The 55,377-nt window shown below is 64.0% G+C and carries 56 protein-coding genes (2 of these 56 cut by a window edge); 29 read left to right on the top strand and 27 right to left on the bottom strand.

What is annotated here, in order from left to right:
• On the top strand, positions 1-136 hold the final stretch of the coding sequence (locus ACZ9GA_RS15965; RefSeq protein ID WP_457361762.1) for a GNAT family N-acetyltransferase. 359 nt of this gene lie to the left of the window's left edge; 136 of the gene's 495 nt are visible here — the last part of the coding sequence; its start codon lies beyond the left edge, outside the window; it ends in the stop codon at positions 134-136.
• An 83-nt stretch (positions 137-219) separates the two neighbouring features.
• Here ACZ9GA_RS15965 and ACZ9GA_RS15960 read toward each other — a convergent pair whose 3' ends face one another.
• The 3 genes from ACZ9GA_RS15960 to ACZ9GA_RS15950 are packed head-to-tail and all read right to left on the bottom strand — an operon-like array spanning position 220 to position 1,593.
• Positions 220-402 (bottom strand): DUF1289 domain-containing protein, encoded by a 183-nt coding sequence (locus ACZ9GA_RS15960; RefSeq protein ID WP_457361763.1) that lies wholly within the window; start codon positions 400-402, stop codon positions 220-222.
• Positions 395-1,321, bottom strand: a complete 927-nt coding sequence (gene dmeF, locus ACZ9GA_RS15955) for a CDF family Co(II)/Ni(II) efflux transporter DmeF (RefSeq protein WP_457361764.1) — start codon at positions 1,319-1,321, stop codon at positions 395-397. Before dmeF ends, ACZ9GA_RS15960 begins: the two co-directional genes overlap by 8 nt.
• On the bottom strand, positions 1,318-1,593 hold the full coding sequence (locus tag ACZ9GA_RS15950) for a metal/formaldehyde-sensitive transcriptional repressor (RefSeq protein ID WP_027980500.1): 276 nt from the start codon (positions 1,591-1,593) through the stop codon (positions 1,318-1,320). Before ACZ9GA_RS15950 ends, dmeF begins: the two co-directional genes overlap by 4 nt.
• A gap of 160 nt (positions 1,594-1,753) precedes the next feature.
• Between ACZ9GA_RS15950 and ACZ9GA_RS15945 the strand changes: the two genes are divergently transcribed.
• Positions 1,754-2,302 (top strand): DUF924 family protein, encoded by a 549-nt coding sequence (locus ACZ9GA_RS15945; RefSeq protein WP_457361765.1) that lies wholly within the window; start codon positions 1,754-1,756, stop codon positions 2,300-2,302.
• Positions 2,303-2,503: 201 nt separating this feature from the next.
• Here ACZ9GA_RS15945 and ACZ9GA_RS15940 read toward each other — a convergent pair whose 3' ends face one another.
• From ACZ9GA_RS15940 to xylA, 4 genes are all read right to left on the bottom strand, one after another.
• The gene (locus tag ACZ9GA_RS15940; protein ID WP_457361766.1) at positions 2,504-3,640 is read right to left on the bottom strand and encodes a sugar ABC transporter permease; all 1,137 of its coding nucleotides are present in this window, start codon (positions 3,638-3,640) and stop codon (positions 2,504-2,506) included.
• On the bottom strand, positions 3,637-5,193 hold the full coding sequence (xylG, locus tag ACZ9GA_RS15935) for a D-xylose ABC transporter ATP-binding protein (RefSeq protein ID WP_457361767.1): 1,557 nt from the start codon (positions 5,191-5,193) through the stop codon (positions 3,637-3,639). The genes ACZ9GA_RS15940 and xylG overlap by 4 nt, the downstream gene beginning before the upstream one ends.
• A 115-nt stretch (positions 5,194-5,308) precedes the next feature.
• Entirely contained in the window at positions 5,309-6,310 is a 1,002-nt protein-coding gene (xylF, locus tag ACZ9GA_RS15930) for a D-xylose ABC transporter substrate-binding protein (protein WP_457361768.1), read from the bottom strand.
• A 130-nt stretch (positions 6,311-6,440) separates the two neighbouring features.
• Entirely contained in the window at positions 6,441-7,757 is a 1,317-nt protein-coding gene (xylA, locus tag ACZ9GA_RS15925) for a xylose isomerase (RefSeq protein WP_457361769.1), read from the bottom strand.
• A 141-nt stretch (positions 7,758-7,898) separates the two neighbouring features.
• On the opposite strand from xylA, the gene ACZ9GA_RS15920 reads away from it, so the two are divergent.
• The gene (locus tag ACZ9GA_RS15920) at positions 7,899-9,065 is read left to right on the top strand and encodes a XylR family transcriptional regulator (protein ID WP_457361770.1); all 1,167 of its coding nucleotides are present in this window, start codon (positions 7,899-7,901) and stop codon (positions 9,063-9,065) included.
• A 617-nt stretch (positions 9,066-9,682) separates the two neighbouring features.
• Here the strand turns inward: ACZ9GA_RS15920 and ACZ9GA_RS15915 are convergent.
• From ACZ9GA_RS15915 to ACZ9GA_RS15895, 5 genes are all read right to left on the bottom strand, one after another.
• Complete coding sequence (locus ACZ9GA_RS15915) at positions 9,683-9,835, bottom strand: hypothetical protein (RefSeq protein WP_457361771.1); 153 nt, start codon at positions 9,833-9,835, stop codon at positions 9,683-9,685.
• A gap of 47 nt (positions 9,836-9,882) precedes the next feature.
• Positions 9,883-10,203: a glycine zipper domain-containing protein gene (locus tag ACZ9GA_RS15910; RefSeq protein WP_155980608.1), complete on the bottom strand. Its 321-nt coding sequence runs from the start codon at positions 10,201-10,203 to the stop codon at positions 9,883-9,885.
• A gap of 98 nt (positions 10,204-10,301) precedes the next feature.
• Complete coding sequence (locus tag ACZ9GA_RS15905) at positions 10,302-10,556, bottom strand: hypothetical protein (protein ID WP_457361772.1); 255 nt, start codon at positions 10,554-10,556, stop codon at positions 10,302-10,304.
• A gap of 434 nt (positions 10,557-10,990) precedes the next feature.
• Positions 10,991-12,367: a nucleotide 5'-monophosphate nucleosidase PpnN gene (gene ppnN, locus ACZ9GA_RS15900; protein WP_457361773.1), complete on the bottom strand. Its 1,377-nt coding sequence runs from the start codon at positions 12,365-12,367 to the stop codon at positions 10,991-10,993.
• Positions 12,368-12,654: 287 nt separating this feature from the next.
• A complete protein-coding gene (locus ACZ9GA_RS15895) occupies positions 12,655-13,218 on the bottom strand; it encodes a GNAT family N-acetyltransferase (RefSeq protein ID WP_457361774.1) in 564 nt (187 codons plus the stop codon).
• Between the two features lie 190 nt (positions 13,219-13,408).
• On the opposite strand from ACZ9GA_RS15895, the gene ACZ9GA_RS15890 reads away from it, so the two are divergent.
• Entirely contained in the window at positions 13,409-14,665 is a 1,257-nt protein-coding gene (locus ACZ9GA_RS15890) for an OprD family outer membrane porin (protein WP_457361775.1), read from the top strand.
• A 112-nt stretch (positions 14,666-14,777) separates the two neighbouring features.
• Here ACZ9GA_RS15890 and ACZ9GA_RS15885 read toward each other — a convergent pair whose 3' ends face one another.
• The gene (locus ACZ9GA_RS15885; RefSeq protein ID WP_457361776.1) at positions 14,778-16,415 is read right to left on the bottom strand and encodes a tannase/feruloyl esterase family alpha/beta hydrolase; all 1,638 of its coding nucleotides are present in this window, start codon (positions 16,413-16,415) and stop codon (positions 14,778-14,780) included.
• A 107-nt stretch (positions 16,416-16,522) separates the two neighbouring features.
• On the opposite strand from ACZ9GA_RS15885, the gene ACZ9GA_RS15880 reads away from it, so the two are divergent.
• On the top strand, positions 16,523-17,008 hold the full coding sequence (locus ACZ9GA_RS15880) for a DUF3237 domain-containing protein (RefSeq protein WP_457361777.1): 486 nt from the start codon (positions 16,523-16,525) through the stop codon (positions 17,006-17,008).
• 124 nt (positions 17,009-17,132) lie between these two features.
• Here ACZ9GA_RS15880 and ACZ9GA_RS15875 read toward each other — a convergent pair whose 3' ends face one another.
• The 5 genes from ACZ9GA_RS15875 to ACZ9GA_RS15855 all read right to left on the bottom strand — a co-directional run bounded on the left by ACZ9GA_RS15875 (position 17,133) and on the right by ACZ9GA_RS15855 (position 21,400).
• Positions 17,133-17,438: an ArsR/SmtB family transcription factor gene (locus tag ACZ9GA_RS15875; RefSeq protein ID WP_027980513.1), complete on the bottom strand. Its 306-nt coding sequence runs from the start codon at positions 17,436-17,438 to the stop codon at positions 17,133-17,135.
• A gap of 59 nt (positions 17,439-17,497) precedes the next feature.
• On the bottom strand, positions 17,498-18,622 hold the full coding sequence (locus tag ACZ9GA_RS15870) for an alkene reductase (RefSeq protein ID WP_457361778.1): 1,125 nt from the start codon (positions 18,620-18,622) through the stop codon (positions 17,498-17,500).
• Positions 18,623-18,792: 170 nt separating this feature from the next.
• The gene (locus tag ACZ9GA_RS15865) at positions 18,793-19,155 is read right to left on the bottom strand and encodes a cupin domain-containing protein (RefSeq protein ID WP_457361779.1); all 363 of its coding nucleotides are present in this window, start codon (positions 19,153-19,155) and stop codon (positions 18,793-18,795) included.
• Positions 19,156-19,339: 184 nt separating this feature from the next.
• The gene (locus ACZ9GA_RS15860) at positions 19,340-20,437 is read right to left on the bottom strand and encodes a saccharopine dehydrogenase family protein (RefSeq protein ID WP_457361780.1); all 1,098 of its coding nucleotides are present in this window, start codon (positions 20,435-20,437) and stop codon (positions 19,340-19,342) included.
• Between the two features lie 42 nt (positions 20,438-20,479).
• A complete protein-coding gene (locus ACZ9GA_RS15855) occupies positions 20,480-21,400 on the bottom strand; it encodes a helix-turn-helix transcriptional regulator (RefSeq protein WP_457361781.1) in 921 nt (306 codons plus the stop codon).
• A gap of 481 nt (positions 21,401-21,881) precedes the next feature.
• Here ACZ9GA_RS15855 and ACZ9GA_RS15850 point away from each other — a divergent pair, with 481 nt between their 5' ends.
• From ACZ9GA_RS15850 to fabV, 11 genes are all read left to right on the top strand, one after another.
• Positions 21,882-23,129 carry an MFS transporter gene (locus tag ACZ9GA_RS15850; protein WP_457363711.1) on the top strand — a complete coding sequence of 416 codons (1,248 nt, stop codon included), beginning with the start codon at positions 21,882-21,884 and terminating at the stop codon, positions 23,127-23,129.
• 96 nt (positions 23,130-23,225) lie between these two features.
• Positions 23,226-23,915: a fumarylacetoacetate hydrolase family protein gene (locus tag ACZ9GA_RS15845; protein WP_457361782.1), complete on the top strand. Its 690-nt coding sequence runs from the start codon at positions 23,226-23,228 to the stop codon at positions 23,913-23,915.
• 25 nt (positions 23,916-23,940) lie between these two features.
• On the top strand, positions 23,941-24,705 hold the full coding sequence (locus tag ACZ9GA_RS15840; RefSeq protein WP_457361783.1) for an SDR family oxidoreductase: 765 nt from the start codon (positions 23,941-23,943) through the stop codon (positions 24,703-24,705).
• Positions 24,706-24,732: 27 nt separating this feature from the next.
• Complete coding sequence (locus ACZ9GA_RS15835) at positions 24,733-25,689, top strand: 2-hydroxyacid dehydrogenase (protein WP_457361784.1); 957 nt, start codon at positions 24,733-24,735, stop codon at positions 25,687-25,689.
• 160 nt (positions 25,690-25,849) lie between these two features.
• The gene (locus tag ACZ9GA_RS15830; protein WP_457361785.1) at positions 25,850-26,989 is read left to right on the top strand and encodes a mandelate racemase/muconate lactonizing enzyme family protein; all 1,140 of its coding nucleotides are present in this window, start codon (positions 25,850-25,852) and stop codon (positions 26,987-26,989) included.
• A 40-nt stretch (positions 26,990-27,029) separates the two neighbouring features.
• Positions 27,030-28,319, top strand: coding sequence for an MFS transporter (locus ACZ9GA_RS15825; RefSeq protein ID WP_457361786.1), 1,290 nt, complete (start codon positions 27,030-27,032; stop codon positions 28,317-28,319).
• Between the two features lie 367 nt (positions 28,320-28,686).
• On the top strand, positions 28,687-30,480 hold the full coding sequence (locus ACZ9GA_RS15820) for a DUF1302 domain-containing protein (protein WP_457361787.1): 1,794 nt from the start codon (positions 28,687-28,689) through the stop codon (positions 30,478-30,480).
• 19 nt (positions 30,481-30,499) lie between these two features.
• Positions 30,500-31,867: a DUF1329 domain-containing protein gene (locus ACZ9GA_RS15815; protein WP_457363712.1), complete on the top strand. Its 1,368-nt coding sequence runs from the start codon at positions 30,500-30,502 to the stop codon at positions 31,865-31,867.
• A 196-nt stretch (positions 31,868-32,063) separates the two neighbouring features.
• Positions 32,064-32,501 carry an NfeD family protein gene (locus ACZ9GA_RS15810; RefSeq protein WP_457361788.1) on the top strand — a complete coding sequence of 146 codons (438 nt, stop codon included), beginning with the start codon at positions 32,064-32,066 and terminating at the stop codon, positions 32,499-32,501.
• Between the two features lie 31 nt (positions 32,502-32,532).
• On the top strand, positions 32,533-33,393 hold the full coding sequence (locus ACZ9GA_RS15805; protein ID WP_027980528.1) for an SPFH domain-containing protein: 861 nt from the start codon (positions 32,533-32,535) through the stop codon (positions 33,391-33,393).
• Between the two features lie 913 nt (positions 33,394-34,306).
• On the top strand, positions 34,307-35,503 hold the full coding sequence (gene fabV / locus ACZ9GA_RS15800; RefSeq protein ID WP_457361789.1) for an enoyl-ACP reductase FabV: 1,197 nt from the start codon (positions 34,307-34,309) through the stop codon (positions 35,501-35,503).
• Positions 35,504-35,678: 175 nt separating this feature from the next.
• Here the strand turns inward: fabV and ACZ9GA_RS15795 are convergent, their stop codons facing one another.
• From ACZ9GA_RS15795 to ACZ9GA_RS15775, 5 genes are all read right to left on the bottom strand, one after another.
• Positions 35,679-36,110 (bottom strand): thiol-disulfide oxidoreductase DCC family protein, encoded by a 432-nt coding sequence (locus ACZ9GA_RS15795; RefSeq protein ID WP_457361790.1) that lies wholly within the window; start codon positions 36,108-36,110, stop codon positions 35,679-35,681.
• A 131-nt stretch (positions 36,111-36,241) separates the two neighbouring features.
• On the bottom strand, positions 36,242-37,885 hold the full coding sequence (locus tag ACZ9GA_RS15790) for an ArnT family glycosyltransferase (protein ID WP_457361791.1): 1,644 nt from the start codon (positions 37,883-37,885) through the stop codon (positions 36,242-36,244).
• A 109-nt stretch (positions 37,886-37,994) separates the two neighbouring features.
• On the bottom strand, positions 37,995-38,594 hold the full coding sequence (locus ACZ9GA_RS15785) for a plasmid pRiA4b ORF-3 family protein (RefSeq protein WP_457361792.1): 600 nt from the start codon (positions 38,592-38,594) through the stop codon (positions 37,995-37,997).
• Positions 38,595-38,657: 63 nt separating this feature from the next.
• Positions 38,658-40,031: a multidrug transporter subunit MdtD gene (gene mdtD, locus ACZ9GA_RS15780; protein ID WP_457361793.1), complete on the bottom strand. Its 1,374-nt coding sequence runs from the start codon at positions 40,029-40,031 to the stop codon at positions 38,658-38,660.
• A gap of 571 nt (positions 40,032-40,602) precedes the next feature.
• A complete protein-coding gene (locus ACZ9GA_RS15775) occupies positions 40,603-41,412 on the bottom strand; it encodes a gamma-glutamyl-gamma-aminobutyrate hydrolase family protein (RefSeq protein ID WP_457361794.1) in 810 nt (269 codons plus the stop codon).
• Positions 41,413-41,944: 532 nt separating this feature from the next.
• Between ACZ9GA_RS15775 and ACZ9GA_RS15770 the strand changes: the two genes are divergently transcribed.
• From ACZ9GA_RS15770 to ACZ9GA_RS15760, 3 genes are all read left to right on the top strand, one after another.
• Positions 41,945-43,162: a sugar transporter gene (locus ACZ9GA_RS15770; RefSeq protein ID WP_457361795.1), complete on the top strand. Its 1,218-nt coding sequence runs from the start codon at positions 41,945-41,947 to the stop codon at positions 43,160-43,162.
• Between the two features lie 75 nt (positions 43,163-43,237).
• On the top strand, positions 43,238-43,606 hold the full coding sequence (locus ACZ9GA_RS15765) for an SMI1/KNR4 family protein (RefSeq protein WP_027980534.1): 369 nt from the start codon (positions 43,238-43,240) through the stop codon (positions 43,604-43,606).
• 109 nt (positions 43,607-43,715) lie between these two features.
• Positions 43,716-45,002, top strand: a complete 1,287-nt coding sequence (locus ACZ9GA_RS15760) for an MFS transporter (protein ID WP_457361796.1) — start codon at positions 43,716-43,718, stop codon at positions 45,000-45,002.
• A gap of 121 nt (positions 45,003-45,123) precedes the next feature.
• On the opposite strand, the gene ACZ9GA_RS15755 is transcribed toward ACZ9GA_RS15760, so the two are convergent.
• Both ACZ9GA_RS15755 and ACZ9GA_RS15750 read right to left on the bottom strand, forming a co-directional pair.
• Positions 45,124-46,101 carry a zinc-binding dehydrogenase gene (locus ACZ9GA_RS15755; protein WP_457361797.1) on the bottom strand — a complete coding sequence of 326 codons (978 nt, stop codon included), beginning with the start codon at positions 46,099-46,101 and terminating at the stop codon, positions 45,124-45,126.
• Positions 46,094-46,717: a TetR/AcrR family transcriptional regulator gene (locus ACZ9GA_RS15750; RefSeq protein ID WP_457361798.1), complete on the bottom strand. Its 624-nt coding sequence runs from the start codon at positions 46,715-46,717 to the stop codon at positions 46,094-46,096. The genes ACZ9GA_RS15755 and ACZ9GA_RS15750 overlap by 8 nt, the downstream gene beginning before the upstream one ends.
• A 14-nt stretch (positions 46,718-46,731) precedes the next feature.
• Here ACZ9GA_RS15750 and ACZ9GA_RS15745 point away from each other — a divergent pair, with 14 nt between their 5' ends.
• From ACZ9GA_RS15745 to ACZ9GA_RS15730, 4 genes are all read left to right on the top strand, one after another.
• Positions 46,732-46,869 carry a hypothetical protein gene (locus ACZ9GA_RS15745; RefSeq protein WP_457361799.1) on the top strand — a complete coding sequence of 46 codons (138 nt, stop codon included), beginning with the start codon at positions 46,732-46,734 and terminating at the stop codon, positions 46,867-46,869.
• A gap of 317 nt (positions 46,870-47,186) precedes the next feature.
• Positions 47,187-47,468 (top strand): chorismate mutase, encoded by a 282-nt coding sequence (locus ACZ9GA_RS15740; RefSeq protein ID WP_457361800.1) that lies wholly within the window; start codon positions 47,187-47,189, stop codon positions 47,466-47,468.
• A 112-nt stretch (positions 47,469-47,580) separates the two neighbouring features.
• On the top strand, positions 47,581-47,823 hold the full coding sequence (locus ACZ9GA_RS15735; protein ID WP_457361801.1) for a FitA-like ribbon-helix-helix domain-containing protein: 243 nt from the start codon (positions 47,581-47,583) through the stop codon (positions 47,821-47,823).
• Between the two features lie 343 nt (positions 47,824-48,166).
• Positions 48,167-48,952 carry a sulfite exporter TauE/SafE family protein gene (locus ACZ9GA_RS15730; RefSeq protein WP_457361802.1) on the top strand — a complete coding sequence of 262 codons (786 nt, stop codon included), beginning with the start codon at positions 48,167-48,169 and terminating at the stop codon, positions 48,950-48,952.
• Between the two features lie 46 nt (positions 48,953-48,998).
• On the opposite strand, the gene ACZ9GA_RS15725 is transcribed toward ACZ9GA_RS15730, so the two are convergent.
• Positions 48,999-49,724, bottom strand: a complete 726-nt coding sequence (locus ACZ9GA_RS15725) for an MBL fold metallo-hydrolase (protein ID WP_457361803.1) — start codon at positions 49,722-49,724, stop codon at positions 48,999-49,001.
• A gap of 141 nt (positions 49,725-49,865) precedes the next feature.
• On the opposite strand from ACZ9GA_RS15725, the gene ACZ9GA_RS15720 reads away from it, so the two are divergent.
• Positions 49,866-50,756: a bestrophin family protein gene (locus tag ACZ9GA_RS15720; RefSeq protein ID WP_457363713.1), complete on the top strand. Its 891-nt coding sequence runs from the start codon at positions 49,866-49,868 to the stop codon at positions 50,754-50,756.
• Between the two features lie 106 nt (positions 50,757-50,862).
• On the opposite strand, the gene ACZ9GA_RS15715 is transcribed toward ACZ9GA_RS15720, so the two are convergent.
• On the bottom strand, positions 50,863-51,633 hold the full coding sequence (locus ACZ9GA_RS15715) for a transporter substrate-binding domain-containing protein (RefSeq protein ID WP_457361804.1): 771 nt from the start codon (positions 51,631-51,633) through the stop codon (positions 50,863-50,865).
• A gap of 186 nt (positions 51,634-51,819) precedes the next feature.
• Here ACZ9GA_RS15715 and ACZ9GA_RS15710 point away from each other — a divergent pair, with 186 nt between their 5' ends.
• The 5 genes from ACZ9GA_RS15710 to ACZ9GA_RS15690 form a co-directional block, all read left to right on the top strand.
• On the top strand, positions 51,820-52,035 hold the full coding sequence (locus ACZ9GA_RS15710; protein WP_027980543.1) for a hypothetical protein: 216 nt from the start codon (positions 51,820-51,822) through the stop codon (positions 52,033-52,035).
• Positions 52,036-52,132: 97 nt separating this feature from the next.
• On the top strand, positions 52,133-52,543 hold the full coding sequence (locus ACZ9GA_RS15705; protein ID WP_457361805.1) for an ACT domain-containing protein: 411 nt from the start codon (positions 52,133-52,135) through the stop codon (positions 52,541-52,543).
• Positions 52,544-52,678: 135 nt separating this feature from the next.
• Positions 52,679-53,584 (top strand): GTP cyclohydrolase FolE2, encoded by a 906-nt coding sequence (gene folE2, locus ACZ9GA_RS15700; RefSeq protein ID WP_457361806.1) that lies wholly within the window; start codon positions 52,679-52,681, stop codon positions 53,582-53,584.
• Between the two features lie 401 nt (positions 53,585-53,985).
• Positions 53,986-54,738 carry a zinc ABC transporter ATP-binding protein AztA gene (aztA, locus tag ACZ9GA_RS15695; RefSeq protein WP_457361807.1) on the top strand — a complete coding sequence of 251 codons (753 nt, stop codon included), beginning with the start codon at positions 53,986-53,988 and terminating at the stop codon, positions 54,736-54,738.
• Positions 54,735-55,377 carry the 5' portion of a metal ABC transporter permease gene (locus tag ACZ9GA_RS15690; RefSeq protein ID WP_457361808.1) on the top strand. 227 nt of this gene lie beyond the right edge of the window, so 643 of the gene's 870 nt are visible here — the first part of the coding sequence; it begins with the start codon at positions 54,735-54,737; its stop codon lies off the right edge, out of view. Before aztA ends, ACZ9GA_RS15690 begins: the two co-directional genes overlap by 4 nt.

The following is a 55,377-nucleotide window of genomic DNA, read 5'->3' as shown; positions in this document are numbered from 1 at the left end:
GGGGTTGGAGCACCTGGTTGCCCATGTTTTTGCGGGCAATGTGGGATCAAGGAAGGTGCTGCTGGGGTGCGGTTTTGTGCCTGACGCGGCGGCGTCGCACGCGGGGGAGGACCGGTTCGTGTTGCCGCTCACGTAGCCGCTGCCGGCAGGCTGCGTTGACCCTGTGCCTTGCTGGAGGTCTCCAGGGGTCACAATGGCCAGCGCAGGCTTCGCCAGCGGCTACGGTTTGCCTTTTTTCAGCGTCTTGAGGCGCTGCGTGGCGCGTTGCACGGCCGCCATCTTCTCCGGCCGCTTCATGCGCTTCCACTTGCGAATGTCGTCCTTGCTGCGCCCGCAGCTCACACACAGATCGCCGCTGAGCTGGCAGGTAGCGACGCACGGGTTTTCGATTTCCTTAGCCACGGCGTGCTGCCCCTGCGGTAGTGCCATGCAGCTCAACGGTCAGGTGGCTGACCTCGTGCACCGGCTTGAGCCGCTCGCGGATGCGCTGGGCGTTCAGGGAGGCATCGCCCACCACGCTGACGATGGCCGCATGGGCTTCAGGGCCTACGCGCCACACGTGCAAGTCGGTGATGGTCGCATCGCCTGGCTGCTCCACCAATGCGCGAATTTCCTCAGCCACGTGGGCGTCAGTCTGGTCCAGCAACACACCGGCCGTTGACCCCATCAGCGTCCACGACCAGCGCGCGATGACCAGCGCGCCGACGATGCCCATCGCCGGGTCCAGCCACACCCAGCCCAGGTAGCGTCCGGCCAGCAGCGCGGCGATGGCCAGCACCGAGGTGAGGGCGTCAGCCACCACGTGCACGTAGGCGGATTTGAGGTTGTTGTCGTGGCCATGGTGATGGTTGTGGTCATGGTCATGACCATGATGATGGCCGTGGCCCAGCAGCAGTGCGCTGACGATATTCACCGCCAGGCCCACCACGGCAATCAGCGTGGCCGTACCGAATACGACCGGCGTGGGTTGCAGCAGGCGCATCACCGATTCCACGCCGATGCCCAGCGACACCAGCCCCAGAATCAGCGCCGAGGCGAAACCGCCCAGGTCACCGACCTTGCCGGTGCCAAAGCTGAAGCGGGCGCTGGTGGCGTGACGCTTGGCGTACGCATAGGCCGCCGCCGTGATGCCCAATGCCGCTGCATGAGTGGCCATGTGGAAACCGTCGGCCAGCAGGGCCATGGAGCCAGTGAAGTAGCCGGTGGCGATTTCGCCGACCATCATCACCACGGTCAACATCACCACCCACAGGGTGCGGCGGGCGTTTTCCTCATGGGCCGAGCCGAGGAACACGTGGTCGTGGTGCAAGGTGTCGTTCATTTGGAATACCGGCGGATGGCTTCGAGCAGTTCCTCCACACCCTGGTTACGCTGCGCCTCGGTGAGGGCAGGGTCGGCCACGTGAGCGCGGGCGTGTTCTTCGATGATTTCTTCCATCAAACCGTTGATGGCGCCACGGGTGGCGGCCACCAGGTGCAGCGTCTTGGCGCAGTCCAGATCGGACTCCAGCGCCCGCTCCACGGCCTGAATCTGCCCGGCGATGCGCTTGACGCGCTTGATCAGGCTGTCTTTGTTTGCTGCGATGTGACCCATAGGATACCCCCCTTACCTATATGGATCATCGCATACCCCTACCCCCTATGCAACGTAGCCGCTGCCGCCAGGCTGCGCTGGCCCTGTGCTTCGCTGGAAACCTTCAGGGTTCATGCCGGCCAACGCAGCCTTCGGCAGCGGCTACACTGTTTGATTTGAGGTGGGCAGCGTGGTTGATTCTTCGCAGGCGGTTGTTGATTTCTGGCAGCAAGCAGGGCCCAGGCGCTGGTTCAGCAAGGACGACGCGTTCGATACGCTTTTTCGCGAGACCTTCGCGGCGCTGCACATGCAGGCCGCACGACGCGAACTGGAGCCCTGGCTGGCGACGGCGCAGGGCGGGCTGGCGTTGCTGATATTGCTGGACCAGTACCCGCGCAATGCCTTTCGCGGCACGGCGCACATGTTCGCCACCGATCCGTTGGCCCGGCTGTATGCGCGACGCCTGCTGGAGGCGGGGTTGGACCGGCAAGTAGACAAAGCGCTGCGCGCGTTCTGTTATTTGCCGTTCGAGCATTCGGAGCACCTCGACGATCAGCGGTTGTCCGTGCGCTTGTGCCGGGATCTGGACGCCAATGACCTCAAGTGGGCCGAGGAGCACCTGCAGATCATCGAGCGGTTCGGGCGTTTTCCCCATCGCAATGAGGTGCTGGGGCGTGCTAGCACGCCTGAAGAAGCAGCCTTTCTGAAATCGGGCGGGTTCAGTGGCTGACTTCCTCTGATGACTGCCACCCTGTTGGAAACACGCTGTGGGACAACCTTTGGTTCAGGACAATCATTACCGGCCTCTCGCGAGCAAGCTTTGCTCCCACAGTGTTGAGTTAACCATCAATGTCAGGCGTTACCTTGTGGGAGCAAAGCTTGCTCGCGAGAGGCCGGCACAGGCTACCCACCACCCTTGAATTTACGCCCCTTACCGCCGTCCGCTGCGGGTACTCACATCCACCCACACCGCCAGTACCAGGATGCTGCCCTTGACGATCATCTGCCAGTAACTGTCCACGTCGAGCATCGACATGCCGTTGTCCAGGCTGGTGATGACCAGCGCTCCGAGCAGCGCGCCATACACGGTACCCGAGCCACCGCGCATCGACGTGCCGCCGATGAAGCAGGCCGCAATGGCGTCCAGTTCACCCATGTTGCCCGCCGACGGCGAGCCGGCCGCCAGGCGCGCGGTGTTGACCAGCCCCGCCAGGGCGCACATCACCCCCATGATGCCGAAGATCCACAGTTTCACCGCCTGCACGTTGATGCCCGACAGCCGCGTGGCCTCCATGTTGCTACCCACCGAGTAAATCCGGCGACCGAACACGGTCTGGCTGGTGACGTAGCTGAACACCCCCAGCAGCACCAGCAACAGCAGCACCGGCACCGGGATTCCGTCGTAGCTGTTGAGGGTATAGACGAAGCCCGCCAGCACCGCGCCGATGGCCACTACGCGCACCACGTCGCGCAGCAGCGGCCGCGCGGCCAGGCCGTGCAGGGCGCGGTTGCGGCGCTGTTTCCAGGTCAGCAGCAGGGTCAGGGCGAACAGTAGCACCCCAAGCCCCAGCCCAACCGCCTGAGGCAGGTAGCCCTGGCCCACGTACACCAGTTGCGGCGACACCGGCGCAATGGTGGTACCGCCAGTGATGCCCAGCAGAATGCCGCGAAACGCCAGCATGCCGCCCAGGCCGACGATGAATGAAGGAATCATCCGGTACGCCGTCATGTAGCCGTTGGCCAGGCCGATCAGCAGGCCACACAGCGACACCAGCCCCAGGTTGACCAGCAGTGGCAGGTGATAGGTCACGTCAAGGATCGCCGCCAGGCCGCCCAGCAAGCCCAGCAACGAGCCCACCGACAGGTCGATCTCGCCGCTGATGATCACCAGCACCATGCCGCACGCCAGGATGCCGGTGATGGACATCTGCCGCAACAGGTTGGACAGGTTGCGCGGGGTGACGAAGCCGCCTTCGGTCTGCCAGCTGAAGAACAGCCAGATGATCGCCACGGCAATCACCAGGGCAAGCATTTTGTAGCGGGTGAACAGTTGTTTGACTTGATTCATTGACGCGCACTTCCAGTCATTGTTGTTCTGTCGGGTTGGCTCAGCGCTGCGGCCAGCACCTGCTCCTGGGTGAGGCCCTGGTTGACGAAGTCGCCGCGCAGCTGGCCTTCGCCGATCACCAGCACGCGGTCGGACACCCCCAGCACCTCGGCCAGTTCCGAGGACACCATGATAATCGCCACGCCCTCGGCGGCCAGGGCGCTCATCAGTTTGTAGATCTCGTACTTGGCGCCCACGTCGACGCCGCGGGTGGGTTCGTCGAGGATCAGCACGCGAGGTTTGGTCAGCAGCATTTTTGCCAGCACCGCCTTCTGCTGGTTGCCGCCCGACAGGCTGGTGATGGGCAGGAACGGGCTGGCGGTCTTGAGGTGCATGCGCGCGATCTCGCGGTCGATGCTGCCCAGCTCGGCCTCGGCGTCGATGCGGGTCATTTTCGCGTAGTTGTCCAGCACCGCCAGGGTGATGTTCTGGCCCACGCCCAGGTCGGGAATGATGCCGTGGCGCTTGCGGTCCTCGGGCACCATGCACAGGCCGGCGCGGATGGATTTGAGCGGGGTGCGGGTGTCGATGGGCTTGCCGTCCAGCCACACCTGGGCCTGGTAGCGGCCGGGGTAGGCGCCGAACAGCGCCGACACCAGCTCGGTGCGCCCGGCGCCCACCAGCCCGGCAATGCCGAGGATCTCGCCGCGGCGCAGCACGAAGGACACATCGTCCACGCGCTTGCGCTTGGGGTTGTCGACGTCCAGGCAGGTGACGTGCCGCGCTTCGAAAATCACCTCGCCGATAGCATGGGGTTCGGTGGGGTAGAGGCTGCTCATCTCGCGGCCGACCATTTGCGTGATGATTTTCGGGATGTCCAGGTCGGCCATGGCGGTGGTGGCGATGTGTTTGCCGTCGCGGATCACCGCGATGGTGTCGCACACGGCGGCCACCTCATCCAGCTTGTGCGAGATGTACACGCAGGCCACGCCCTTGGCCTTGAGGTCGCGGATGATGTCCAGCAGCACCTCGATCTCCGAGCGGGTCAGGGCCGAGGAGGGCTCGTCCAGGATCAGCAGGCGTGCCTGCTTGTTCAGCGCCTTGGCGATCTCCACCAGTTGCTGGTAACCGCCGCCGTACTGCGACACCGGCAGCGACACGTTCATGTCGGGCACCTTGAGTTCGCGCATCAGCGCTTCGGCGCGGTGGATCATGGCAGGGTAATTCATGCGCCCGCCGGGCAGGGTCAGTTCGTGGCCCATGAAGATGTTTTCGGCCACGGACAGGTCGGGCACCAGGGTCAGTTCCTGGTGGATGATGACGATGCCGGCGGCTTCGGTTTCGGCGATGGAGTGGGCCTTGAGCGGCTGGCCGTCCCACAGGATCTCGCCCTCCCAGGTGCCGTACGGGTAGACCGCCGACAGCACTTTCATCAGCGTCGACTTGCCGGCGCCGTTCTCGCCGCACAGGCCCACGCATTCGCCGGGTTTGACCTTGATGTCGATGCCGTTCAAGGCCTTCACGCCGCCAAAGCTTTTGACGATGGCGTTCATTTGCAGCAGGAATGGGGACATGACTGCAGGCTCGGATAGGGTCGGTTGGTACGGTGTTGCCTGTGACGCAGCCTTCGGCAGCTGCTACAAAGCCCCTGTAGCAGCGGCCGAAGGCCGCGTCATAGGCACCGCGGTTTTACTTCCCGGCGATCTGCGCCTGGGTGTAGAAGCCGTCCTTCTCCAGCAGGTCGATGTTGTCCTTGGTCAGCGGGGTAGGGGTCAGCAGAATGGTGTCGACCTTCTTGCTGCCGTTGTCGTACTGCGAGGTATAGGTAGGGTGCTCATTGCGCGCCAGTTGCACCGACAGCTTGGCGGCCTCGGAGGCAATTAGCTTCAGCGGTTTGTACACGGTCATGGTCTGGGTGCCATCGATCACGCGCTTGACCGCCGCAAGGTCGGCGTCCTGGCCCGAGATCGGCACCTTGCCGGCCAGCTTCTGCGCGGCCAGGGCCTGGATGGCGCCGCCGGCGGTGGCGTCGTTGGAGGCGACAATGCCGTCGATTTTGTTGTTGTTCCGGGTCAGGGCGTTTTCGACGATGCTCAGCGCCTCGGTGGGGTTCCACTCTTTCACCCACTGTTGGCCGACGATCTTGATATCGCCCTTGTCGATGGCCGGTTGCAGCACCTTCATCTGGCCTTCGCGCAGCACCTTGGCGTTGTTGTCGGTGGGCGCGCCGCCGAGCAGGAAGTAGTTGCCCTTGGGCGCAGCCTTCAGCACGCCGCCGGCCTGCATTTCGCCGACCTTCTCGTTGTCGAACGAGATGTAGGCGTCGATATCGGCATTGAGGATCAGGCGGTCATAGGACACCACCTTGATGCCGGCCTTCTTGGCCTCGGCCACGGCGTTGGTGAGCACGGTGGCGTTGAACGGCACGATGACGATCACGTCGACGCCGCGCGAGATCAGGTTTTCGATCTGTGAAATCTGCTTTTGCTCGTTGGCATCGGCCGATTGCACGAAGACCTTGGCGTCCATATTCTCCGCTGCTGCGACGAAGTAGTCACGGTCGCGGGACCAGCGCTCCAGGCGCAGGTCGTCGATGGAAAAACCGATTTTGGGGTGGGCAGCGTCGGCCATGACCGGCAGCGAAAGCAGGGCCAAGGCGCTGGCGAGCAGGGTGCGTTTGAATGACTTCATGCTGGGCGTCCTTTTATTGTTGTTGGAGACACAGGCCCCGGTTTCCGGGTGCCGATAACACTGTAGAGCGTGGCGGCCGTTCGCGAGCAGAGAATTGTCGCGCGAATGTAACCGCCACCCCGGGCGTCACTCAGGTGTAGATAAAGCGGTTGACCACGCCTTCCAGCATCTCCTGGCGGCCGCTGACGGGCTGGGGATTGAGGCTGTGTGCCAGGGCATGCTCGGCCAGGGTCTGCAGGCTGAAATCACCGGCCAGCAGCGACTGGCCGAACGGCTGGCGCCAACCGGCGTAGCGCTGATCCTTGAACTGTTGCAGCAGGTCGTTCTCCACCATCGCCGCAGCGCGGGTCAACGACAGGGCCAGCACGTCCATGGCCGCCACATGGCCGTGGAACAGGTCCAGCTCGTCCAGGCTCTGGCGGCGCACCTTGGCGTCGAAGTTGAAGCCGCCGTTGCGGAAACCGCCGGCCTTGAGAATCTCGTAGGTGGCCAGGGTCATCTCCTCGACGCTGTTGGGGAACTGGTCGGTGTCCCAGCCGTTCTGCGGGTCGCCGCGGTTGGCGTCGATGCTGCCGAAAATCCCCAGGGAGATGGCCGTGGCGATTTCGTGCTGGAAGCTGTGGCCGGCCAGGGTGGCGTGGTTGGCCTCGATGTTGACCTTGATCTCCTTCTCCAGCCCGTACTGCTGCAGGAAGCCGAACACCGTGGCGCTGTCGTAGTCGTACTGGTGCTTGGTGGGCTCCTGGGGTTTGGGTTCGATCAGCAGGTCGCCGGTAAAGCCCAGCTTGTGCTTGTGCTCCACCACCATGCGCAGGAAGCGGCCCAGTTGCTCGCGCTCGCGTTTGAGGTCTGTGTTGAGCAGGGTCTCGTAGCCTTCACGGCCGCCCCACAGCACATAGCTCGACCCCTTCAGCCGTTGGGTCGCGTTCAGCGCGCTGCATACCTGGGCGGCGGCGTAGGCGAACACGTCCGGATCGGGATTGGTGGCCGCGCCCGCTGCATAGCGCGGGTGGCTGAAGCAGTTGGCGGTGCCCCACAGCAGCTTGATACCGGTGGTTTGCTGATGGCGTTCCAACTGGTCGACCATGTGCGCGAAGTTGTGGCGGTACTCCTTCAGCGAAGCGCCTTCGGGGGCCACGTCGGTGTCATGGAAACTGTAATAGTCGACGCCCAGTTTCGAGAAAAACTCGAACGCTGCTTCCGCTTTGCCCATGGCCACTTCCAGCGGATCGCCGGCTTGGTGCCAAGGGCGCTTGAAGGTGCCCACGCCGAACACGTCGGCGCCGGGCCAGACGAAGGTGTGCCAATAACAGACCGCCATGCGCAGGTGCTCGCGCATGGGCTTGCCGAGGATCAATTTGTTGGCGTCATAGTGGCGGAAGGCGAGGGGCGAGGTGCTGTCGGGGCCTTCGTAGCGGATTTTTTCCACACCGGGGAAATAGGGCATCTGGGGTTCCTGTTGTTGTTCTTGGCGGTGTCCTGATACTAGCGATACGGCGCGGCGCGGCTATTATCAAAATCACCAACTCGGGGTGCGATTTTGCGTAGCGCGCTGGCGGTTGGCGTCGAACGGCCAAGGACAAGAACAATGAAAACCCTACCGCCCGCCCATCGCATCGCCCTGCTGTTCAACGGCAGCAAGGTCTACGACCGGGGCATCATCAGCGGCATCGGCAACTACCTGAGCAGCACCCGCGCGGCCTGGGACCTGTTCCTGGAAGAGGACTTTCTGTGCCGGCTCAAGGGCATCGAGCGCTGGCAGGGCGACGGCATCATCGCCGACTTCGACGACCCTCTGATTGGCGAGGCCCTGGCCCACAGCCGCTTGCCGGTGGTGGCGGTGGGCGGCTCTTATGAAGATGCACGTGCCTACCCCCGGCACACCCCCTACGTGGCCACCGACAACGCCGCCTTGATGAAGCAGGCGTACGCGCACCTGATCGAGGCCGGGTTGACCCGCTTCGCCTGTTTCAGCCTGCCGCCGGCGCAGGAAAACCGCTGGGCCCAGGAGCGCGAAAAAGCCTTCCAGCACTTGATGGAGCGCGACGGTTTGCACGGCGAGATTTATCGCGGCCTGGGCACCAGCGCACCGCTGTGGGACAGCGCCGTGGAGCAGCAGATCGCCTGGCTGCACAGCCTGCCCAAGCCCATCGGCATCATCGCCGTGACCGACGCCCGCGCTCGGCAGCTACTGCAAGCGTGCTTGACTGCCGGTATTGCGGTGCCGGGGCAGGTGGCGTTGATCGGTATCGACAACGATCCGTTGACCCGCAGTTTGACCCGGGTGCCGCTCAGTTCGGTGATCCAGGGCACCGAGGCCATGGGGCGCATGGCGGCGCAGTTGCTGCATCAGATGCTGCATGGCATGCCGTCCGCCGGGCAGCAGATTCTGGTGGCGCCGGAGGGGGTGAATGTTCAGGCGTCCAGTTTGCATCAGCCGTTGGGTAATCCTTATGTGATGCAGGCGTTGCACTTTATCCGGCAGTACGCCTGCCAGGGGATCAAGACGGCGCAGGTGGCGGGGTATGTGGGGGTGTCGCGCTCGTCGCTGGAGGCGTACTTCCGCAAGGAACGGGGGTGTACGGTGCATGATGAGATTTTGCGGTTCAAGTTGGAGGCGGCGGCGGTGCAGTTGCGGGAGGGGGCGGTGGGGGTTGCGGAGGTGGCGGCGCGGTGTGGGTTTACGTCTGCGCAGTATTTGCATACGGTGTTTCGGCGGGAGTTTGGGTGTACGCCGAGGGAGTATCAGCGGTGATTGGTGGTGACCGTTCGCATGCGCACTCACACCGCGAACTGCTTTTGCTTCCGTGAGGCCTTTGATCTTGATTGTATGCCCCGTTAGAGCCCAGGGCCGACCGGAGACGTCGGTCAAGCGGCCTTCAGCGTAGCTGAAGGAGACGGAACCGGAGGCGCTTCTATTCCGGGCCGTCGTCCGCTTGATCGACGTCGGAGGGAGGGGACCCGGAGCGAAGCGGAGGGACCGGGCTCGGGGGCAAGCCTTTTTTGGTTACTTTTTGAGGCGTTTGTCAAAAAGTGACCCGCCGTAAGGGCGGAAAGGTGACTGCGTGTCACCTGTGATCATGGATATGCTCGCGGTTTGCGGATCCCGCTTCTGGGGGCCGTGAGCATATCCATTATTTAGGGTGCGACCACCGACCGTTTCGCCCTTACGGCGACTCACTTTTTGGCAGTCGCCCCAAAAAGTAAGCAAAAAGGGCATCGCCCCGAGCCTGGGCCCTACGCTGCGCTTCGGGTCCCCTCCCTACGGCGTCGATCAAGCGGACGACGGCCCGGAATAGAAGCGTCTCCGGTTCCGTCTCCTTCAGCTACGCTGAAGGCCGCTTGATCGACGCCTCCGGTCGGCCCTTGGCTCTAACGGGGCCTAAGATCAAAAGCAAGATCAAAAGCCACAGCAACGGCAAGATCAAAAGCCAAAGCCAAAGCCAAAGCCAAAGCCAAAGCCAAAGCCAAAGCCAAAGCCAAAGCCAAAGCCAAAGCCACATCGTCTGGCTGACGGCTAAGCATAGGGGCTGCATGCAAATAAAAAACCCGGCATCAGCCGGGTTTTTTCATCAAGGACGTGGACCGCCTTCACCTTCATGATGGAAGTGCTCAGGCCCATGGTCCGGGCCGCCGTGCCGTGGGGCAGGGGCCGGGCCTGGACGGCCGTGATCGTGGTGGTGACCACCTTTATCGTGGTCCAGCAGGCTGGAAACAGCCACGCCCAGCACGCCGCCGGCCACACCGCCAACGACCGCACCCTGGGTGCCGCCCAGCTGGTTACCAACCACCGCGCCACCGGCGGCGCCGACTACCGCGCCGACCACGTCATTGGCCATGGCGGCAGTGCTGCACAGGCTCAGGGAAAGTACCAAGGCGGAAAAAATACGCATTTCATTAACTCGTTGAAAAGAGGCGCAATTCTGCGAATCGGCTAATTAGATAGCAAGCTAATCAGGGTATCGTGAATGCTACAAATGCTGGCAATGGCTCAAGACCGGGCGTTGCCGCGTGGTGCAGCGCCGTCGAGCAGATGGGCGGCCAGGATGTTGTTGAGGAAGCGGAACTGATCATTCAGGCCCACCACCTCATTGCTGAAATGCTGGCTGGCCTGGGGCATCAGCACCGAGTCGAAACCGCTGTTGGTGATCAATTGCAGCGGCGCCTTCAGCGACACCACATCTTGTACGTAATAGTTGGTGCCGAAGCGGGGGAAGCGCACATTCAAGGTCACGGATCGGATCATCGGGCAGTCTCCGGGGCAGAAAGAAGCATCAACGCAGTTGATGTTCGCTGGGGTCAGCTTCGAGCTCATGCAGGTGAAACTCAAGTGAACGATTTTGCATGTGCAAGCTGATGGCTATTGGCTGCTAGCGACAGCGCGGGCCATGTCCACGGCGGGAAGGACGAACAGGTGCAGGGTGACGGCGGTCAGCGCCAGGCAAGTGAGCACGTGAATGAGCATGGGCAGGTCCCTCCCGAGACATGGTGTGTGGGAGGATTGTTGCGCGCCGGGGGCGAGGGGGGAAGACGAAGGGTGCGATGGTGGTTATCGATGCAATTGATGGTTGCCCGTACACGCTGTAGCCGCTGCCGCCAGGCTGCGCTGGCCCGCCTGTACACTGGGTATCTTCAGTGAGGCACGGGACCAGCGCAGCCTGGCGGCAGCGGCTACAGGGCTTATTGCACCACGCGGTAGCAGGGCACGTAGGCCGCGCCGCCGGGCAGTTTCATGCGGTGCTGCTCGACGAAGGCGTTCAACAGCCGGTCCAGGGGCTGCATGATCTCGGCGTCGCCGTGGATTTCGTAAGGGCCGTGCTGCTCGATCAGGCGGATGCCCTTGTCCTTGACGTTGCCCGCCACGATCCCGGAAAACGCCCGGCGCAGGTTGGCCGCCAGTTCGTGGGGCGGCAGGGCGCGACTCAGTTGCAGCGCGGCCATGTTGGCGTGGGTGGGGTCGAAGGGGCGCTGGAAGCTTTCCTCGATCTTGAGCAGCCAGTTGAAGTGGAAGGCGTCGTTGCGCTCGCGGCGGAACAGCTTCACGTCCTTCAGGGCCTGGGTCATCTGCCGCGCTACTTCGGCCGGGTCATCGATGATGATCTGGTAATGGCGCTGGGCGGCTTCACCCAACGTGGCACCGACGAAGGCGTGCAGTTGCTCAAGGTACGGCGCAGCGCTTTTCGGCCCGGTCAGCACCACCGGGAACGGCAGCCCGGCGTTGTCCGGGTGCATGAGGATGCCCAGCAGGTACAGGAACTCTTCGGCAGTGCCGGCGCCGCCGGGGAAGATAATGATGCCGTGGCCCACGCGAACGAAGGCTTCCAGGCGCTTCTCGATGTCGGGCAGGATCACCAGTTCGTTGACGATGGGGTTGGGCGCCTCGGCGGCGATGATGCCCGGCTCGGTCAGGCCCAGGTAGCGGCCGCCGCTCATGCGCTGCTTGGCGTGGGCGATGGTGGCGCCCTTCATCGGCCCCTTCATCACGCCCGGGCCGCAGCCGGTGCAAATGTCCAGTTTGCGCAGACCCAGTTCGTGGCCAACGCGTTTGGTGTATTTGTACTCGTCGCTGTTGATGGAATGGCCGCCCCAGCACACCACCATCTTGGGCTCCACGCCGGCGCGCAGGGTGCGGGCGTTGCGCAGCAGGTGGAAGACGTAGTCGGTGATGCCCTGGGAGTTGCTCAGGTCGATGCGTGTGCTGTCCAGCTCGTTTTCGGTGTAGACGATGTCGCGCAGGGCGCTGAACAGCATTTCCCGGGTGCTGGCGATCATTTCGCCGTCGACGAAGGCGTCGGCGGGGGCGTTGAGCAGTTCCAGGCGCACGCCGCGGTCCTGCTGATGGATGCGCACCTCGAAGTCCTTGTAGGCGTCGAGGATGGTCTTGGCGTTGTCGATGTGGGCGCCGGTGTTGAGGATAGCCAGGGCGCACTGGCGGAACAGGGCATAGATACTGCCGGAACCGGCTTCGCTCAGTTGTTGCACTTCGCGTTGGGACAGGGTTTCCAGGCTGCCCTTGGGGCTGACGGATGCGTTGATTACGTGTCGTTGTTGAGTCATTGCACATTCCTTGAGAGCAATGGAGCCAGCCCGCGGCTGGCTTCATTCAAACGGTCTGAATCCGACCTGTCAGGGGCCGGTACTGCTGCACGACAGAAAGAAAGCCTCCTCTTGAACCGGATGACGATGATGGAAAAAACCGGATAACCCGAGAGTGGCATCAATGCCGCGGATTATCAAATTTGTAGGGGACGTAGCCGCTGCCGCCAGGCTGCGCTGGCCCTGCGCCTGGCTGGGGATCTGCAGGGTGCATACCGGCCAGCGCAGCCTGCGGCAGCGGCTACAGATCAGGGTTTGCGGCGGGGCCGCGAGACCACCGATTCGATGTTCTTGCGGCCGATCAGCAAGGTACGCGGGGCTTCGACCGCCAGCCATTTGTACATCACCAGGCAATCCACCAGGCCCAGGCGCGCGTGCTGGTAGGCCTTGGGCAGGCGCCCGACCGTCTCGAAACCCAGCTTGGTCCACAGCGCCACGGCCACTTCGTTGCTGGCCACCACCGAGTTGAACTGCATGGCCAAAAAGCCGCTGTCGCGTGCCAGTTGCTGGGAGTGCTCGCACATCAGGCGCGCCACGCCGCGGCCACGGGCCGCCTCGGTGACCATGTAGCCGCAGTTGCACACGTGGCTGCCGGGGCCGGCGGCGTTGGCCTTCAGGTAGTAGCTGCCCAGCAGCACGCCGTCTTCTTCGGCCACCAGGGTGTGCTGCGGTAGCCCCATCCACAGCTGACGCGCCTGTTCGGCGGTGACGGCAGGATCGTAGGCGTAGGTTTCACGGGCAGCGACCACGGCCTGGAAGGTAGGCCAGAACGCGTCGAAATCGGCGTCGGTCATGGGGCGAATCTGGATCATGGCGGTCCTTGAACAAGTGCGATGGGGCAGTGTACCAGCCCGCCCGGCGCGCGCCGACCAGATTGCGGGCGATCAGCGAACAGTTAATGTTCATAACGGTTAATAAGATTAACTGTTTAGTCATACTCAGTGGGTGCCGAGCGTGCTCGGCAATGTTCCGACAACAACAATAAAACGGAGTCAGAATCCCATGGCACAGCCTTTCATGCCGCGCAGGCATCAGTGCGTCTCCACCCTGGCGGTTACCCTCGGCGTCGGCTGCCTTCTACCGAGTGCAGGGGTGCGGGCCGAGGGTTTCATTGACGATGCCACGGCTACCCTCAATACCCGCAATGCCTTTTATCAGGGCAACTACAAGAACAGCGACGCCACCCAGAACCAGCGCCAGGAATGGGCGCAGGGCTTCATCCTGCAAGGCAGTTCGGGCTATACGCCGGGGGTGATCGGCGTGGGCGTCGATGTGATCGGCAAATGGGGCGTGCGCCTGGACAGCGGCGGCGGCAGCACGGGTTCCGGCCTGCTGCCCAAGACTGCCAGCGGTGCGCCGGCCGAGTACGGCCGGTTGGGCGGGGCGGTCAAGTTCAAGGGCTTCAATACCCTGGTCAAGGTGGGCGAGCAGATGCCCAGCCTGCCGGTGGTGCGCACCAACGACGCGCGGCTGCTGCCGCAGACCTACGTGGGCGCCACCGCAGTGTCCGACCCGGTGAAGTGGGCCACGTTGTACGCTGGGCGCCTGGACAGTTTCAGCAACCGTGACTCCACCAACCAGGAAAAGCTGCACATGCACGGCAGCACCATCGACGGCGACTACTTCGATTACCTGGGCGGCGAATTCCGCCTGGTGGACGGGCGCCTGCAACTGGCGTACTGGCACGCGCAACTCAAGGATATTTACGCTCAGGACCTGTACCGCTTTACCTACGACCAGCCCATGGGCACCGGCATCCTGCGCCTGGATACCGGGTTGTACGTCAGTACCGAGGAGGGGGCGGCAAAGGCCGGCGACCTGGACAACCGCGCTGCCTACGCCGGGCTGAGCTGGCGGCAGAGTGGGCATACGTTTCTGCTGGGCCTGCAGAAGCTGTTCGGCAAGGACGACTTTGTCGGCCTGCAGGACAGCCCCACGGTGATGACCAACCACGTCAACAATATCTTCGGCTACGCCCATGAGCGCTCATGGCAGCTGCGCTACGACTATGACTTCGCTGCCAGCGGCGTGCCGGGGCTGGTGGCCACCGCCAAGTACGTGCATGGCTGGGGCGTGCAGCGCAGCAACGCGGTGGACGGGCATGAGTGGGAGCGCGACTTCGCCCTCAAGTATGTGGTGCAGTCAGGGCAGTGGCGGGATTTGAGTGTGTCGATGAGCTTGTACAGCTTGCGCTCGACCTTTCAGAACAGCCTGGATGAGACGCGGTTGACGATTGGCTACCCGATCAAACTGTTCTAGCCACAACTTGTAGCCGCTGCCGCCAGGCTGCGCTGGCCCCCGTGTCTCGCTGGAGATATCCAGTGTACATGAGGGCCAGCGCAGCCTGCGGCAGCGGCTACGGCTTACGGTTTCAGGGCTCCTGACAGGCAAACACATCCCCCTGGCCCTGATAATGCGCCTCCTGCGGATACGCACACAGCGGCCGCGTGCGCCCCGGGAACGCGATGCCACGGGCCTCAAGCCGGGCCGGCGGCTGCTGCGTGTCCTGCCAGGTTTCCATCGCCGTCAACGGGTCGAAATCATCCAGCGCCGGCCCGTCGCCGCAGTGAGTCATGCCAGGCACCACGAACAGTCGCGCCCATTGCTCAGTCTGCGCACGGCCGCCGTTGTCGGTGCTCAAACGCTGCCAATAGCGACGCAGGTCGTTGGCGGAAAACACCGGGTCACTGTTGCCCTGGACCACCAGCAACTTGCCGCCACCCTGGGTGAATGTGGCGTACTGCGTGGCCACCGCATCATTGATTGCCGCCGTCTGCGCGGTATGTTCGACCATTTGGTCGAAATTGACTTGGGCCAGATCCAGATCGGGTTTGGCCGGGGTCATGAAATACAGCCCCAGCGAGCCAGGTGTCAGGGTGGCATTGCGCGCATCGGCCTTGCCCGTGGTGGATTTGCCCAGCTTCCACACGCGCCAGCCGTCGGAGGCAATGCCGGCATCCCACGGCCAGTCGCTGTACAACGCCTGGCCGTGGCTGTCGTGCACGCCGTTGAACACCGCGTGCAGGGCGTCGACCTTGGCCTGGCTCAGGCAGCCCTCGGTCTGTCCGGTCTTGCAGGTCAGTTGCGCAGGGTCGAAATGGCAGTGGCTCATGGCGTCGATGCTGCCGTCCTTCAGGCCGTCCAGGGCGTCGCAGCGCTCCAGCACGGCCTTGGCGACCAGGTCCTGGTCGGCCTGGGTCAGGGCCTGGGCCAGGATGGGGTGGCCGTCAGCGGTGCGCGGCGCCGCGCGACTGAAGGCCTGGGTGTCCCAGGCCTGGGCCACGGCGGCGCGGCTCAGGCGCAGGCCGGGGTTGCCGGCGATGATGCCGTCGAACTGGGTGGGGTAGCGCTGCGCGGCCATCAGCGCCGAGCGCCCGCCGTTGGAGCAGCCCATGAATACGCTGTGCTGTGGGGCCTTGCCGTAGTAACTCAGGATCAGCGCCTTGGCCTGCTGAGTGACGGTGCCAATGGCCGCATAGGCGTAGTCCAGGCGCGCCTGTTGGTCAGCGCCGAAGCTGGCGTCGCTGCTGTCCTTGCCGGTGTGGCCCGAGTCGGTGGCCACCACCGCGTAGCCACGGTCCAGGGCAGGCAAGGCACTGGCGCCACGGAAGGGGATGGCGCCCAGTGCCTGCCCGACCACACCGTCCATGCCACCGCCACCCTGGAACAGGAAGCGGCCGTTCCAGGGGCTGGGCAGGCGCAGCTCGAAGTGGGTGCCATAGGCCTGGCCATCGGCGCCTGTGCGGGCACCGATCACGCCTTGCACCAGGCAGTGCGCAGGCATCGCCGCCTTGCTCAGGGCAGCACCGGTCAAGGCAGCACGGCCGGGGTTGGCCTGGGGCAGTTGGCCGGCGGCGATCCATTGGTGCTGGGTCAGGGTGACGCCGGACAGGTTGCTGGCCAGCGCGGCGCAGCGTTGGGCGTCGTCCGCCAGCGCCGCAGTGGACAGCGGCAGGGCCACGCACAGGCTCAGCAATGTCAGGGATGAAGGCACGATCGATCGCTTCACTGAAAAAATTCCTTTTGTTGTTGTGATGGACTGAGCAATATGGTTAATACTATTAACTACTTTGCTGGTCAAGCCGCTTCCCAACAACAACTCGAAAGGATGCCACCATGCGCCGTTACCCCTTGCTGTTCGCCCTCAGCCTGCTGCTGCCCCACGCCCACGCCGCCGATACCGCGCCTACCCTGGAGCCAGTGTACGAAGCCGTCATCGACATCGCCCCCGGCGAAACCCTGGGCAAGGGCCCGTTGGGCGAGCGTTTCAGGGTGCCGATTACCGGCGGGGAATTTCATGGGGCGGGGCTCAAGGGCAAGGTGCTGGCCGGCGGCGCCGACCGTCAGCTGCTGCGCGCCGATGGCGTGAAGCAACTGGATGCGTTGTATGAGATGCAGACCGATGACGGCGCGGTGCTGACCGTGCGCAATCAGGTGCTGGTGCATGGCACGGGGAATGAGCGCTATGCGTTTTCCACCATTAACATTCAGGCGCCTGACGGGCCGTATGCCTGGCTGAACAAGGCGGTGTACGTGGGGAGTTTGACCAGCCTCAAGCCTGGGAAAGAGGCGGTGTTGGTGAAGGTCTATCGCGTGCGCTAGCAGCCATTCAGCCTGTGGGAGCGGGCTCTGCCCGCGAAAAGCACACCGGGGGGTATCAGGCCCCGCGCGGTGTGGCCTTCGCGGGCAGAGCCCGCTCCCACAGGTATTTCCCCAGGCAGGCGCGTCAAATCAACGCGCGCAGCGCCTGCTGGAAAGCTTCGATGTTCTGCTCATCGCGCTTGTAATACGTCCACGGCCCGATCCGCTGCGAGGTCACCAGCTGGGCCCGTTGCAGCGCCGCCAGGTACAGCGACACGGTGGATTGCGACAGGTTGGCGCGGGCCTGGATGATGCTCACGCACACGCCCACCTCGTCGGGGTTCACCTGCTGCTCGGGAAAATGCTTGCTCGGCTCCTTGAGCCAGCCAAGGATCGCCAGGCGGGTGGGGTTGTCGAGTGCCTTGAGGGCTTCGTTGATGTCGATGCTCATAAATCACACAGTGGGATGATCCGGCGATTTTACGACACTTGGGCCCGGCGCGTCAGGGGTTACTCGCCATGGACCGGGTAGTCGGTGTAGCCGCGCTCGGTGCCGCCGTACATGCTGGCCGCATCCAGTGGGTTCATGGGCAAGCCGTGGGCCAGGCGGCGGGGCAGGTCGGGGTTGGCAATGAACGGCCGGCCAAAAGCGATCAGATCGGCCAAGCCTGCGTCCAGCACACGGTTGCCGCGCTCTGCGGTGTATTTGCCGGCATAGATGATCGCGCCGCTGAAGGTGTCGCGCACCACCTGGCGGAAGTCGGCGGGCAACTCCGGGGCGTTGTCCCAGTCGGCTTCGGCCAGGGACAGGTAAGCGATACCGATGTCTTCCAGCACCTGAATGGCCTGCACGTACGTCTCACGCGGGTCTTGCTCGACCAGCCCCAGGTACACCCGGGCCTCATCGGTGCTTTCGAACAGCGGCGAGAAACGCACGCCCAACCGCTGCTTGCCCACCACGGCCGCCACCGCTTCAGTCACCTCGCGCAGGAAGCGCAGACGGTTGGCCAGGCTGCCGCCGTATTCATCATCGCGCTGGTTGCTGTGGGCGGAGATGAACTGGTTGATCAGGTAGCCGTTGGCGCAGTGGATTTCTACGCCGTCAAACCCGGCGTCCAGCGCATTGCGGGCGGCCTGGGCGTAGAGCTGCACCAGTTCGGCGATCTCTTCGCGGGTCAGGGCGCGGGGTGTCGAGGGCGCGCACAGCTCGCCGGTACCGGGGCCGGTTTCCACGAACACGCTGACACCGGTGGCGGCGATGGCCGAGGGCGCCACCGGCGCATCGCCGTTGGGTTGCAGCGACACATGGGACACGCGGCCTACGTGCCACAGTTGCGCGAAGATAACCCCGCCTTCGGCGTGCACGGCATCGGTCACCAGGCGCCAGCCGGCGATCTGTTCGGCGCTGTGAATGCCTGGGGTCCAGGCATAGCCCTGGCCGCGTGGTTCGACCTGCGTGCCTTCGGTCACCATGAAGCCGGCGCTGCTGCGCTGGCGGTAATAGGTGGCCATCAGGGCGTTGGCGATGTTGCCCGGCTGGCTGCTGCGCGAGCGGGTGAGGGGTGGCAGCACGATGCTGTTTTTCAGGGAGTAAGGGCCTAGGGTGGCAGGGCGGAACAGCGCGGAATCGTTCAAGGGTAAAGCCTGTGCGGGATCAAAGTTGCACATAGCGTAAACTAGATATCGAGATATCTCAATATCAAGATTCTGTAGCCGCTGCCGTAGGCTGCGCTGGCCGGTGTGAACCCTGAAAATCTCCAGGGTAAACGACGGCCAGCGCAGCCTGCGGCAGCGGCTACAGTGCTTCAGATCCAGACGTCGTTGGCGGCGGTACGTTCGCCGCCCTGATCGCCGGTATTGGCTACGCCGCGAGGTTCGATCAGCAGCAGCTTCACTTCCTGCATAGCGCAGGGACGATGCTCGACGCCCTTGGGCACCACGTACATCTCGCCTGCGTTGAGGGTGACGCTGCCGTCGCGCAATTCGATGTGCAGGCAGCCTTCGACCACGATGAAGGCTTCGTCGGTGTCGGCGTGGCTGTGCCAGATGAATTCGCCTTGCAGGCGGGCGAGCTTGAACTGGTAGTCGTTCATCTCGGCGATCACCTTGGGCAACCATTGCTCGTTGAACAGGCCGAATTTGTGCTGGAAGTTGATAGCGTGGGTCATGGGGGTATCGCTCCTGTGTGGGAATGGGCGAACCTTACTGACCGGGTGGGGGCAGGGTCTTGTATGATCGTGCAGGTGGCCCGTAGCCGCTGCCACCAGGCTGCGCTGGCCTGTGTGAACCCTGAAGATCTCCAGCGTAAACGGGGGCCAGCGCAGCCTGGCGGCAGCGGCTACGGGGTTGCGGTTAGACCACCCGCTGCACAAACCCCCAGCGCTCGAACTCCGGCGTGAACTCGTCCAGCGTCAACAGGCCCATGCACGGCATGGCGCCGGTCTGCGTCAACTCCCCGCGCGCCAGTTTGCACGCCAGCAACACCGTGGCCATGCACGGGATCTCCGGGCCGTTGCCGTCCGGGGCGGTGAGGTGCCAGGTGCACTCGACGGGGTGGCCATCGCTGTGCCGGCCCTTGAGGCGCACGCGCATGCCGCCCAGGTCGCTGCCGAAGCGATCCAGCAGCACATTGGCCAGGCGGTTCAAGCGCCCGGCGTTGCGGGCGATTGGCAGGGGCAGGCCCAGGCGGCGCAGGCCGGCCACCAGCCATAGGCCCAGGTGCTGGATGCGCAGCTCCAGGGCGGCGTGGAAGCTGACCTCGCGCACGCCCGGGTAGCGCGCCGGGAACAGCGCCAGGTCCGGCACGTCGCAGGCGGCGCCCCAGCGCTGGCCCAGTTCGGCGAAGGTAAAGCGGCGCAGGTCCTGCCAGCCGTACACGGTGGCCCAGCGCCCGGCCTGCCAGCGCTTGAAGCCCTGGCCTGCGTAGCCGAACACTGCCTTGATCGTGGCCTCGCCGCGCGGCGCCTGCTGGCCGGGGGCAATGGCTATCTGCACGCTGTCCAGGCTCGCCCAGTCGGCGGTCAACTGGTCCACCACCGCCGTGGACAGGCCCGGCAGGGTGCTGGCACCGCTGACCGCCAGCACCCCGGCTGCCAGGGCGTCGGTCTGCACGTTGGCGCGGAAGTCGGTGACGAAGTCGCGGCCGTCCGACAGGTCCAGGTAATGCGCGCCCACCGCGCAGGCGGCCAGGGCCACGCGGTAGTCCTGGCCCTGGTAGGGGCCGGCGCAGTGGATGACCAGGTCGGGCTTGAGTTGCGCCAGTCGCGCTTGCAGCTCGGGGCTGTCAATGTCCAGCCCGGCGGTGCTGATCAGGCTCTTTGGCCCGAAGAACGCCGTGCCGCTCACCGGCCGGCGCCCCGTGGCCACCAGCTCCAGCCCCGGCTCCATGGCCAGGCGGCGGCAGATGCGGGCGCCAAAGTTGCCCAGGCCGCCGATGACGATGATGCGCATGGTCTGTCCTTGATGGTGAGTCGAAGCCGCCCAGTATACGGCCTATGTGGCCCGGCCGGTGACCGCCAATTGCTGGCGGCGGTACTGCCCGGGTGGAAGCCCGTGGATGTGGCGGAAACGACGGGAAAAATACGCCTCGTCGGCAAACCCGCACAGCCGGGCGATCTCGCCCACAGGCTTGAGGCTGTCCAGCAGCAGGTGGCGGGCCAGGTGCATGCGCCGCTCCAGCACCAGCTCGCTGAAGCTCTTGCCGATTTCCTTGCGCAGCCAGTGCGTCAGGTAGTGGGGCGACAGGTAAGTGGCCGCCGCGACTTTCTTCAGGTCCAGCTCCGGATCGGCCAGGTGTTTGCGCACGTAGTCGGACATGCGCTTGAGCGCATCGCGGCGGCTGACCTGCGCCGCGTTGCCGCTGGCCAGGGCTTTGAGCGCCTCGGCGTATTGGCTGCACACCCCGCCAATCAGTTGCAGCAACAGGCCCTTGAGCGACTCGCGCATGCCGAACTGGCGGTCGCGGTCCAGGCTGTGCATCTGCTCCAAAAGCCCACACACACGGGCGAACGGCTCGGGTTCAAGGATGAAGTCCAGGTGTTCCTGAAACCGGAACGGCGCCAGCTCCGGGGCCAGGGCGATGGACACGTCTTCCAGGTCCAGCGGGTCGCACGTCAGGTGCGGCAACAGGAACGCCTGGGAGAAGTTGATCACCTGAAAGTGCGCCTCCTGCGGGTGCGGGATCACGTGCACCCGATGGGGCAGGATAAATGCCAGTGCCCGCGACGGGAAGGGGCGCTGCACGTTGCCGATGTGCTGCACCGTATCGCCGCCCAGGTTGACCTGGATCTGGAAGTACTCGTGGCGGTGGGGCGCGGTTTCGGCTTTGCGCACGCTTTCATCGCGGATGTAGAAATCGGGTCGTTCGCTGCGTTGCTGCATGCCGAAGGTAGGCACGCGGCTGGAAGACTGCATGGGCTTGCCTCCTGTTGATCAGCCAGGGCTGACAGGTCTGTTGTTTTGGCTGATTGTACGATCTCTTCGCTCTCTTTGCGTTGTTCAATGCACTTGATCAAGTGCAAAAGCGCTATGGATTGAGCCGGGCATAAAAAACGCTCTAGACCGCTGGGTGCAGCGATATTCAGCGGCCGTGAGCGCCCAGAAATACAGCATTTTATTTTTGGACTTTTGCCCGAGTGCTCCCGCTCAAGTGCAAAAACGTTCTAACTCACCCGTTGATTTTCAATGGTTGTACGATCACCTTGGGGGCGTCCGATTCGACATCTATCAACAATAATTAGAAGGTGTTCGTACCATGCAGACGACTCCCCACGAGTATCTGGCGCACGACCGTCGGCCCATGCCCAATGTCGACGCCGAGCTGACCACCGCCCCACCTCAAACCTTCGATCACAGTGCCAGCGCCGCCCGGCTGCCCACCCGGCGCCGCTGGTTCATGCTGTCGCTGCTACTGATCGCCACCATCATCAACTACGTGGACCGGGTGAATATCTCCATCGCCGCGCCGTTCATGGCCAAGGACCTGGGCCTGGACAAGATTCAGATGGGGCTGATTTTCTCCGGCTTTGCCTGGACCTACGCCCTGGCGCTGGTGCCGGCCGGGTTTGTGGCCGACCGCTTTGGCTCGCGTTTCACCTACGGCCTGTCGCTGATCAGCTGGTCGGCGGTCACGGTGGGGCAGGGCCTGGCCGGTGGCTTCGCCTCGCTGTTCGGCTTGCGCCTGGCGGTCGGTGCCTTGGAAGCCCCGGCGTTTCCGGCCAACAGCCGGGCCGTGGCGGTATGGTTCCCCGCCCGCGAGCGCGGCCTGGCCAGCAGCATCTATGTGTGCGGCCAGTACCTGGGCACGGCATTGTTCACCGGCGCGCTGTTGTGGTTGGCCACCACCTACGACTGGCGCCATGTGTTCTACAGCACGGGCCTTGTAGGCATCGCCTTCGGCATTGCCTGGCTGTACCTGTACCGCGACCCGCTGGCGTGCAAGCGCGTCAGCCCCGAGGAGCTCAAGTACATCGAGGACGGCGGCGGCCTGGTCAAAAGCAGTGCCCAACGCACCCGCTTCAACTGGCGCCAGATCGGCGAGTTGCTCAGCTACCGGCAGATCTGGGCGATCTGCATCGGCAAGTTCGCCAGCACCTCGGCGTTGTACTTCTTCCTGACCTGGTTCCCCACCTACCTGATCGAAGAACGCCACCTGACGATGATCAAGGTCGGCATCTTTGCGGTGATGCCGTTCCTCGGCGCCACGGTGGGCATCCTGCTGGCGGGCATCGTCTCCGACTGGATGATCCGCCGCGGCTATTCCATGTCCTTCGCCCGCAAGCTGCCGCTGGTGGTGGGTTCGATGCTGGGCATGTCCATCGTGCTGGTGAACTTCACCGACTCCAATGTGGTGTGCATCGCCATCCTCACCACCGCGTTCTTTGCCCAGGGCATCGCCTCGGCGTCGTGGGCGGCGGTGGCGGAAGTCGCACCCAAGGAGCTGGTGGGGCTTACCGGCGGCATCACCAGCCTGGCGGCCAATATCGGCGGCATCATCACCCCCATCGTCATCGGCGGCATTGTCCATGCCACGGGCTCGTTCGCCTATGCGTTCTGGTTCATCGGGGCGGTGGCGCTGTGCGGCACGCTGTCGTATTCGCTGTTGCTGGGCCGCCTGTATCGCATCCAGCTGCGTGCCCGATAGCACTGTTTAGTCCACAACAACGCCGGTTTCGTCCAACTTTTACCGCCCACGGCACCTTACGCTGTGGGCCTGAACCGAACACGCCCAGAGGTCTGCATGAGCCAATTCGTCTTTGCCCCCGACGCCAGCGTCACCCTGAATGTGCAGGGCAGTGAGGCGCGTTTTCCGGTGAACCGGGTGTTTTGCCTGGGGCGCAACTACCCGTGGGGCGACGCCCAGGACGCGGTGCGCCAGGCGCCGATGTTTTTCATGAAGCCGGCCAGCGCCGTGGTGCCAGCGGTGGGCGAGTTGGTGTACCCGCCGCTGACCCAAGAGTTTTGCCATGAAATCGAACTGGTGGTGGCCATCGGCACGCCCGGCAGCGACATCCCCGAAGGGCGTGCGCTGGAGCATGTGTGGGGCTACGCCGCCGGCCTGGACCTGACCCGCCGCGACCTGCAGATGGCCGCCAAGGCCGCCGGCCAACCGTGGGAAGCCGCCAAGGCCTTCGATGGTTCGGCGCCCATCACCCCGGTGGTGCCGGTCAGCCGTATCGGCCACCCCGCGCAGGGCGCCGTGTGGTTGCAGGTCAACGGTGTGGAGCGCCAGCGCTCAAGCCTGGAACAGCAGATCTGGTCGGTGAGTGAAATCATCAGCCGCCTGTCGCAGTCCATTGCCTTGCGCGCCGGCGACCTGATCATGACCGGCACCCCGCCAGGCGTTGCCGCCTTGCAGCCGGGGGACGTGATCAGCGCCGGCATCGACGGTATCGGTCAATTGGACGTGCGCGTGGGCGCCCGTCGTTAAATCATTCCATCAAGGAGCAATCATCATGACCACGAATTCCCCTCGCAAAGTCGCCCTGGTCACCGGCGCTGGCAGCGGCATCGGCCGCGCCGTGGCCCTTGGCCTGCTGGCCGACGGCTTTACCCTGGTGCTGGCCGGGCGCCGCGCCGAGCCGTTGCAGGCACTGGTGGACCTGGCCCGCGACAAGGGCGGCGAAGCCCTGGCCGTGCCCACCGACGTGCGCGATGCCGCCAGCGTCGACGCGCTGTTTGCCACGGTGGAGGAGGTGTATGGCCGTCTGGACGTGATCTTCAACAACGCCGGGGTCAACACGCCAGCGGTGCCGGTCGATGAACTGGCGGTGGACCAGTGGCTGAACGTCATCGACACCAACCTGACTGGCGTTTTCCTGTGCAGCCGTGGCGCCTTCGGCCTGATGCGCCGTCAGCAGCCCCAGGGTGGTCGCATCATCAACAACGGCTCGATCTCGGCCCACGCCCCGCGCCCCTTCAGCGCGCCGTACACCGCCAGCAAGCACGCAGTGTTGGGCCTGACCAAAAGCCTGGCGCTGGACGGTCGCGAGTTCAACATCGCCTGCAGCCAGATCGACATCGGCAACGCCCTGACCGAGCTGTCGGTGCGCATGACCAAGGGCGTGCGCCAGGCCAACGGTGAGATCGCCGTGGAGCCCATGGTGGACGTACAACACATCGCCGACGCGGTGCGCTACATGGCCGGGCTGCCGTTGTCGGCCAACGTACTGAACATGACCGTAATGGCCACCAACATGCCATTTGTGGGTCGCGGCTGAGCCTTCTTCTTTGCCATCGAGGTGTCCATGAAACCCGAAATCCTGCAACTGAGCCCCATCCTGATTCCCGAAGTGCGTGAGCAGTTGGCGTCGCTGTTCACCGTGCACCCGTACTACCAGCAAACCGACAAGGCGGCCTATTTGCGCGAAGTCGGTGGCCGTATTCGCGGCGTGATCACCGGTGGCCACACCGGCATCACCCGCCAGGTGATGGAGCAGTTGCCCAAACTTGAAGTGGTGGCGGTGAACGGTGTGGGCACTGATGCCGTGGACCTGGCCTATGCCCGCGACCGCGGCATCGTGGTCACGGCCACCCTGGGGGCGCTGACCGAAGACGTCGCCGACCTGGCCATGGGTTTGCTGATTGCCGCCTGCCGTGGCCTGTGTACCAGCGATCGCTACGTGCGCAGTGGGCAGTGGCCACTCAGCGCCACGCCGCTGGCACCGTTGCCGTTGGCCAGGCAGGTCAGCGGCATGCGTGTGGGCATTGTCGGCCTGGGGCGGGTAGGGCGCGCGGTGGCTACCCGGGCGGCGGCCTTCGGTTGCCCCATTAGCTACACCGACCTGCAGGCCATGGGTGATGTGCCGTACACCTTCGTCGCCGATCTTGTCGAACTGGCGCGCAACAGCGACGCCCTGATCGTCGCCGCAGCGGCCGACAAGGCCGAGGGCATCATTGATGCCACCGTGCTGGAGGCGTTGGGGCAGGGCGGTTACCTGATCAACGTGGCGCGCGGCAAGCTGGTCAATGAAGTGGACCTGGTGGCGGCCTTGCAGGCAGGGCGCATTGCCGGGGCGGGGCTGGATGTGTTCGTTGATGAGCCCAATGTGCCCGAGGCGCTGCTGGCGCGGGAGGATGTGGTGTTGCAGCCGCATCGGGCCAGTGCCACGGTGCAGACGCGTACGCGGATGGGGGAGATGGTGATTGCCAGTTTGGTGGATACCTTTGCTGGGAGGCGGGCGGTGGGGTGTGTGACGGACTGACCCTGTAGCCGCTGCCGCCAGGCTGCGCTGGCCCCTGCAGACACTGAAGATCTCGAGCGCACCCGGGGGCCAGCGCAGCCTGGCGGCAGCGGCTACAGGGTGTTTTTTTGCGCTGTTGTACGATAACGTATATCTACAACAAAACAAGACAGGCCCCCCAGTGATCATCCACCACATAGAACTCCTGCGCCTGAGCATACCCTTCACCGCCGGCACCCCCGAGCGCAAAACCCTGGGCCAGGCCCAGGACGATGATGCCTTCAACGCCGCCTCCCCCCGCCACCGACAGATGCAAAGCCTGATCATCAAGATCATCACCGACACCGGCCACATCGGCTGGGGCGAGGCGTTCGGCCATGGCGCCAACCCGGCCACCCTGACGGCCCTGCAAGCCATGGTGGCGCCACTGTTCATCGGCACGGCCTGCAGGGATCACCTGGCCACCCTGGAAACCGCACGCCGCGCGCTGCACGGTTTCGGCAGCACGGGCCCGGTGATGTACGCACTGTCGGGCATCGACATTGCCCTGTGGGACCTGGCCGCCCAGGCTGCTGGCAAGCCGTTATACGATCACCTGGGCGGTCAGCCACGCGAACTTGAACTGTACGCCAGCCTGGTCAGCTACGGCGGCGACCCCGAAGAAGTCTTCCGCCAGGTGCGTCGCGCCCGCGAGCAGGGCTTCGGCAAGATCAAGCTGCACGAAACCCGCTACGAGGCCATTGCCGCCGCCCGCCAGGCCTTGCCTGCCCATGAGGGTGAGCTGATGGTCGATGTTAACTGCCCCTGGACCGTGCAACAGGCCAGCGACATGGCTGAGCGGCTACGCCCGCTGGAACTGACCTGGCTGGAAGAACCCGTGTGGCCGCCGGACGATGCCCACGGCCTGGCCCAGGTGCGCCACGTGGGCGTGCCGCTGTCGGCAGGGGAGAACGCTGCCGGCGTCAACGGCCTGCGCGCGCTATTCGAGCAAGGCGCCATCGATGTGGCCCAACCCAGCGTGGCCAAGGTCGGTGGCATCACCGGCATGCTGCAGGTGTTCGACCTGGCGCGCGAGTACGGCGTGACAGTGGTGCCCCACTGTTTCTACTTCGGCCCCGGCCTGCTGGCGGTGGCCCACCTGTGCACACTGTTGCCCCAGGAGGTCGCGGTGGAAGTGCCCTTTATCGAATTCGAAGCGCTGCTGTACCCGGCGCTGGCCTTCAAGCCGCGCATGACCCTGCCCCTCGTGCCGGGCCTGGGCTTTGCCCCTGACCCGCAGGTGCTTGAACGCTACTGCATCGAGCGCGTGCTGATCGACTGACGCTGTCGCACCTCTTTCCAACAATAAAGGCCATAAAACAATGAAAGGCACTTACCGCTGGCGCATCGCCGGGCTGCTGTTCTTCGCCGGCATGCTCAATTACCTGGACCGCGCCGCCCTGTCGGTGGTCGCGCCGCTGCTCAAGGGTGAACTGCACATCGACGATGCGCAGATGGGCTTCATCTTCAGCAGCTTCTTCATCGGCTATTGTGCCCTGTGTTTCGTCGGCGGCTGGGCGGCCGACACCTACGGGCCCAAGCGGGTGTTTGCCTGGGCGGCGGGCACCTGGTCGATTTTCTGCGGCCTGACCGCGCTGATCACCGGTTACCTGCAACTGCTGATATTCCGCGTATTTTTCGGCATGGGCGAAGGGCCCATGGGCACCACCACCAACAAGGCGATCACTAACTGGTTCCCCCGTGAAGAGGCGGGGCGGGCACTGGGCCTGACCAACTGTGGCCAGCCCCTGGGCGCCGCGTTGGCGGGGCCGATTGTGGGCCTTGTGGCGTTGAACTTCGGCTGGCGCATTTCCTTCGTGGTCATCGCCGTGCTGGGCGGGCTGTGGCTGGCCGCCTGGTTGCTGATGTTCCGCGACTCGCCCGAGGAGCATCCGCGGGTGGGCGAGGCCGAGCGCGAGCTGATCCGCAGCAGCCGCGCAGAGCCGGTGATCGAAGGCGTGAAGGAAGGCCGCAGCCTGGCCAGCTACCTGTTCTCGGCGCCAGTGCTGGCGGTGGCCACGGCGTTCTTCTGCTTCAACTATGTGCTGTATTTCTTCCTGACCTGGCTGCCCAGCTACCTGATGGACTTCCAGCACCTGGACATCAAGGGCATGAGCATCATCGGCGTGATCCCCTGGCTGGGCGCTGCGGTAGGCTTCCTGGGCGGCGGCACCCTGACCGACCTGCTGGGCAGAAAGCTGGGCAGCGTCATTCGCGCGCGCAAGATCATGCTGGTAGTGGGCCTGGGCGTGGCGGCGGGCTGCGTGCTGCTGACCACCCAGGTGGCCACGTTGCACCTGGCGGTGCTGTGCATCACCGTGTCCAGCGTGTTCCTGTTCGTGACCCCGCAGATCTGCTGGGCGTTGATCCAGGACATCGTGCCCAAGAATCGCGTGGGCGGCACCGGCGGTTTCGTGCATCTGCTGGCCAACATCGCCGGCATCCTGGCGCCGTCGCTGACGGGCCTGATCGTGCAGTATGGCGGCGGTTACAATGTGGCCTTCGCGGTGGCGGCCGGTGTGTGCGCCCTGGGTGTGCTGGTGGTGGTCGCCGCAGTCAAGGGCCCGGGTGGGGAGGGGCCGCACGCCAGGCCTGTCGCCCGGCCGGCATAAGGCAATGCTGTTTGGTGATACGCCGCACACTATGTCATGAATGTCACAGCCCGCTAACTGCGGGCTTTTGTTTATGGGTACCCATAAGTGCATCGCATGGGCACCTTGCAGCCCGCGAAAATGGCGGTGCTGAAAGGATTAAACCCACCAAGCAACAATCGTACCCAGGCCCGGCGCCATGGGCCTGCTTGTGTGCTGGTCAATTTGACAGTATCGGATATGGCACATAGATTGTTGGCAGGTGTTTAACCAGTGACCGTTAAATCACCTTCCGCAACTTAAGCTTTCTTCACGGTATAAAAAAAGCAGACCGGGCGTTCGCGCGGGCGATGCAACAACAATGTGGGGATTCACCAAGGAGCGCCAAATGATAACAAAAATAAGGTTCGCGGGTTTTTCATCGACCATTGTGGCGGTGGTGGCGGGGTGCGCCGTCAGCTTTGAAGCCCAGGCGGTGAACTTCAATATCGGCGAAATCGAGGGGCAATTCGATTCATCCCTGTCGATTGGGGCCAGTTGGAGTACCCAGAGCCCTTCGCAAAAACTCATCGGCTCGGCCAACGGCGGGCACGGGTTTACTCAAACCAACGATGACGGACGCTTGAACTTCAAGAAAGGTGAGACGTTCTCCAAGATTTTCAAAGGCATACATGACCTGGAATTGAAGTACAATAATTTTGGCGTTTTTACCCGCGCCAAATATTGGTATGACTTCGAACTTCAGGATGAAAGCCGGGAATTCAAGGACATCAGTAACGACCACCGCCAGGAAGCGGCCAAGTCTTCCGGCGTCGAGTTGCTCGATGCCTTTGCTTATTACAATTATCAGGTTGCCGACAAACCGGGCAGTGTGCGGTTGGGCAAGCAGGTGGTCAGTTGGGGGGAAAGTACCTTCATCGGCAACTCCATCAACTCCATCAACCCTATTGACGTGTCAGCTTTCCGCCGCCCGGGTGCCGAAATCAAGGAAGGCCTGATTCCGGTCAACATGCTGTACGTGTCCCAGGGCATCACCGACAAGCTGTCCGCCGAGGCGTTCTACCAACTGGGCTGGGACAACACCATCCTGGACAACTGCGGCACCTTCTTCTCGTCCACCGACGTGGCCGCCAAGGGCTGCCGCAACAACTACACCGTGCTTGACGCCAACACCGTCAACGCCCTCAACCAGCCTGGTACCAAGGCCGCCTTGGCCTCGCTGGGGGTCAACGTGACGCCCGAGGGTTTGATCGTGCCGCGTGGCTCCGACAACGACGCCCGCGATTCGGGCCAGTGGGGCCTGGCCCTGCGCTGGCTGGGTGACGACACCGAGTACGGCGCCTACGTGATGAACTATCACAGCCGCACCCCGTACGTGAGCGTGAAAAACGCCAACGCCGCCGACATCCGCCGCGCCCTGACCACCCCGGCGCTGGCGCAGCCGATTCTGCTGGGGCGCGGCAGTTATTTCCTCGAATACCCCGAGGACATTCGACTGTACGGCCTGAGCTTCGCCACCACCTTGCCCACCGGCACCGCGTGGAGCGGCGAGATCAGCTACCGGCCCAACATGCCGCTGCAACTGAACACCACCGACGTGACCACCTTGCTCGCCAGCACCGTTGCCACTGCTGCGGCCACCGGTGGCGGGGCAGCCGCGCTGGCTCAGGCCAACCAGGTCAGCAACGGCTATGTGCGCAAGCCGGTCACCCAGGTGCAGACTACCTTTACCCACTTCTTCGACCAGGTGATGGGGGCCCAGCGTCTGACGCTGGTGGGCGAATTCGGCATGGACCATGTGTCCGGGGTCAGCGACATTGCCGGCAACCGCTTTGGCCGCGACGCCGTGTTCGGGCTGCCGGAAAACGCCGCCGCCGATGCCGAGTACGGTTCGGGCGGCTTCTACACCACCACCTCCTGGGGCTACCGCGCCCGCGCCATCTGGGACTACGCCAACGCCATCGCCGGCATCAACCTCAAGCCCAACGTGGCCTGGTCCCATGACGTGCACGGCTACGGCCCGGTGTTCAACCAGGGCGTGAAGGCCGTCAGCCTGGGGCTGGATGCCGACTACCAGAACACCTACACCGCCAGCCTCAACTACACCAACTTCTTTGGTGGCGATTACAACACCGTGGCCGACCGCGACTTCGTCGCCCTCAGCTTCGGCGTGAACTTCTAAGGTGGGGAACCTCATGATGATTGGCAAGCAGGCAATGCAATGCGCAGCCCTGGCCCTGAGCCTGGTGGCGGCGAACGTGATGGCGGCGGTCAGCGCCGATCAGGTGGCCAAGCTGGGTACCAGCCTGACCCCGCTGGGCGCCGAGAAGGCCGGCAACAAGGACGGCAGCATCCCGGCCTGGGACGGCGGCTTGAAAACCAACGCCGCGCCTATCACGGCCAACGGTTTTCTCGGTGACCCCTATGCCGGTGAAAAACCGCTGTTCACCATTACCTCCAAGAACCTGGACCAGTACCAGGACAAACTGTCCGCCGGCCAGATCGCCCTGTTCAAGCGCTACCCCGATACCTTCGTGATACCGGTGTACGTGACCCACCGCAGCGTGGCGGTGCCGCCCAACGTCGAAGCCGCGGCCAAGCTCAGCGCGGCCAAGGTCAGCCTGGTGGCGGACGGCAACGGCCTGGAGAACTTCGACCAAAGCCGCTTCTACGCCTTCCCCATTCCGCAGAATGGCCTGGAGGTGATCTGGAACCACATCACCCGTTACCGCGGTGGCAACCTGAGCCGGGTGTATACCCAGGCGGCGCCGCAGGCCAATGGCTCGTACAACATTGTGCAGTTGCGTGACCAGGTGGGTTTCCCCGACCAGATGCCGGGCATCGACCCTGCCGAAGCGCAGAACGCCCTGCTGTACTTCAAGCAGGAAGTGACCGCGCCGGCGCGCCTGGCCGGTGACGTGCTGCTGGTGCACGACTCGCTGAACCAGATCAAGCAGCCGCGTGAAGCCTGGGTCTACAGCGCCGGCCAGCGCCGCGTGCGTCGCGCCCCGCAAGTGGCCTACGACGGCCCGGGCACGGCCTCGGACGGCATGCGCACCTCGGATAACTTCGACATGTTCAACGGCGCGCCGGACCGCTATGACTGGAAATTGATCGGCAAGAAGGAGCTGTACATCCCGTACAACAACTTCCGCCTGGCGCTGCCGTCGGTCAAATACGCCGACATCCTCAAAGCCGGCCATACCGACCAGACCCTGGCGCGTTACGAGCTGCACCGCGTGTGGGTGGTGGAAGCGACCCTCAAGCCCAGCGCGCGCAACATCTATGGCAAGCGCACCTTCTACGTGGATGAGGACAGCTGGAACATTGCCATGTCCGACCTGTATGACGGCCGTGGCCAACTGTGGCGCGTGGGCCAGGCGATGCTGATGCCTTACTACCACCGCCAGGTGCAGGCTGAAGCGTTTGAAGGGCTGTATGACCTGCTGGGTGGCCGCTACATCGTCACTGGCATGAGCAACGAAGAGCGCAACTTCGTGCAGTTCGACCTGAAAATGACCCCGGCGGACTACACCCCCAACGCCCTGCGCAGCGCGGGTACCCGCTAACCCACGCCTCCTGTAGCAGCTGCCGAAGGCGGCGTCACATACAGCGCTGTCTATCTGATTTGCGCAGCGCTTGTGACGCGGCCTGGCGGCCGCTGCTACAGGAGGCATCCTGTTACATCCTCCCCTCGATTCCATGTGGCCATCTCTGGCACACTCCGGCTTGCATTTCCTCCCCGATACATTCAAGCGAGCCGACATGGATTTTGACTGGCAAATCTGGATCGCCCTGGCCGTGGCCTTGGCGGTGCTGGAGATTTTCACCGCAACCTTTTTCATCCTCTGGTTCGCCGTCGGCGCCGCCGTGATCGGCGTGCTGGCGCTCGTCGCCCCCGGTTTCACCCTGGCCACGCAAATCGTCGGCTGGGTGGTGCTGTCCTCGCTCATCGCCTTGGTGTGGCTGCTGTTTTTCCGCAAGCGCAACCCCGAAAGCCGCTGGAGCGTGGACGAGGTACTGGGCGAAGTCGGCCTGCTGACGGTCGCCGTGGCGCCGTTCCAGAAAGGCCGCGTGCGCTTCCAGAAACCCATCCTTGGCGCCGAGGAGTGGGCTTGCGTGGCCGACGAAACCATCAGCGCCGGTACCCGCGTGCGCCTGCTCAAGGTGGAAGGCGCCACCGTGCGCGTCACCGTCGCCTGAATTCCCTGCTACTCACTCTCAAGGACCGACCATGCTTTTCAGCAGCCTGCTTATCCCGTTATTGCTCACCGCCTTTGCCCTGGTCACCCTGGCCAAGGGCGTGCGCATCGTGCCCCAGGGCGAGGAGTGGATTGTGGAGCGCCTGGGGCGTTACCACACCACGCTCAAACCGGGCCTCAATTTCGTCATCCCGTACATGGACCGGGTGCAGTACAACCTGCCGACCAAGGACATCATCCTTGACATTCAGCAACAGGAGATCATCACCAAGGACAACGCCATCATCGTCGCCAACGCCTTGTGCTTCCTCAAGGTGATCGACCCGCAGAAGGCCGCTTATGGCGTGCAGGACTACCAATACGCAGTGTCGAGCCTGACCATGACCGCGCTGCGCGCCATCATCGGCACCCTGGATTTGGACGAAGCGCTGTCCAGCCGCGAAGCCATCAAGGCCAAGCTGGCCGAGGCCATGAGCACCCAGACCGATGACTGGGGTATTGCCGTGCGCTCGGTGGAGATCCAGGACATCAAGCCGTCGGCGTCGATGCAAGGCGCCATGGAGCGCCAGGCCGCTGCGGAGCGTGAACGTAAAGCGGCGGTGACCCGCGCCGAGGGTGAGCGTCAGGCCGCTGTGCTGGCGGCGACTGCCCGCGAAGAGGCGGCGACCAAGGATGCTGCGGCCACGGTGAAACTGGCCGAGGCGTCGGCGACGTCTATCGTCAAGATCAAGCAGGCGATTGGTGACGATATGGTGCCGGCGATGTATCTGTTGGGGGAGCGCTACATTGACGCCATGCAGTCGTTGGCGGCCAGTGATAATGCCAAGATTGTGGTGTTGCCGGCCGATCTGCAGGAGACGGTGAGGGGGTTGATGGGCAAGAAGAGCGCGTAAGCGCAGTACGCAGACGTCCAGGCGCCGCGAGCTGCTTTTGCTTCCGTGAGGCCTTTGATCTTGATTGTATGCCCCGTTAGAGCCCAGGGCCGACCGGAGACGTCGATCAAGCGGCCTTCAGCGTAGCTGAAGGAGACGGAACCGGAGGCGCTTCTATTCCGGGCCGTCGTCCGCTTGATCGACGTCGGAGGGAGGGGACCCGGAGCGAAGCGTAGGGACCGGGCTCGGGGCGAGCGTTTTTTGGTTACTTTTTTTGGCGTTTGAAAAAAAGTGACCCGCCGTAAGGGCGGAAAGGTGACTGCGCATCACCCTAGATAATGGATATGCTCACGGTTCTCGAAGCGCGCTTTTTCGTTTGCGGGCATATCCATTGCTGCGGGTGGTGCCACTGGCGGTTCCGCCCTTACGGCGGGTCACTTTTGGCAGTCGCCCCAAAAGTAACCAAAAGGTCTCGGCCCCAGCTTGGCCCCTACGCTGCGCTTCGGGTCCCCTCCTTCCGGCGTCGCCCACGCGGCTAAACGGCACCCGCTATAGAAGCGGGCGGGCTGCCGTTTCCTCCGGCTGCGCCGAAGGGCCCTGCGGGCAGCCGCGTGGGCAACGCCTCCAGTCGGGCCTAAGCTTAACGGGGCCAAGATCAAGATCAAGATCAAAAGCAAGATCAAAAGCAAGATCAAAAGCAAGATCAAGAGCAAGATCAAAAGCCACAGCAACGGCAAGATCAAAAGCCAAAGCCCGGCGTCAGTGGGCGGGTACGATGTTTTTCGAAAATGCGTTTACAATGCGCGCACGCTCTATTTCTCATCTCAATGGCCATTCGCCGTGACGCGCAGGCGTTACGCGCGTCTATGACATATCCACGTCACGTTGTTTGCGCAATGTTGGCCCAAAGCACACCGCATAGGGAGCTCTATACATGATCATCAAACCACGCGTTCGCGGCTTCGTCTGCGTCACTACCCATCCGGTAGGCTGCGAAGCGAACGTCAAGGAACAGATCGACTACGTGAAGCAGCACGGTGCGATCACCGACGGTCCCAAGAATGTGCTGGTACTGGGCGCCTCCACCGGCTACGGCCTGGCCGCACGCATCAGCGCTGCCTTCGGCTGCGGCGCCAAGACCCTGGGCGTGTTCTTCGAGCGCGAAGGCGACGAGAAAAAGGCAGGCACCGCCGGCTGGTACAACACCGCCGCGTTCCACAAATTTGCCGAGGCCGAAGGCCTGTACGCCAAGAGCATCAACGGCGACGCCTTCTCTGACGAAATCAAGCGTCAGACCATCGAAGCCATCAAGCAAGACCTGGGCAAGATCGACCTGGTGGTCTACAGCCTGGCCGCCCCGCGCCGCCTGCACCCCAAAACCGGCGAACTGCTGAGCTCCACCCTCAAGCCGCTGGGCAAGTCGGTCACCCAACGTGGTGTGAACACCGACAAGGGCACCGTCGAAGAAACCACCCTCGAGCCGGCCAGCCAGGCCGAAATCGACGGCACCGTGGCCGTGATGGGCGGTGAAGACTGGCAGATGTGGATGGATGCGCTGCAGGAAGCCGGTGTACTGGCCGAAGGCGCCAAGACCACCGCGTTCACCTACCTGGGCGAGAAGCTGACCCACGACATCTACTGGAACGGTTCGATCGGCGAAGCCAAGAAGGACCTGGACAAGAAAGTCCTGACCATCCGCGACAACCTGGCCCCGCTGGGCGGCGACGCGCGCGTGTCGGTGCTCAAGGCCGTGGTCACCCAGGCAAGCTCGGCTATCCCGATCATGCCGCTGTACCTGGCGCTGCTGTTCAAGGTGATGAAAGAGCAGGGCACCCACGAAGGCTGCATCGAGCAGGTCTACGGCCTGTTCAAGGACAGCCTGTACAACGCCCAGCCGATCCTGGACGCCGACGGCCGCCTGCGCGCCGACTACAAGGAACTGGCCCCTGAGGTCCAGGCCAAGGTCGAAGCGCTGTGGAACGAAGTGACCACCGAGAACCTGAGCGAGCTGACCGATTTCGCGGGCTACAAGCACGAATTCCTGCGCCTGTTCGGTTTCGAAATCGCCGGTGTCGACTACGACGCCGACGTCAGCCCCAAGGTTGATATCCCGAACCTGATCCAGGGTTGATGCATAAAAAAAACGGGGCGCACACAGCGCCCCGTTTTTTTATGTGCATTGCGACACCGGTAGCCGCTGCCGTCAGGCTGCGCTGGCCCTGAGCCCCGCTGGAAATCTCCAGGGTTCACCCCGGCCAGCGCAGCCTGGCGGTAGCGGCTACAAGGCCGCGTCCCAGGCGGGCCACTCACCCATCGGCCTTGAGAAAGCGCCGCAGATGATCAGGCGTTGGCACCAGGCATACGTCGTAACGACCAAACAGCCGGTAGCGGTTGAGCGCAATGCGGTCGTAAGCCCAGTCGCGAACAAAGCGCGGCACGATCCTGAACACCTTCAGCCATGGCCACGGCGCGGGCAGGTGGCCCATCACTTTGAAAAAGGCATCAGAGCGGTAATACGTCCGTTGGTCTTCAATCACCGCCATGGTGTCGAACTGATCCAGCGGCAGCCCGGCCCAAGCCAGCAGCGCCTGGCCTTCGGGCGACTGCACGGCGGCCAGGCGCACGCGATGGGCGTGGTCGTGGCGGATCAGAAACTTCGCCCAGCCGTTGCACAGCTTGCACACGCCGTCGAACAGCACCACGCATTCACCGGGGTTGAGAAAGGGGGCGGGGGACATGGGCGTACTCGCGCAGTGACAGTGCCGCCATTGTAGCCGCTGCCGCCAGGCTGCGCTGGCCCCTTTGGACACTTGGGATATTCAGTGTTCATCAGGGCCAGCGCAGCCTGCGGCAGCGGCTACGTTGAGGGTCAGGGGGCCTTGAACACCAGTAACGCATTGCCGTTCAGGTGGCCACTGTAGACCGGCTCCTGGCCTTGCAACGCAGTGCCGTCCAACAGGTTGCGCTCGCTGCGGGCGACGATGACCCACGCCGGGTGCGGCAGGCTGGCAAGGGGGGCAAGGTCGGACTGGCCAATGAACAGCGGTTCGGGCACTTCGTCGTGGCTCAGGTTCATCATGTAGCGGATGGCCCAGGTGTCTCGGCCCAGGTTGACGAACACCAGCCTGCCAGGGGCATCGGCGCGCAGCGCTTCAACCTGGCTGACGAAGGCTTGGGTGTCGAACTGGCGGTCCTGCTCAGGTTCCACCATTTGCACCAACAACCACCACTGCGCAGCCAGGGCTGTCAGGCTCAGCAGCACCAGACGCCGTGCGCGCTGGGCGCTGCCGCACCACGCCCACAGTGCGGCCATCTGCAGCAGCACCAGCACGCCCACCAGCAGGAACAGCGACGCATCCGGCCAGTAGTCGTGCTTGTGCCACAGGTGATGGCAGACAAACACGATGACGATGCCCAGCGCCGGCAGTACCGCCACCAGCCACAGGTAGGCCTTGGCCACCCGGGCCAGCCAGCCTTGGGCATTGAGCAGGCCATAGGCAGCGACGGCGGCGAACATCGGCACCATCGGCAACACGTAATAGGCGCGCTTGAAGTGCGGCACCGACAACCCCAGCAAAATCATCAGGCCGCAGGCGCCCAGGCGGATGGTCAGCTGCACGTCGGCGTGCTGCCCGCGAACCTTCCAGCGGTGGCGCAGGGCAATCAGCGTGGCCAGGGCCAGCGGCACCACGGGGAAGTAGCGGTACAGGCTGAGCTGGAAATAGAAGAAGAACGGCTTGCCGCTTTCGTCCAGGCGTCCGCCCACCTGCATGTTGCGCACGTCCTGGGCGAAGCTGTCGCCGCCCGCGATGTGGGCGAGACGCATCAGTAGCCACCAGCCGCCGGCCAACAGCAGCAAGCCCGCTACGCCGTAGCCCAGCACCCGTTTGATGCGTAACAGTGACTGCTCACGGGTAGTGGCCACGCCCAGCGCCCAATAGGTGCAGGCCACCCCGCACACTTCCACCAGGCCCAGCGGCCCACGGATGGCGAAGCCCAGGGCAAACAGAGGCAACACCGACCAGCGCAGCCGCCGCGAGCCCAGCTGCTCACTGCGGTGCAGCAGGTAGAACGCTGCCAGGCACAGCAGTGAGCTCATCTGGTCCAGGCACACCGACCGCGATTTCTCCAGCCACTGGGTGGTCAGTGCAGTCAACAGCACCGCCAGCATTGCCCAGGCCCGGCTCGACGGCGCCAGCAGGCGATACAGCAATGCCAGCACGCCGGCTGAGGCGACGGCGGTGGGCAGCACGTTGGCCAGGTGGTTGGGCGCACCGAACAGCTGCGCGCACAGGTAGCTCAGAAACGTGGCCGTGCCCGGATAGTCGGCGTACGGCCGGCCGTAGGTGGTGGGGAACAGGCTGGGCCCGTGGCGGAACATCTCCTGCAGGAACAGCGCCCAGCGATCGTCGAAGCCTTGGGGCTGCTCATTCCAGATGCCCAGGGTGAACAGTGCGAGGGCAACGGCAAAGACAAGCAGGGCCTGAAGCCTGATTCGGGTGGCGTGTTCCATCTTCTATCCATCGGTCGACCAAGTGCCGGCGATGCTAGCCAGTTCCCTTTACGCAGTTGTGAAAGGAGCGTTGAAGCCCGCTCGTGGTTCGATGAAAGTGTTTTCTCGTTCAGCTTCTGTTCAACTCCTGCTGCCCCCAGGCGTGGCGCAGGCGCTTGAGGCGCCGGTTGACGCGCTCTATGTCCCAGGCTTGCGGGTCGAACGGCTGACCGTGCCAGTCCAGCAGGGTCTCGTGATCGGCATGCTGCGGGTCGGCCATGGCTTCGACGAACTGGCTGTAGGCGCCGGCGCCGCCCACATCTTCAGGCGGCCCGGCGTTGGCACCTGCCAGGCACCAGGGCAGCGCGGGCAGGGCAGGGCTGGGCAGTTGCGCGGCGACGCTGATGTGGTGCTCCCAGGCGTCGCCAAAGTCGTAGACGTAATTGAAATGGGTCGCGTTGCCCAGCGCCTCGGCCAGGGTGTGACCGGTCTCGTCCTGGCGCACGGGGTCATCGTCGCCGTCCTGGCCGGGCGGGCCATAGTGGCGGTTGTGGAGGTGGAATTCATGCAGGTGCAGATCGTGCCAGCCCAGGGCGGCCTGCAGGACTTCGTGCAACTGCGCCAGGGTGATGCTGGCTGGCACCACCACGTCCCGCCAGATGGGGGGCTCGATGTCGGCCAGTTCGATGTGCAGACGCAGCAAGGGGCGCGAAGCGCTGGAATGGGGCATGGACGGCGACCCTCGTGAGGCTGGCGGGTCGCTTGAGTCTAATCGATAAAAATGCCCCACCCCCTACCTCGAGGGTGCCAGCCGTCGCTCGGTTTCCAGGGCGCGGAAAATCACCCCCGAGGCCAGGGTAAACAGGCCCACCACGATAAACGCCCAGCGATACGCCAGCGCCGCCTCGCCGGCCGTGGCCGACAGCAGGTTGACCACGCCACCACCAATGATCACCCCCAGGCCGATGGCCAGGATCTGCACCATGGAGAACAGGCTGTTGCCGCTGCCGGCGTCGCGCGGGCCCAGGCCCTTGAGGGTGACGCTGTTCATGGCGGCGAATTGCATGGAGTTGCTGGCGCCGAACAGGGCGATCTGGAATATCTCCAGCGCCAGCGGCCAGCCGGGCGAGATCATGCCGAAGGAGGCGATGCTGGCGCCCACCAGCACTGTGTTCACCAGCAGGAACCGGTTGTAGCCGAAGCGCTGCACCAGCGGCACTACCCAGCGCTTGGAGAGGATGCCGCCCACGGCGGCCGGTAGCAGCATCAGGCCTGAATGCAGTGGCGAGTAGCCCAGCTGCAGTTGCATCAGCAGGGGCAGCAGGAACGGCACCGCGCCGGAGCCGATGCGGCACAGCAAATTGCCGATCAGGCCGACGCTGAAATTGCGCTGGCCGAACAGCTTCAGTGAGAACAGCGGGTTCTGCCGCCGCCGCGCGTGGGGGATGTAGCACAGCGCGGCGATCAGGGCGATGCCGAACAGCGCGGCGCTGAGCAGACCCTGATGGTTTTCGCCCGGCACGTCCAGCGCCAGGGAGAAGCAGGCCATGCACAACGACAGCAAACCACAGCCCAGGAAATCGAAGGGCGGCGGTTGCTGCAGCGCGTCGTCGGTCAGGAAGCGTCGCACCGCGATCATGCCGATCACGCCGATGGGGATATTGATCAGGAAAATCCAGTTCCAGGCCATGCTCTGGGCGATCCAGCCACCCAGCACCGGGCCGATCAGCGGCCCTACCTGGCCGGCCACCGACACCATCGCCAGCGCCGCGATGTACTGCTCGCCGGTGACGCTGCGCAGCACCGCCAGGCGGCCGATGGGCAGCAGCATCGAGCCGCCGATGCCTTGCACCACGCGCGCGGTCACCAGTTCCGGCAGGCTCTGCGAGGCGGCGCACAGCACCGAACCGATGACGAACAGCAGAATTGCGAGGAAGTAGATACGCCGCGTACCGAAGCGGTCCGCCAGCCAACCCGACGCTGGCGTCAGCATGGCCATGGTCAGCGAATAGGCCACCACCACCGGCAGCATGTCCAGCGGCTGCTCGCCCAGGTCGCGGGCCATGGAAGGCAGGGCGGTGTTGACGATGGTGGTGTCCAGCGTCTGCATGAAGAAACCCGAGGCCACGATCCATAGCAGCGCGGCGTTTCTTGAGGCGGCGGGCATGATGAGCTTCCTATCTATTTGGGCCTATCATGCGTCTGCGAGGGGCAACACACAAGGCGGCCCACTGCAAATCTGGTGTCGAACAAACAAAGGCGTACCAGGTGATGCCACTGGCATAACTGGCCCGAAGCAGATGTGGGACCGACGGGGCAGGCCATCCTGGGAACCTCGGGAAGCGCCGCGCGGGCGGCGCACGGTCTGAAGACCGCCACAAAAGCGCAAGACATGCACCTCCAACCACCACCACGATCCCGTAGCCGCTGCCGCCAGGCTGCGCTGGCCCTATGCCTCGCTGGAGATATTGAGGGTGCACACCGGCCAGCGCAGCCTGGCGGCAGCGGCTACGGGATCGCGGTGTGGCGCAAAGGTGCATGTCGATGTTTTTTTAGTGTTCATGAGACCGCGCGCCGCCCGCGCGGCGCTTCCCGGCCAGAGGCCGGTCCTACATTTGTTTCGGGCCAGTTTTGTCTGGGGGATTACCTGGTCCGTTTTTGTTTTTTCGGCTTGAGAGGTGTGTGGCAAAAAAAAAGCCCGGCGCAGGGCCGGGCTGGGAGGAAAGCATGATCGTGGTTCAGGCCGCGCTACCGTACGCGCCTGCCTTCTTCTGCACCTGCCGGCGGCACGCCTGGCCGAAGGCTTCGAAGATTTTTACCGAATCAGGGTTCTGCGCCGCCTGCCATTCCGGGTGCCATTGCACCGCGAACAGGAACGGTGACAGGGTTGGGCCGTGGATGGCTTCGACCAGGCCGTCTTCGGCGCGGGCGATGGCTTCCAGGCCCTTGCCCAGGGTTTTCAGGCCCTGGCCGTGCAGCGAGTTGACGCGGATCGAGTCGCTGCCCAACAGGGTGCGCAGCCAGGTGTTGGCCGCCAGCTGTACGCTGTGGGCCGGTGCGTATTGCACGTCCACCGGGTCTTCGCTGTTTTCGCGGTGGTCGTTGAAGCCAGGCTCGGCATAGACCTTCTGGTACATGTCGCCGCCCAGCGCCACGTTGATTTCCTGCATGCCGCGGCAGATGCCGAAGATCGGCAGGCCACGGGCAATGGCGGCGCGCACCAGCGGCAGGTCGAACAGGTCGCGGTCGCGGTCCTGGGCCTTGCCGGGGGTCTGGTTGTCCTGGCCGTACAGCGCCGGGTCGATGTTGCTGCCAGCCCCGGTCAGGTACACGCCATCGGCCATGTCCAGGTACTGTTCAAGGTCGTCGGTGCCACAGCAGGTGGGCACCAGCACGGGCACGCAGCCGGCGTGGTCGACCAGGGGCTGGATGTATTTGTGGGTCATGACCTGGTAGGCGTGCCCTTTGCGTTCCTGGGCACCCATGGACATAAGGACGACGGGTTTGCGGAATTGTTGTTTTTTATTGCCAATGTTGCTGTTGGACATATATCACCTTGGGACAGGCACAGCCTATCGTTTCTGTGCAGGCGCGGCCCGATCGGGCGGGTGCTACCTGAGGTTCCGAGCACTGCCGGCCGTGTGACAAGGGGTCCACGCCGGTCGGTAACCTGAGTGCTAGCTTGCCAGAGCCGTTTATTATGTCAAACACTTGTCGGCATTCTTTGTGCAAAATATTTTTCGATGTCGGCGTGAAAGTCCCTTGTTTTTTGGCCTTCAGGCAAAATGGGCGTTGAGTGTTTCGAATATTTAAAGGCGGGAAGCGCCAGGGTGTTCAGGATAATGGAAGGGGCGCCCGTCATCCGTTCCGCCCGTCAGCGCACGCTCTACCACAAGCCCTGCCAGTTGTAGGGGATTGTGCCGGGGCGTAGAATGGCGCCCATCAGGCTTCGCCTCCCCATACCCATAATAATCCGACTGAACGCTCTGCCCGGGCACTCACTCCCCGGGCAGGGCGTTTTTGCGTGGATTTTCCGGGGCAGGGCAGGCCTTTATCTCCAAGAGGCAATGACTGCATCCCATGAACATCACCGATACCCGCAATGGCAGCTGGCTCAGCGTGATCGCCCTGGCACTGGCTGCCTTTATCTTCAACACCACCGAATTTGTGCCGGTGGGGTTGCTCAGCGCCATCGGCGGCAGCTTTGACATGACCACCGCCCAGGTCGGCCTGATGCTGACCGTTTATGCCTGGGTGGTGTCGCTGATGTCGCTGCCGATGATGCTGCTGACGCGTAATATCGAGCGGCGCAAGTTGCTGATGTTCGTGTTCGCCATGTTCGTCGCCAGCCACGTGCTGTCGGGTATGGCGCCCAGCTTTGCGGTGCTGCTGGTCAGCCGCGTGGGCATCGCCGTGGCCCACGCCGTGTTCTGGTCGGTGACCGCCTCGCTGGCCGTGCGCGTGGCGCCGGCCGGCAAGCAGGTGCAGGCGCTGGGCCTGCTGGCCACCGGTACCTCGCTGGCGATGGTATTGGGTATCCCGCTGGGTCGCGTGGTGGGTGAGTGGCTGGGCTGGCGCATGACCTTCATGGCCATCGCCGGCGTGGCCGCTGTCACCGTGGTGATCCTGGCGCGTTCGCTGCCGCTGTTGCCCAGCCAGAACTCCGGTTCGCTGCAGAGCCTGCCGATCATCTTCAAACGCCCGGCGCTGATGTCGCTGTACCTGCTGACTGCCGTGGTGGTAACCGCGCAGTTCACCGCCTACAGCTACATCGAGCCGTTCGCCAAGAGCGTGGCGCACCTGAGCGGCGAAATGACCACGGTGCTGTTGCTGCTGTTCGGCGGCGCCGGTGTCATCGGCTCCATCGTCTTCAGCCTGTTGAACAACCGCTTCCCGCGCGGCCTGCTGATCGCGGCCATCGGCCTGCTGTCGGTTTGCCTGGCGTTGTTGCTGCCCCTGGCTGGGTATGCGGCAGGGCTTGGCAGCATGAGCGTGGTGTGGGGCATGTCGATCATGTGCTTCGGCCTGATCCTGCAGGCCAAGGTACTGTCGTTGGCGCCCGACGCCACCGACGTGGCCATGGCGCTGTTTTCCGGCATCTACAACGTCGGCATCGGCGGCGGCGCGCTGCTGGGCAGCGTGGTCAGCAGCCACCTGGGCGTGTCCCAGGTGGGCGTGGTCGGCGGCATGCTGGCCCTGGCCGGGCTGGTGTGGTGCGGCGTCATCACCCACCGCTACGGCCTGCCCAAGGCGGCCGTGCCCCTCAACCACGTTCACGAACAACCGCGCGAGGCCTGAGCCTCGCGGATTCCCCCCAAGGGGGCATCCGTGCTTAAGTGTCCTTGTGCCAACGGCGTTCAAGGACACTAGCCTATGCGTCACGACCCTTTTCGTATCCCCACCGATGCCGAGATCGATGCCGCCGAGCAACGTCTGGGCATGGACTTTCCCCCGGCCTATCGGGCCTTTCTCAAGGGCGGCAGTGACGTCGCCAACGCCGCTTTCGAACCTGCCGTCGTGCTGCCCGGCTCGGCCGACCATGACCTGATCGACATCGCCAACACGGCCTGGAAGCACCAGGGCGTGCCCCGCGACCTGCTGCCGTTCATCGAAGACGATGGCGATTATTTCTGCGTCAACGCCCGTGGCCAGGTGCTGTACTGGTCACGGCAGGGGCCGCCGCAGCCGCGCTGGTCCAGCTTTAAGGTGTGGCATGAACAGGTGTGCCTGGCTGCTGATTAAGCCCTGCGGGTGCTTGCCGGCTGGAACGACATGTTGTAAAACGGTGGCCATATAAAGGTTGTTCATCATCTATTGTTGCCTGGCAACGCGCACCCTGCAAGGAACCGCCATGCTTTCCACCTTCGTCGCCAGCCGCCTGGCCACCCGCAACGTCCACTACGGCTGGGTAGTCGCGGCCGTTACCTTCCTGACCATGCTGGTGATGGCCGGCGCCATGGGTGCACCGGGCGTGTTCATTGTGCCGCTGGAGCGCGAGTTTGGCTGGAGCAGCGCGCAGATATCCTCGGCGCTGGCGGTGCGTTTCGCCCTGTTCGGGCTGATGGGGCCGTTTGCGGCAGCCTTCATGAACTACTTCGGCCTGCGCCGGGTGGTGCTGGTGGCGCTGGCAGTGGTGCTGGGCGGGCTGATTGGCTCGATGTTCATGACCCAGTTCTGGCAATTGGTGCTGTTGTGGGGCGTGGTGATCGGCCTGGGCACCGGCCTGACCGCCATGGTGCTGGGCGCCACGGTGGCCACGCGCTGGTTCAGCCAGCGGCGGGGGTTGGTGGTGGGGCTGTTGTCAGCCAGCACGGCCACCGGGCAACTGGTGTTCATGCCCTTGCTGGCCTCGCTCACCGAGCATCATGGCTGGCGGGTGGGGCTGTCGTTCATCTGCTGCGCCATGGCTGTGGCGGCCGTAGCGGTGGTGATGCTGCTGCGTGATCGCCCCGCGGACATGGCCTTGCCGCCTTATGGCGAAGCGGCGATCGCGCCTGCGCCTGCGGGCGCGTCCAGTTTGCTGGCGATGCTCATCAGCCCGTGGAAAGTGCTGCGTGACGTCAGCGGCAGTTGGACGTTCTGGGTGCTGTTCATGACCTTTTTCGTCTGTGGGGCCAGTACCAATGGGCTGGTGCAGACGCACTTCATCAGCCTGTGTGGTGACTATGGGCTGCTGGCGACCAGTGCGGCGGGGATTCTGGCGATGATGGGCATCTTCGACTTCTTCGGTACCGTGGGGTCGGGGTGGCTGTCGGACCGGTTCGACAATCGTTGGTTGTTGTTCTGGTACTACGGCTTGCGTGGGGTGGCGCTGATGATGCTGCCGTTTACCGACTTTACCGTGTGGGGGTTGTCGCTGTTTGCGGTGTTGTATGGGCTTGACTGGATCGCCACCGTGCCGCCGACGGTCAAGCTGGTGGCGCAGACCTTTGGCAGTGAGCGGGCCAATATCGTGTTTGGCTGGGTGTTTGCGGGGCACCAGTTGGGGGCGGCGTTTGCGGCGTATGGCGCGGGGCTGACCAAGACCTTGCTGGCCAGCTACGTGCCGGCGTTTTTCATGGCGGGGATGTTGTGCGTGCTGGCGTCGTTGATTGCGTTGTCGATTCCGGTGATGCGCAAGCGCATGTCGACGGTTTGATTGGGTGTGCTGGGCATCAGTAAGACCGCGTCGCCCTTATCGCGGCCAAGGCCGGCTCCTACGCCGTCCGTGGTAGGAGCCGGCCTTGGCCGCGATAAGGGCGACGCGGTCTTGCGTCGGGTCAAGGACGCAACAGGATCTTACCCTTGCGCCCCGGCTGCAAACTGGCCGCAGCAGCCTGAGCGGCGTCGGCCAGGTCGAACACGGCTTCCACCGGCAGCTTCAATTCGCCACTGGCCGCCAGGCGCAACAGCTCGCCGATCAGGCGGCGCTTCTCATCCACCGACAGCGACGCACCCACGGTGCTGCCCCAGAACCCTTTCACGGTGGCCTGCTTGAAAATCAGGTCGCCGGACGAGATCTGCATCGGTTCGCCCGTCATCGACCCGAACGATACCAGCAGACCGTTTTCCCCCAGCAGGGCCAGCAAGTCACCGGCAGCCGTGCCACCCACCGAGTCAATCGCTGCACGGATCGGCGCTTCGCCAGCAATGGCGCGCACCTTGTCCTGCCAGCCTTCCTGTGCGGTAGACACGGCGTTGTCGATGCCCAGCTCAGCCAGCTCCGCCACACCCTGGTCGCGACGCACCAGGTTGATGGTGTTCACGCCACGGGCTGCCGCCAGCATGGCCAGGGTCTTGCCCACCGCGCCGTTGGCGGTGTTCTGCAGCACGAAGTCGCCAGGCTGTACCTGCAGGTACTCCAGCAGCATCAGCGCGCTGAGCGGCATGGCGATCAGTTGCGCCGCCGCTTCGTCGGCGATCACGTCGGGCAGTGGCACCAGCAGCTTGGCCGGGGCGATGAAGTACTCGGCCCAGGTACCGTGCACTGCCGCGACCGCAAAGCGCTGGCCCAGGGCAACGCCTTCCACGCCTTCGCCCAGGGCATCGATCACGCCCACCGCTTCGCTGCCGCCAATGGCGGGCAGGGTGGGCTTGTAGCCGTACTGGCCGCGGATGGTCCACAGGTCATGGTTGTGGATGGGGGCCAGCAGGGTTTTGACCCGCACCTGGCCGGGGCCCGGCTCGGGCAGGGGGCTGTCGGCCAGGCAAAGTACTTGGGCAGGGTCACCGAAATCAGGGTGCAGGGCGCTACGCATGTGAATCTCCTTGTTGTGGGGAACGGTGGTCGCAGGCCAGCAGCGCGCCGGTGGCGGCCAGGGCCTGGTGCAGCGGGGTCTTGTCACGGCCAAGCTTGGCCAGCAGGGCAGCGCCCAGCCACATCTGGTACAGCACCTGGGCCAGGGCGCGGGCCTCGGCGCCGGGCGGCAGCGAGCCGTCCACGCGGGCGTCGCTAATCAGCATGGCCAGGCGGGCCACCAGCGCGTTGACGCCGGCGTCCAGCACCTGGCGCATGTCTTCGGACAGGTCGGCCACCTCGGCCGCCAGTTTCACCACCAGGCAGTCCTCGGCCCAGCCGTCGTCATCGGCCAGCCACGCCTGCCAATAGCGCATCAGCCGCTCGCGGCCGGTGCCGGTGCCTTCGGCCAGCAAGGCATTGAGACGCTGGCCGTACTGGCTTACGTACTGCTGCAACAGGGCGCAGCCGAAGGCTTCCTTGGAGGCGAAGTAGTGATAAAAGGAGCCTTTGGGCACACCACAGGCCTTGAGAATTTCAAGCAACCCGACGCCCACGAATCCCTTGCGCAGCACCAATTGCTGGCCGGTGTCGAGGATGTGCTGGCGGGTGGCTTCAGCTTTCTTGGTCAATTTCATGGAGGGTATTATGCATGAAACAGACCGGTCGTCTAGTGATCGCCGTGATGGACGTGAACCATCCGGTACGTTATCGTCGCGCCCCTATTTTTTGCACCTACAAGGCTGGCGACGCCTATCCCATAGGCCATGGCACGTTGCAACAAATGTAGGAGCTGCCGTGAGGCGGCGATGCGCCGCGCGGGCGGCGCTCGATCTCAAGGGCGCTGGAAAAACCAAGGCATGCACCTTTCAACCTCGATGCGGTTTCACGACAGGCGCATCGGGTTTTCTTCGAAGGTTCCGGCTGGGAGCTTGCATCAGGGCCATCGAGCGCTAGCCGAAGTTGTTTTCGCGCCCATGAGATCGAGCGCCGCCCGCGCGGCGCGACGCAGCCTTACGGCAGCTGCTACATTTGTTGCACCGTGCCATGGCCTGATGGATAGGCGTCGCCAGTCTTGTGTCGCCGCGCCGCCTACAGGAAATAAACATGCAAGACCCGCAACTCAACACCCTTCGCGCTGAAATCGACACCCTGGACGAGGCGCTGATCCAACTGCTGGCGCAGCGTTTTGTCGCGACTGAAAAAGTAGGCCTGCTCAAGGCCGCCCAGCAACTCGACGCCGTGGACCCGGCCCGCGAAGCGCGACAGGCCGAGCGTTACGCGGCCTTGGCACAGCAGCACGGCTTGAGCGTGGACCTGGTGCAGCGCCTGTTTCGGGTGGTGATCGACGAGGTGGTGGCCAACCACCGCGCGTTGCGTCACCAATAGGTCTTGCAGCAGCGGACGCCAGGCCGCCACAGTCTGGTGGCTTTGATTGTAGAAAGTGGGGGTCACCCCTTCTGTAACTGCGTCGAGATCATTGATTACACTGGGAGGGGCCATGGCCAGCATCACCATCCGCAACATTGACGACAGCCTCAAGGCGTTGTTGCGCATTGAGGCAGCCAACAACAACCGCTCCATGGAAGAGCAAGCGCGGGTTATTCTTCGTCGTGCGTTGGTCAAGGCGCCCGCCAGGGGCGGGCTGGGGAGCCGCATTCATTCACGGTTCGCCCAGGAAGGTGTTGACTTAGAGTTGTCTTCAAGAGCGGAGCCGCCTAGAGGCTCGGACCTTTTCGAGTGATCATCCTGAATACCGACATACTATCGGAGTTCATGCGGCCTGAACCTGATTCCGGCGTCCTGAAGTGGCTGGATGCCCAAGTTTGCGCTGTGCATAAGGCCACCCTTGCGACTCGAAATACCAAGGACTTTCGGCATTTGCCGATTGAACTGCTCAATCCCTGGGAGCTATAGGCAGGCCGCCTAGGGGCGTGAGGTTCAGATTCAAGCCAGCGCAGCCTGTCGGCAGCGGCTACAAACTGTTCACGCGAACGGTTATAACCATAGTCAATAACGTTCTAAACACTCATAACATTAAGAGCTATCCTGCGCGCCAGTTTTTGCGCGTGATTTAAGGCTCAGCAATGGATGTCGGTAATTTCGGTTTTGTACTCGCAGGGCTTATTGTCGGCTTTATCGTGGGGATGACGGGTGTCGGTGGCGGCTCGCTGATGACGCCGATCCTGTTGTGGTTCGGCATTAACCCGGCCACGGCCGTGGGTACCGACCTGTTGTACGCGGCCATCACCAAGTCGGGTGGGGTGCTGGTACACCGCAAGAACAAGAACATCGACTGGGGCGTGACCGGCTGGTTGACCCTGGGTAGCGTGCCGGCGGTGGCGCTGACGCTGTGGTTTCTGAAGAGCTTCGACACCAATCCCAAGGCGCTGAACGCGGTCATCACCCAAGCCTTGGGTTATGTGCTGCTGCTGACCTCGGCGGCGGTGTTGTTCAAGCACAAGCTGCTGGCCTTCGCCCACCGTCGCGGTGGCGACAAGTCGCTGTTCAGCGGGCGCCGACTGAACGTGCTGACGGTCATTACCGGCCTGGTGCTGGGCACCATGGTGGCGTTGACGTCCATTGGTGCCGGTGCGCTGGGCACGGTGGCGCTGTTCATCCTCTACCCATTGCTGCCGACCCGCCGGCTGGTGGGCACCGAGATTGCCCATGCCGTGCCGCTGACGCTGGTGGCGGGGCTGGGGCATGCCAGCATGGGCAACATGAACTGGGAGCTGTTGGGCTTCCTGTTGATGGGCTCGCTGCCGGGGATTTACTTGGGCAGCCAGCTGACCGGGCGTGTGCCTGATGCCGTGCTGCGGCCGTGCTTGGCGTTCATGCTGTTGTCGATCGGCTACAAGCTGGCGTTCTGATCCGGCCACCATCACCATCAACGTAGCCGCAGCCTCACGGCAGCGGCTACGGGTGTCCTGTCAGCCATTGATGGATCAGGTTGCTTAGCCGCTCCCCGCCGAAGCTCGGAAAATGCCCGCCATGCACCGTGCGCACGGGCAAGGTCAGCAACCGCTCAAGGCTGGTGCGGTAATCCTCCAGGTTCGAATGGTAGGCATCCTCGATCAGCGGCCCATCGTAAATGATGTCCCCTGAAAACAAGGTCCCCGTCGCCGCCTCCCACAGGCAGATGCCACCCGGCGAATGCCCCGGCGTGTGCAACACCTCCAGGCGGCGATCGCCCAGGTCCAGCACATCCCCCTCATCGATCAGCCGCGTGGCCGGCGCGGCCTCCACGCGGTATTCCTCATAGCACAGCGGGCAGCCGGGATGGGCCTCGAACATCTGATCGCCGATACACAGGTCCGCCAGGGTCGAGGCGTTGTCAGGGTTGGCCATGATGTCGGCTTCGGCCGGGTGCACCAGGCGCTCGTCGAACTCGTGGTGCCCGGCGATGTGGTCGAAATGGCTGTGGCTGGCCACCGCCAGCAGCGGCCGGTCGGTGAGCCAGGGCAGTTGCTGGCGCAGGCTGACCACGCCCGAACCGGTGTCCACCAGCGCATCGCGGTCGCGGCCGGTGATGTGCCACAGATTGCAGCGGTAGAAGGGCCGCACCCAGGGCTCGTGAATCAGCTTCACGCCGTCGGCTTTCTGTTGAACCTCAAACCACTGCTGGGGGGTGACGATGCGCATGCCTGGGGCCTCTGCAAGGGGCGAGGCACCAATCTAGGGCCGCCACGGTTAAGGTGCAACAACATGTGTATCTGGCGAACCTTGGCCGGGAACTGGCGTCCCACGGGTGTACCGATACTGCACGCCACCGAGGTTCACGGTTTGAAAGATGCCATCGTCAAGAAATACCGCCTGATCGTCAAAACCCTGGGCTACGTGGGCTGGGCGCTGTTCTGGCTGCTGATCTGGGACATTCTGGTCACGGTCGACTTCATGCTGTACCTCAACAGCAAGGTGACCTTGCCGCTGATGCCCCTGACCCTGCTGGGTTCGGCGCTTGTGGTGCTGATCAGCTTTCGCAACAGCAGTGCCTATAACCGTTGGTGGGAGGCGCGCACCTTGTGGGGCGCACTGGTGAACAGCTCACGCAGCTTCGCCCGCCAGGTGCTGACCTTGATCGACGATGAGAACGGCGATACCAACCCGGTCAAGGCCACGCTGCTGCGCCGCCACGTGGCGTATGTCAACGCCCTGGCCGCCGCGCTCAAGGGCAACCAGTGCCCGCCGGAGCTCAAGGCCTTTGTACGCGCCGACGAATTCGAGCGCAGCGCCAGTTCCAACAACTTCGCCAACGACATCCTCAACGGCTCGGCCAACTTGCTGGCCCGCGAATACAAGGCGGGGCGCCTGGACACCATCCGCCTGGCGCGGCTGGAGTCGACGCTGGTGGACCTGTCCAACAGCCAGGGCGGCCTGGAGCGGATCGGCAATACGCCGCTGCCGTACCCTTACGTGTACTTCCCGCGGCTGTTTATCTCGCTGTTCTGCCTGATCGTGCCGATCGGGCTGGTGGAGTCGCTGGAGTGGTACACGCCGCTGGCATCGACTGTGGTGGGCTTTATGCTGCTGGCGATCGAGCGGATTGGCACCGACCTGCAAAGCCCGTTCAAGCCCAGTGAACATCAGATCAAGATGGACACGATCTGCGAGACCATCGAAAAGAACCTGGAGTCGATGCAGCGCCAGGCGCAGCATGCCGAGTTGATTGACTAAGCCCTTGTAGCCGCTGCCGCCAGGCTGCGCTGGCCGGTGTTAACCCAGAAGATCTTCAGCCAGGCCTAGGGCCAGCGCAGCCTGGCGGCAGCGCCTACGGGCGATTTTACGGCGCGGGAACGGCAATCCACTGCGCCTGCGCCTGCTGATACGCCCCCGTGGCCTTGGCCAGATGCAGCCACTGGTCCACGTACATCTTCCAGCTCAAATCCCCTTGCGGCAGCAGATACGCCTTCTCCCCATACTGCATGTAGCGCTGCGGGTTCACCGCGCACAACCCCGGCTCCAGCTTCTGGTGGTACAGCGCCTCGGACGCATCGGTGATCATCACATCGGCGCGGTGCTGGCGCAGTTCATCGAAGATGGTCACATTGTCGTGCAGGCTCAACTGCGCCTTGGGCAGGTAGGCGTGCACGAATGCCTCGTTGGTGCCGCCGGCAGGCTCGATCACGCGCACCTCGGGGCGGTTGATCTGCGCCACCGTCTGGTACTTGGCCTGCTCGTCGCAGCGCACCAGCGGCACCTTGCCGTCCACGTCCAGGGTGCTGCTGAACCAGGCCTGCTTTTGCCGTGCCAGGGTCACCGAGATGCCGCCCACGGCGATGTCGCACTGGCCGGCGAGGAAGTCCGGCATCAGGGTTTTCCAAGTGGTGGGCAGCCACTGCACGCTGACGCCCAGGCTCTGGGCCAGGGATTGCACCAGGGTAATGTCGATGCCTTCGTAACTGCCGTCGGCCTTTTTCACGGTGTAGGGTTTGTAGTCGCCGGTGGTGCAGACGTTGAGGTGGCCGCGCTGCTGGACCAGGTCCAGGCGCGAGGGTGGGGCGTCGGCCAGGGCCAGGGTAGGCAGCAGGCAGAGCAGGTACGCACGCTTCATGAAGGGCTCTTTTATTGTGGGGCGATGAACGGATGAAATCACAGGCGCAGCGCCGCAGTCCACGGGTGTGACGCCAGCAAAGTCACCTGCCTGTTGATGCACATCACTTGACCGGCTAAATCGCTGAAATCAAACCGAAACATTGTTGTCCTACAGTCCACGCCGAGATTGACGAGGACTCAAGACGTGAACCGACCTGCAAGACACCTGCGCAAAACCCTGGACGCCGTGGCGGCCAACAACCAGTCGGCGGCGCTGGACGTGATGCGCGCCCTGGACCAACTGGGCGATGAAGTGCTGCGCCAGCGTTTGCTGGGCGTGATCCACCGTCTCAACCAGGACGCCGAAGAGCTGCGCCTGGCCCGTGATGAAGTGCAGGGCGACCAGTTCAAGCGCGCCTGAGCATCAGTTGCCCTAATGGGGCATGGGCAATAGTGCTTTGCCTTGCCCAGCCGATACGGGTCAAATCCTGCCATTAACCACGGCATGGACACACCCGATGAGCGGCGAAACCGATCTTTCCCTTCTGTTGAGCAGCATGTCGCCGCACTTGAACGACGGCGATTATGTGTTCTGCACCCTGGCGCCTGGCGCCATTCTGGATGACTGCGACGTGATCGGCAGCTTTCGCGAGCAGGAAGGCCTGACCGTGATCCTGGCGCGCGAGCGCGCGCAGGCCTTGGGCTTGAGCTATGACTACGTGGCGGCGTGGATCACCCTGCAGGTGCATTCTGCCTTGGAGGCCGTGGGCCTGACGGCGGCCTTTGCCACGGCGCTGGGGCAGGCGGGCATCAGCTGCAATGTGGTGGCCGGGTATTACCATGATCATCTGTTTGTGGCGCGTGAAGATGCGCAGCGGGCCATGGATGCGCTACGTCAGTTAGCGGACCCCTGTAGCAGCGGCCGCTAGGTCGCGTCACAGGCGCCGCGCAATGGGTGGCCCACCGCGTCGCCTGTGACGCCGCCTTCGGCAGCTACAAGATTGGCAGCGCTTCTGATATGTTATAAGGTAACATCTGTACAGTGCTGCCATGGATACCCCGCGATGCCCCCTGTTGCCCCGCTCCCCGACGTCGCTCTCACCGACACCCCACCCGCGCCCGGCCCGTTGAACTGGGTTGGCATGCAGCACATCGACCTGCCCATCGTGCTTGGCGAACCCGGCTGTCCAGCCAGTACCGCCAGCCAGATCGACATACAAGTCGACTTGCCCGACCCCGCCATCAAAGGCATCCACATGTCGCGCCTGTATCGCCTGCTCGACACACTGGGCACCGACACACCATTGACCCCGCGCAGCCTGGCCAGGCTGCTGGCGCAGATGGTCGAAAGCCATGCCGATTGCCAGTCCCGTCAGGCGCGGGTGCAGCTGCGCTTCCAGTTGCTGTGCCGTCGCCCGGCGTTGGTCACGGCGGGGCTCAGTGGCTGGAAGGCCTACCCGGTCAGGCTGCGGGCGCAGTGGGGCGATGGCGCAATGCAGGTGCAGGCGCGGGTCGAGGTGGGCTACTCGTCGACCTGCCCGTGCTCGGCGGCGCTGTCGCGGCAAGTACTGTCGCAGGCGTTCGAGGCACAGTTTGGCGGGGAGGGTGCGTTGGACCCTGCTGCTGTGGCCGGCTGGTTGCGCGAGCACGGCAGCGTGGCCACGCCCCATAGCCAGCGCAGCGTTGCGCGAATTGATGTGACGCTTGATCCGCAGGGCGACAGCCTGGGTCTGATCGCGCTGATCGATTGCGCCGAGGCGGCGTTGGGCACGCCGTTGCAGACGGCCGTCAAGCGCGCTGACGAGCAGGCGTTTGCTCGGCTCAATGGTGAGCATCTCATGTACGTGGAGGATGCGGCGCGCAAGCTGGGGCGTGGTTTGCAGGGGCGGTATGAGGGGGTGGGGGTTTTTGTGAGTCATGGTGAGAGTCTGCACCCGCATGATGCGGTGGCATGGGTTAGGAGGGGGTGATGGGGCTGATGTTGTTCTGGTGTTCATGAGATCGCGCGGGCGGCGCTCGATCTCAAGAACACTAAAAGAACATCGACATGCACCTATACGCTACACCGCAAATCCCGTAGCCGCTGCCGCCAGGCTGCGCTGGCCGGTGTGAACCCTGAAAATCTTCAGCGAGGCACAGGGCCAGCGCAGCCTGGCGGCAGCGGCTACGCGGCGGCCAGGAAATGTCACTGGACAGAAGATATTTGTGTGATGTTATAGTGTAACAAATCTTGTCGAGTAACCTCCGTGCCCCCCCAACGCCCGTCACCCACCCCGTCCATGCTCGCCCGCTCCGCCCCCCAACGCGTAGCCATGGCCCTGGCCCTGCTTACCATCCTCTGGCTCGCCGTCGCCTGGGCAGTAGCCATCCCATGAGCGCCGCCATCACCCTCCAAGACCTCACCGTCACCTACGAACGCCGCGCCGCCGTGCACCACGTCAGCGGTCGTTTCGCCCGTGGCAGCCTGACCGCCATCGTCGGCCCCAACGGTGCCGGCAAATCCACCCTGATCAAGGCCATCGTCGGCGTCATGAAACCCGCCGCCGGCCACGTGCATCTGGATGGCCTCAACACCCGCGTCATCGGCTACCTGCCCCAGGCCGCCGAGATCGACCGCAGCTTCCCCTTGAGCGTCGCCGACACCGTGGCCATGGGCGCCTGGCGGCACATCGGCGCCTGGCGTGCGTTGACCGGCGAGCAGGCCCAGCGCACTCGCCAGGCGCTGGTTGCAGTGGGGCTGGAAGGTTTCGAGGGGCGTAGCGTCGGCTCGCTGTCGTCAGGCCAGTTCCAGCGCGTGCTGTTCGCTCGGCTGCTGGTGCAGGACGCGCAACTGATCGTGCTCGACGAGCCGTTCACCGCCATCGACGCGCGCACCACCCAGGACCTGCTGCGCCTGGTACGAACCTGGCACGGCGAAGGCCGCACGGTGATTGCCGTGCTGCACGACCTGGAGCAGGTGCGCGAACACTTCCCCGACACCCTGCTGCTGGCCCGCGAATCCATCGCCTGGGGCGCCACCGCGCAGGTGCTGTGCAGCGCCAACCTGCGCCAGGCGCGCAACATGGCCGAGTTCTGGAGCGCCGATGCCGAACTGTGCCAGGCCAACGGGGAGGGGCGCCCATGATGCTCTACACCAACCTGGTGCAACCCTTCGTCGAGTTCGGCTTCATGCGCCGCGCCCTGGTGGCGTGCCTGGCATTGGGGATCGGTTCCGGCCCCGTGGGCGTGCTGTTGATGCTGCGGCGCATGAGCCTGGTGGGCGACGCCATGAGCCACGCGGTCCTGCCGGGCGCGGCATTGGGCTTTCTGGTGGCCGGGCTGTCGTTGCCGGCCATGGGCCTGGGCGGGCTGATCGCCGGCCTCACCGTGGCGCTGCTGGCCGGCCTGGTCAGCCGCTTCACCGCGCTGAAGGAAGACGCCAGCTTCGCCAGCTTCTACCTGACCTCGCTGGCCGCCGGGGTGATGATCGTCTCGCTGCACGGCTCCAACATCGACCTGCTGCACGTGCTGTTCGGCACCATCCTGGCCATCGACGACCAGGCCATCTACCTGGTGGCCGCCATCGCCTCGTTCACCCTGGTGCTGCTGGCGCTGATCTTCCGGCCGCTGGTGCTGGAGTGCTTCGACCCTGGCTTCCTGCGCGCCGTGGGCGGGCGTGGCTCGCTGTACCACGTGCTGTTTTTGCTGCTGGTGGTGCTCAACCTGGTGTCCGGGTTCCAGGCCCTTGGCACGCTGATGGCGGTGGGCATGATGATGCTGCCGG

The organism is Pseudomonas sp. TE3644, from assembly GCF_056278815.1.
The sequence above is the reverse complement of the archived record's forward strand: the minus strand, read 5'-3'. Positions and strand labels throughout refer to the sequence as shown.

Coding starts and splice junctions, on each gene's coding strand:
- dmeF (WP_457361764.1), bottom strand. CDS start 1,321: ATGAACGACACCTTGCACCACGACCACGTGTTCCTCGGCTCGGCCCAT.
- xylG (WP_457361767.1), bottom strand. CDS start 5,193: ATGTCCCCATTCCTGCTGCAAATGAACGCCATCGTCAAAAGCTTTGGC.
- ACZ9GA_RS15860 (WP_457361780.1), bottom strand. CDS start 20,437: ATGCGCATCATCGTCATCGGCGGCCTGGGCAACTTTGGCGCCCGCATC.
- ACZ9GA_RS15805 (WP_027980528.1), top strand. CDS start 32,533: ATGCTTTTCAGCAGCCTGCTTATCCCGTTATTGCTCACCGCCTTTGCC.
- ACZ9GA_RS15895 (WP_457361774.1), bottom strand. CDS start 13,218: ATGATCCAGATTCGCCCCATGACCGACGCCGATTTCGACGCGTTCTGG.
- ACZ9GA_RS15730 (WP_457361802.1), top strand. CDS start 48,167: ATGGATGTCGGTAATTTCGGTTTTGTACTCGCAGGGCTTATTGTCGGC.
- ACZ9GA_RS15940 (WP_457361766.1), bottom strand. CDS start 3,640: ATGAATCAAGTCAAACAACTGTTCACCCGCTACAAAATGCTTGCCCTG.
- ACZ9GA_RS15745 (WP_457361799.1), top strand. CDS start 46,732: ATGAAACAGACCGGTCGTCTAGTGATCGCCGTGATGGACGTGAACCAT.
- ACZ9GA_RS15840 (WP_457361783.1), top strand. CDS start 23,941: ATGACCACGAATTCCCCTCGCAAAGTCGCCCTGGTCACCGGCGCTGGC.
- fabV (WP_457361789.1), top strand. CDS start 34,307: ATGATCATCAAACCACGCGTTCGCGGCTTCGTCTGCGTCACTACCCAT.
- ACZ9GA_RS15715 (WP_457361804.1), bottom strand. CDS start 51,633: ATGAAGCGTGCGTACCTGCTCTGCCTGCTGCCTACCCTGGCCCTGGCC.
- ACZ9GA_RS15880 (WP_457361777.1), top strand. CDS start 16,523: ATGCGCCGTTACCCCTTGCTGTTCGCCCTCAGCCTGCTGCTGCCCCAC.
- ACZ9GA_RS15795 (WP_457361790.1), bottom strand. CDS start 36,110: ATGTCCCCCGCCCCCTTTCTCAACCCCGGTGAATGCGTGGTGCTGTTC.
- ACZ9GA_RS15950 (WP_027980500.1), bottom strand. CDS start 1,593: ATGGGTCACATCGCAGCAAACAAAGACAGCCTGATCAAGCGCGTCAAG.
- ACZ9GA_RS15915 (WP_457361771.1), bottom strand. CDS start 9,835: ATGCTTAGCCGTCAGCCAGACGATGTGGCTTTGGCTTTGGCTTTGGCT.
- ACZ9GA_RS15775 (WP_457361794.1), bottom strand. CDS start 41,412: ATGTCCAACAGCAACATTGGCAATAAAAAACAACAATTCCGCAAACCC.
- ACZ9GA_RS15785 (WP_457361792.1), bottom strand. CDS start 38,594: ATGCCCCATTCCAGCGCTTCGCGCCCCTTGCTGCGTCTGCACATCGAA.
- ACZ9GA_RS15875 (WP_027980513.1), bottom strand. CDS start 17,438: ATGAGCATCGACATCAACGAAGCCCTCAAGGCACTCGACAACCCCACC.
- ACZ9GA_RS15890 (WP_457361775.1), top strand. CDS start 13,409: ATGGCACAGCCTTTCATGCCGCGCAGGCATCAGTGCGTCTCCACCCTG.
- ACZ9GA_RS15905 (WP_457361772.1), bottom strand. CDS start 10,556: ATGATCCGATCCGTGACCTTGAATGTGCGCTTCCCCCGCTTCGGCACC.
- folE2 (WP_457361806.1), top strand. CDS start 52,679: ATGCCCCCTGTTGCCCCGCTCCCCGACGTCGCTCTCACCGACACCCCA.
- ACZ9GA_RS15765 (WP_027980534.1), top strand. CDS start 43,238: ATGCGTCACGACCCTTTTCGTATCCCCACCGATGCCGAGATCGATGCC.
- ACZ9GA_RS15740 (WP_457361800.1), top strand. CDS start 47,187: ATGCAAGACCCGCAACTCAACACCCTTCGCGCTGAAATCGACACCCTG.
- ACZ9GA_RS15835 (WP_457361784.1), top strand. CDS start 24,733: ATGAAACCCGAAATCCTGCAACTGAGCCCCATCCTGATTCCCGAAGTG.
- ACZ9GA_RS15760 (WP_457361796.1), top strand. CDS start 43,716: ATGCTTTCCACCTTCGTCGCCAGCCGCCTGGCCACCCGCAACGTCCAC.
- ACZ9GA_RS15735 (WP_457361801.1), top strand. CDS start 47,581: ATGGCCAGCATCACCATCCGCAACATTGACGACAGCCTCAAGGCGTTG.
- ACZ9GA_RS15820 (WP_457361787.1), top strand. CDS start 28,687: ATGATAACAAAAATAAGGTTCGCGGGTTTTTCATCGACCATTGTGGCG.
- ACZ9GA_RS15750 (WP_457361798.1), bottom strand. CDS start 46,717: ATGAAATTGACCAAGAAAGCTGAAGCCACCCGCCAGCACATCCTCGAC.
- ACZ9GA_RS15910 (WP_155980608.1), bottom strand. CDS start 10,203: ATGCGTATTTTTTCCGCCTTGGTACTTTCCCTGAGCCTGTGCAGCACT.
- ACZ9GA_RS15865 (WP_457361779.1), bottom strand. CDS start 19,155: ATGACCCACGCTATCAACTTCCAGCACAAATTCGGCCTGTTCAACGAG.
- xylA (WP_457361769.1), bottom strand. CDS start 7,757: ATGCCCTATTTCCCCGGTGTGGAAAAAATCCGCTACGAAGGCCCCGAC.
- mdtD (WP_457361793.1), bottom strand. CDS start 40,031: ATGCCCGCCGCCTCAAGAAACGCCGCGCTGCTATGGATCGTGGCCTCG.
- ACZ9GA_RS15810 (WP_457361788.1), top strand. CDS start 32,064: ATGGATTTTGACTGGCAAATCTGGATCGCCCTGGCCGTGGCCTTGGCG.
- ACZ9GA_RS15725 (WP_457361803.1), bottom strand. CDS start 49,724: ATGCGCATCGTCACCCCCCAGCAGTGGTTTGAGGTTCAACAGAAAGCC.
- ACZ9GA_RS15770 (WP_457361795.1), top strand. CDS start 41,945: ATGAACATCACCGATACCCGCAATGGCAGCTGGCTCAGCGTGATCGCC.
- ACZ9GA_RS15850 (WP_457363711.1), top strand. CDS start 21,882: ATGCTGTCGCTGCTACTGATCGCCACCATCATCAACTACGTGGACCGG.
- xylF (WP_457361768.1), bottom strand. CDS start 6,310: ATGAAGTCATTCAAACGCACCCTGCTCGCCAGCGCCTTGGCCCTGCTT.
- ACZ9GA_RS15790 (WP_457361791.1), bottom strand. CDS start 37,885: ATGGAACACGCCACCCGAATCAGGCTTCAGGCCCTGCTTGTCTTTGCC.
- ACZ9GA_RS15825 (WP_457361786.1), top strand. CDS start 27,030: ATGAAAGGCACTTACCGCTGGCGCATCGCCGGGCTGCTGTTCTTCGCC.
- ACZ9GA_RS15755 (WP_457361797.1), bottom strand. CDS start 46,101: ATGCGTAGCGCCCTGCACCCTGATTTCGGTGACCCTGCCCAAGTACTT.
- ACZ9GA_RS15855 (WP_457361781.1), bottom strand. CDS start 21,400: ATGCAGTCTTCCAGCCGCGTGCCTACCTTCGGCATGCAGCAACGCAGC.
- ppnN (WP_457361773.1), bottom strand. CDS start 12,367: ATGACTCAACAACGACACGTAATCAACGCATCCGTCAGCCCCAAGGGC.
- ACZ9GA_RS15845 (WP_457361782.1), top strand. CDS start 23,226: ATGAGCCAATTCGTCTTTGCCCCCGACGCCAGCGTCACCCTGAATGTG.
- ACZ9GA_RS15705 (WP_457361805.1), top strand. CDS start 52,133: ATGAGCGGCGAAACCGATCTTTCCCTTCTGTTGAGCAGCATGTCGCCG.
- ACZ9GA_RS15920 (WP_457361770.1), top strand. CDS start 7,899: ATGAAAACCCTACCGCCCGCCCATCGCATCGCCCTGCTGTTCAACGGC.
- aztA (WP_457361807.1), top strand. CDS start 53,986: ATGAGCGCCGCCATCACCCTCCAAGACCTCACCGTCACCTACGAACGC.